Genomic DNA, 57671 nt, shown 5'->3' on the forward strand with positions numbered 1-57671 from the left:
ATTAGCAGCAGCTCAGGCACAAGCAGATGAAGAAGCTAGGTTGGCAGAAGCAGCAGCAGCTCAGGCACAAGCAGATGAAGAAGCTAGGTTGGCAGAAGAAGCAGCAGCTCAAGCACAAGCAGATGAAGAAGCTAGGTTGGCAGCAGAAGCAGCAGCTCAGGCACAAGCAGACGAAGAAGTTAATATTGAAATTACTCAAAAAGACGCATTAGCTAAATCGATGTATGCATTAACTGAAGAAACTAAAGAGTCTAAAGAAGAACAAGATGCTTTATTAATTAGATTAAATGAAGTTGTTATTACTAAAGAAAAAGACCTTAAAGACTTAAAAGAAGAAAACGATTTAAGCGAACAAGGTATTTATTTAGAGCCTAAACCTTTTAAGAGTATTTCGGCAGAGAATAGAGCTTTAGAAGCTTTAAAATCTGATTTAGAGAAAGCCATGTCTAGTCGAAATCAAACAATTGTTGAGTTAGAGAATCTTTATAACCAACGAATTAAAAAAGGATCAAATAAAAATGATGCAACAAGCCAATATTATTTAGAAACTATTCAAACTTTAAGAGCTGAGCAAGTTGAATCTGAAAGAACCAGGGCTAATTTAGTATCTACTTTAGAAACGATTAATATCGCAACAGAAATTGAGAGAAAACGTAGAATTAAACGTGCTCTTTATGATAATGAGAAAGACAGATATAATAAGGACATGGCTACTTTGGAAAGAATTAAGAATACGACACCTATAAGTTCTGAGCCATTAACAGCAGAAGACTTTAATTTTGGAGAAGAGCAAAGTAGTAATGTGCAAATTTTAAAAGATGTTCAGAATGTTGACAATGGTTATTATATGATTATTGCTGTGCATGAAAATATAAATGATAGAGATACCTTCTTAGAAAAAGTAGTATCTGCAGGAGAATCGAAAGTTAATTTCTTCTATGATGTAAATACTAGTAAATATTTTATTTACTACGAAAAATTCGATTATGTAGAAGAAGCTATGAGAGCATTACAAACTAAAGGAGATAAACCATATAACGGAAAAATGTCTGTTGTTAAAATTGAATAATAAGAAAAATTAATAAAGCCCCATTTGGTCATCATAATGCCCCTTATGTAGATTAAATGAATATAAATAAGAATATCATGAAAAAACCTACTTTTTTTAAGATTAGCATTCTAGTAATGTTACTAGTAATGAGCTTGCAATCATTTTCTCAAAATTTAGTTCCATTTGCACCCAGATATGATGATGCCATTAAAGGAGATATGCTTTTAATTGGTAATAGTAATGTTGGATTGCATGTTTCAGATCCTTACAATGGAACTGGTACAAATGACCAAATTAATGCGGCTGTTTATGTTGATATAGATGGTGACTCATCCACTTTCAATTCGAGTAGTGCAGATTTAGATGTACCAAGTGATGAAAGTTGTTACCAAATAGTTTATGCAGGTTTGTATTGGAGTGCAGTTGTTAATGGGGCAGAACCAATATCAGAAGTAAAATTTAAAGTTCCTGGTGGAACATACTTAGATATAACTGGTACTGAAATATATTATCAAAACGCAGCAAATAATGTTTATTCAAATTCATATGCATATTATCATGATGTAACAAGCATTTTAACAGCTTTGCCTAATCCAGAAGGAACCTATTCTGTAGCAAATATTTCTACATTAGTAGGTCCTAAACCTAATTCTGAAGGTCTATCGGCTGGCTGGTCCCTTTTTGTAATATATGAAGATCCTCTATTACCAAGTAAATATATAACATCCTTTGATGGTTTTACAAAAATAACTAGCTCTATAAATGAAACAATACCTATTTCAGGGTTTAATACCATACCTGTTGGTCCAGTTAGAGCTAAATATGCTTTTAGTACAATTGAAGGAGATAGACAATATACAGGAGATTATTTAAGGTTAAATGGAACAACTATTAATGCTACAAATAATGCTGGAACAATTATACGTCCTGGGAATAACTTTTTTAATAGTACAGTATCTATTATTGACCCTGCTACAAATACACCAGAGATTTTTATGGATAGGAATCCATCCAGTTCTAATACGCTAGGTTTTGATGCAGGGATTATAAATATACCAAACCCTGGAAATAGTTTAATTGCCAATGGAGCAACTTCAGCTAGTATTAGTTTAGGAAGTAATCTAGATATCTATTATTTCTATTTTAGTGCTTTTGCTATAGAAATAATTGCACCAAATATTGTTTTAACTAAAATTGTACAAGATGATTTAGGAAATGATATAGGAGGACAAACAGTTACACTTGGTCAGCCTTTGAACTATATCATTGGTTTTCAAAATACAGGAAATGATGATACTACTAATTTTCAAATTAGAGATATCTTACCTATAAATATTATTTTTAATTATCCAACAGATTTAATTTTGCCAACTGGAGTCACTGTTGCTAGTTATAATCCTGCTACTAGAGAAATAATTTTTGATATAGAAGATTATCTTGTTGAAGAAAACGATCCAGTTTATGAAATTATAATTCATGCACAAGTAGTAGATAGTTGTAATGCGTTAGATGATGCTTGCTCTAATATTATAAACAACCAAGCTTTTGCAACTTATGAAGGTGTTACAAACCCAGATTATATAATTACTGATGACCCTAGTGTAAATAGTAATACGGGATGTTTAATCACACCACAGACAACAAATTTTTTAGTAGGATTAGATTGTGATTTTACTGAAAATGTTATTCTTTGTGGAGATAGTGTTCAGTTAACTGCTGCAAATGGTTATGACTCTTACTCATGGTCAACTAGTCCTACTGGAACACCTGTTATTGGAACTACTCAAACAATAACTGTAACAGCAGTAGGTACATATTATGTACATAATACAGCCTTAGCACCTTGCCAATCTATTGATCAAGTATTTATAGTTACAAATTATGGAGGAACTACTTTAACAAATCCTGTTATCCCTTATGCAGATGAAGTTGTAACCTGTCCGAATGATGGAAAATTATTACCAAACATCTTTTTATGTGGTGCAAACGATTTTACATTAATTGAAACTGGTATTACAGATGCTACGTCAATTATTTGGGAACAATTAGATGAAGGAAGTTGTGCTCCTGTTACTGATACAGATTGTGCGAACGAAAATGCTGCATGTACTTGGAATCAAGTTGGAACTGGGCCAAATTTTAACGCCAATACGTCTGGACAATTTAGGTTAACACTAAATTATGAAGGAGGTTGTTTTAGTCAGTTTTATTTCAATGTTTACCAAAACGTATTAAACCCAACGGTTACAAGTAGTGATATTATTTGCAACACACCTGGACAAATAACAGTAGGAGGTGTTCCTAGTGGTTATGAATATAGTATTGATGGTGTAAATTTTCAAACAAGTAACACATTTGTTGTTACTGCTCCTGGCACTTATACAGTTTATATTAGACAACTTGGTGTACCAACTAATCCTTGTGTTTTTTCAGTTCCAGATGTACAAATTAGAGATAGAGATTTTACAGCTTCTATTAATGTAACACAACCCTTATGTTATGGAGACAAAGGAAGTATAAGTTTAGCTGCTAACGATGTTGAACCACAGTATTTCTTTTCGATTTATATTGGCTCAACACTTGTAAATAGTATAGGTCCCATTACTACTAATAATTATACGTTTACAAATTTAAATCCAGGAATCTACACAACTATTGTAGAAACTGAAGATGGATGTATACATACAGAAGATGTTGAAATTATTGAACCTACATTATTAACCGCAACGTCAGCATTAACAAGTCCGTTAACTTGTACAGATGGAGAAATTACGGTTTATGCTAATGGAGGAACACCACCATATTTTTACTTTGTAAATAGTACGACTGTTTTTCAAACGGTTCCTGAAATAGTAGTTACAGCTCCAGGAGTTTATAATATTATTGTTATGGACTCTAATAACTGTGAAGCAACTACTTCTATAACGGTTGATGCTTCCTTAGCACCTGAATTTAATGTAACTCAAACAAATATCTTATGTGCTGGTTCTGCATCTGGTTCAATTACAGTAAATGTTACGAATCCTAATGGAAACAGTTTACTTTATAGTATTGATGGAGGTGTTACTTTTGTAAGTTCTAATGTGTTTACAGGTCTTACTGCTGGAAATTACGATGTTGTAGTACAATATACTACAGGTCCAGATGTTTGCCTTACTACTCCTCAAACAATAATGATTGTAGAAAACACTCCCTTAGCTGGAACAGCAACTTTAACAACTCCTTATACTTGTACAACTAATGGAGTTATTACAGTATCTGGAGTTACAGGAGGATTACCACCATACTCATATAGTATTGATGGCGTCACTTTTCAATCGGGAACTACTTTCTCTGGTTTGACTAGTGGTACATATACTATAATAATTCAGGATGCGAGTGGTTGTACATTTATTGCCAATAGCATTACTATCGATCCATTAAACCCGCCAACAGACCTAACGTTTAGCAACACGCCTTTAAGCTGTCCACTGAACACATCAACAATAACAATTACAGGAACAACAGGAGGTTTTGGAATTTTAGAATATCAAATAATTGCTCCAGCTTCAGAAGTAACACCTTCCCAAACTTCAAATGTATTTCCAGATTTACCACCAGGAACTTATACATTTCAAGTGATTGATGAAAACGACTGTACTTATACAGAATCTTATACAATAGACCCATTACCTGTATTAACTGTAAGTACAATTGTAACTAAAGATTTAGATTGTACTGCATCTCCAGATGTCGTTATTACTGGAACTATTTCAGGAGGAACACCTCCTTTTACTTATGAAGTTTCAATTAATGGTGGAGCATATAGTAATTTAGGAGCTACAGGATCTCCATTTACTTACACAACAGCTACTTCTGGGACATTTCAATTTCAAATTACAGATTCTTTAGGTTGTACAGCAGAATCTGCTGTAAACACTATTGATGTATTAACGTTACCTGAAATAATTTCAGTAATACAAACACAACAAATTTTATGTCCTGGAGATTCAAATGCCGCTATTCAAGTAACTATTAATACAACAGTTGGAGAACCAGTTTATGTAATAAATGTATATAATAATACTACTGGAGTCGATTATGGAACACAAACTTCTGGTTTATCAGCAGGTTCTTATACCATAACATTAACAGATGGGAATTCTTGTACCGATACTGAAACTATAATCATTGCTGAACCAGATCCTATTATTGTAAATTATCATACAGTAGATATTACTTGTTCTGGAAGTGGTGTTTCTCAAGGATCGGTTATTGTAGATGGTGTAACTGGAGGTACAGCTCCATACAACTATTTTGTAACAGGAACAAACGGTTATTCAAATTCAGAATTAAATACTACAGGGTCAACTTCAGTTAGTTTTGATGTGGTTGATTTTGGATTATACCAAATAAATGTAGTCGATGCCAATGGATGTTCTTTATTAATTCAAGATGTACTTGTTGCATCTCCACCAGATGACTTAGATATTAATATTACTGCCATAACAGACTGTCTATCTGGAGGAGAAGCAGTTGTAACTATAGGAACTACTTTAATAAGTCCTGGACCATTTTACTTTAGTATTTATCCAGCTACAGGAACTCCACCAGGAGGATCTTGGATTCCAGAAAGTACTCCAGGAAGCGCTACTTTTAGCAATTTAACAACAGGAGTAACTTATACTTTTATTGTTTATGACGTTTCTACTGGTTGTAGTTATTATGAAACAGCTACAAGCCCTATTCCTACAAATTCTACTTTAACATTAGATGCAGTAACCTCAAATAATATTACATGTACTGGTAGTGCAGATGGTAATGTGTCTTTTACAGTTAATAGCGTTTATGCAACAGCTACTAATATTACTTACGAAATATTCGATTCATTCACATTAGTAACTACTGGTGTTACTGGTTCAGGTATAGTTCCTGCAGGTGGATCTCTTACTGTTACTGATTTAGGGCCTTTACCTTTTGGAAATTATTATGTATTAATAAGTGAAACTTCTGGTTCTAATAGTGGTTGTAGTATAGTCACTGTTCCATTTAACATTACAGAATCTGCAATTGCTTTAAATTTATCAGTTTCGGTTGATCAAAATGCAAATTGTAATGCAAATTCTGGTGTTATTAGCGCCATTGGTCACGATGGAACTGCTCCATATTTATATCAAATAACAACTACACCATCAGCACCTCTTGCTACAGATCCATCTTGGGCTTCGGCAAGTACATTTAATATGGATGCAGGAAATTATTATGTTCATGTTGTTGATGCTTATGGTTGTGTGGTTTCTAGCCCAGTTGTTGTATTACCAATGGACCCAAGTCCAGTAATTTCAGCAACAGTTAATAATCAATGTACTGCTGTTGAAGGTGCTTTTGAAATTGATGTTACTTTAGCAACTGTAGGAATGCCTCCTTATAGTTATAGTATAAATGGTGGTGCTTTTCAAATGCTAACAGCACCATTTACTATTACTAATTTAACATCAGGAACTCACACCATAGAAGTTCAAGATGTTAATGGTTGTGGGAATTTAGTAACTGTAGATATTGAGCCTATATTAGGTGTTGTGCCAAATGTAACAACTGTACCAACTTGTAATGATGACGATGGTGAAATTACAGTAACCGGTTCTGGAGGAACAGGTTCTTATACCTATAGCATAAGTCCTAATCCAGCATCTATAAGTTTAGCTGGAAATATATTTTCTGGTGTACCATCAGGATTATATACTATAACCATTACTGATACTGCTACTTTATGTACTGAAGATGCTACTATATTCTTACAAGCTGCACTTCCTCCAACATTTACTACAACTCCAACAGCAGTTACTTGTTTTGGTGATAATACTGGAACATTTGAAATAAATGTCAGTGGTTATTCTGGAACTTATAATTATGAAGTATTTGATAGCTTAGGGACTTTGGTTTTAGGACCAATTGCTGCTAATACTTCTACTAATCCAGAAATAGTTTATGGAATGCAAGCTGGAAGTTATTCTGTAGTTATTACAGAAACTGCAAGCCCGTTTTGTGATGCAACTTCAAGTGTTATAATATCTTCTCCTTCAACCGCATTAACAGTTGTTGCGTTAGAAACTTCTAATGTGACTTGTACAGATAATTTAGGAACAATTACTGCAACTGCTAGTGGTGGATGGGGAACATATCAATATGAATTAACTGGAACATCTTCAGTAGCTTATTCGCCAAATGGAACTTTTGAAAATTTATCTGCAGGTGTTTATACTGTAAATGTTATGGATTCTGGTGGTTGTATCGCATCAGATACCGTCACTCTTTTAGTGCCACCTCCAATTAATGCAACAGTTACACCTAGTGCTACTTTGCTTTCTTGTTTTGGTGATACCAATGCTACAATTACTGTAACAGCTACTTCTGGTGGTTTAGGAAGTGATTATTTATATACTTTGAATATGATTTCTCCTACTACGAGTTCTTCAGGACCTCAAAGTTCTCCAGTATTTGGAGGATTAGGAGTAGGGACTTATCAAGTAGTAGTAACAGATCCTTATAGTTGTAGTTTTACTTCAGCAGATATTGTAATAACACAACCTACACAAATACAAGCAAGTTTAGTAAAAGAAACTTCTCAAACATGTTTAACTGAAGCAACACTTACTTTAAGTGCAACAGGTGGAACAGGACCTTATACGTATAGCGATAATATAACGTTTACTCCTGTTTTAGGATCGTTTGCAACATCAACTACATTCCCAGTTCCTGTTGGAACTTATGAATATTATGTACAAGATGCAAATGGTTGTATTGCCATTGTTTCTAATCAAATTACTATTGATCCACTTCCAGCGTTAACACTTGATTTGTCGTTAACCAATGCCACTATTAATTGTGCAGGAGATACCACAGGAGTTGTTGTGGCTTCAGCACTAGGAGGTTTAGGAAATTATGTTTATACTTTACAAGATACGTTAGGAAATACCATTCCTGCAACACAAATTACTCCAGGTGTGTTTACTGAATTACCAGCAGGATCGTATCAAGTACAAGTTGTTAGTGGAGATTGTATAACTACTTCAGCTCCATTTACTATTACTGAGCCATCTGCACCACTAATTGCTCCTTTTACAATAACTGATGTTACTTGTTATGGTGCAAATGATGGATCTGTTGTAATAAACGCTTCAGGAGGTACAGGAATTATTAAATATGCTATATCTCCTCAATTGGATCAATTTTTTGATACAAATGTATTCGAGAATTTAGAACCAGGAAACTATGATGTGATTGTTCAAGATGAATTAGGATGCTATCTAATCCTAAATTTCACTATTAGTGAACCAACTCCAGTTATTATTACTATTGTTTCTTCTTCTATTATACCAGAAGTTTGCGAAGGTGATATGGATGGTGAATTTAGTATTGATATTTCAGGAGGAACACCTCCTTATTCAGTGAGTTTAGATAATTATAGTGGACCATATACAACTGGTGCTCCAGGACAAACTCAATTTGATTTTACTGGGTTAGGTGGTGGAGATCATATGGTTTATGTACGTGATAGTTTTGGTTGTGAATCTGAATGGAATATTACTTTTCCTGAATCTGTAAGAATTAATCCTATTGTTACAATTGAATATGCTTGTGTTAATAATTTACCAAGCAATATTGTTACAGTTACTGTTGATGATAGCATTACAAATTTAGATGATTTAGACTATTCTTTAGATGGAGGTCCATATCAATTAAGCAACGTGTTTACTAATGTAGCTCCAGGAACTGGTCATTATATAGATGTTAGACATACAAATGGCTGTATTCAAAGAACAGAATTATTTGATATTACTACTTTCGACCCTTTAACACTTGCTATAAATGATGGAGAAATAAACGAAATTATTGCCATAGCTAGTGGAGGATCTGGAGAATATGAATTCACATTCAATGGGGAATATTACGGAACTACAAATGTGTTTATTATTTCTGAATCTGGAGAGTATACTGTAACAGTTACAGATAGTAACGGTTGTACAGCTACAGCTACAAGATATTTTACTTATGTAGATGTTTGTATTCCAAATTACTTTACTCCAAATGGAGATGGTGTTCTGGACGGTTGGGCTCCAGGTTGTACCATTCATTATCCAAATCTTGATTTCGATATTTACGATCGTTATGGTCGAAAAGTTGCAACTTTAAGAATAGGGGAAACTTGGGATGGATTGTATCAAGGTAAAGAACTTCCAACAGGAGATTATTGGTATGTTGTAAGACTTAATGATCCTGATGATAATAGAAGTTTTGTTGGCCATTTCACACTTTACAGATAATTAAGTAATAGTTATTATCTAAAAACTAAAAACGAATCAAAATGAAAAAACTAATTATATATACTCTTTTCTTAGCCATAACACATAGTTATAGTCAAGAGTTAAACCTACCCGTTTTTACACAGTATTTAGCAGATAATCCATTTGTTATTTCCCCAACTTTTGCTGGAATTGGCGATAATTTAAAAATTAGAGCAAATGGACTAACGCAATGGGTTGGTATAAAAGGTGCTCCTGATAATCAATCTATTTATGCTGATTTTAGAATTTCAAATCGATCTGGCGTAGGAATATCATTGTATAATGATAGTAATGGAAATACCAAACAGAAAGGATTAAAAGTCTCTTTTGCCCATCACTTAATATTAGATTATTATTCTAAACAATATCTGTCTTTTGGTATCTCATATAACTTAAACAGTTTTAGAATTGACATAGATAAATTCGAACCAACCTACGAAACTCCTATTATCGACCCTCGAGTTACAGACGATAGAGCGATATCTAATAATAATTTTGATATTGGAGTTTTGTATAGAAATAAAGGATTTTATTTTAGTTTAAATGCCAATAATATTTTACCAAAAGATATTGATGACTTTACAGGAATTGAACCAGACCTACTTTTAAATTACCAAGTATATTCAGGAATAGTTATTCAAAGTAAAACCAATAAAAAAATTGAATTTGAGCCATCTGTATTTTTCCAGTATTTCGATAGTGATGATCGTTCCAGTACAGACTTGAATGTAAAAATTAGAAAGTACAGTAGAAATGAAGATTATATTTGGGCAGGAATATCTTATAGATTTCTTAATGACCAAATTTTCACGCCTTTAAATATTGGTCCAATGGCAGGTGTTAAAAAATCTAACTTCTATTTCGCTTATGCATATCAAATTACAACTAACGATTTGTCAGGATATAATTCTGGAACACATATGGTTACTATTGGTTTAGATTTCTTACAAGGAATTAGCGATTGCCCCTGTACTCAAACCCCATTACATTAGGGAGTTTTGAAAAATTAAGGATATAAAGTGGTTTTTATTGTTAACAATAGAAATTAAGATTCTAATATGTGATAAATAGTTAAGTAAGTAAATATGTTTTATTGAATTGATTTTTCTTAATTTTATATACTTATAAAAATAAGCGATATGGATAAGGAAAAATTTGGGCTAAATACTATTTGTACACATACAGGAGAAATTATAGACGAACAGTTTAAAGGAGCAGTTTCTCCAATATATATGTCTACTTCTTATCAGTTTGAGAATGTAGATGTTAAAAGGTATCCACGCTATTTTAACACACCAAATCAAGAATATCTTTCCAAAAAAATTGCAGCTTTAGAACATGCAGAAGCAGCTATGATATTTGGTTCAGGGATGGCAGCTGTAAGCACTACGTTTTTAGCTTTTTTAAAAGCTGGAGATCATATTGTAATTCAAAATCCATTGTATGGAGGAACTAGTAATTTTGTTAGAGAGGAATTACCAAAATATGGTATTGAATTTACATTTACTGAAGGATATCAGGTTTCCGATTTTGAGAAAGCCATTCAACCAAATACTAAATTGATTCATATTGAAACACCTTCCAATCCATTATTGACCATTACAGATATTAAAGCAATTGCTAACTTAGCAAAATCAAGAAATATTGTCACAACTATAGATAATACCTTTGCTAGTCCTGTTAATCAAAACCCAATAGATTTAGGAATTGATATTGTTATCCATTCGGCTACTAAATATTTAGGAGGTCATAGCGATATATTAGCTGGAGCAGTAGCAGCATCAGAAGCTCATATTAAAACCATTTGGCATGTTGGTAAAAACTTAGGAGGTAGTTTAAGCGATTTTATGGTTTGGATGTTAGAGCGAAGTATGAAAACTCTCGGGTTAAGAATAAAAGCTCAAAGTAAAAATGCTAAAAAATTAGCTAAATATTTAAACAAACATCCAGATGTAAAGCATGTTTATTATCCTGGATTAAAAGGACATCCAGAACATAAATTGGCAAAATCTCAAATGAAAAGTTTTGGAGCCATGATGTCTTTTGAATTAAATGAAAACATAAATGCGTCTAAATTTTTAGAATCATTACAACTAATAAAACCATCCATGAGTCTAGCAGGAGTAGAGAGTACCATGTTGTTGCCAGCATTAACATCTCATGCTTTGTTGAGCCAAGAAGAAAGAAATAAGTTAGGCATTAGTGATGGATTAATTCGTTTCTCTTTAGGAATAGAATCTAAAAAAGATTTAATAAAAGACATAGAACATGCTTTAATTAAAGTAAAATAATATTATGTTTAAAAATAGACTAGAAGCATTTACAGATGGTGTGTTGGCCATTATTATTACTATAATGGTACTTGAACTAAAAGTGCCACATGGTGGTGATTTTGAAAGCTTAAAGCCTTTATTGCCAGTTTTTAGCAGCTATGTTTTAAGTTTTATTTATCTAGCCATTTATTGGAATAATCATCATCATATGATGCAAACAGTAAATCATGTAACAGGTCGTATTTTATGGGCTAATATGCATCTCTTATTTTGGTTGTCCTTAATTCCTTTTGTTACAGGATGGATGGGAGAAAATCATTTTACAAGCGCAACAGTATTTTTATATGGTGTTGTATTATTAGGATCTGCTATTGCATATTTTATTCTTCAGAAACTTATTATAAATAATCATGGTAAAGATTCCATTTTAGCAAAAGCTTTAGGTAAAGATTATAAAGGAAAAGTATCACCTGTTCTATATGTTTTAGGAATTATTTTTGCATTTATAAATGTAGGGATAAGTGGAGCAATTTTTATTTTAGTAGCTATAATATGGTTAATTCCTGACATGAGAATTGAAAAAGCAATTAAACAAGAAAAATTAAAGAAATGAAACTAGACATACTAGCATTTGGAGCACATCCAGACGATGTAGAATTAGGTTGTGGAGCAACTTTAGCAAAAGAAATTGCATCAGGAAAGAAGGTTGGAATTATAGATTTAACACGTGGTGAACTTGGTACACGTGGTACTGCCGAAACTCGAGATGAGGAAGCTGAAGCAGCTTCAAAAATTCTTGGTGCAAGCATTAGAATAAATATGGAATTTGCTGATGGGTTTTTTGTAAATGATAAGAAGCATCAATTAGAGATTATTAAAATGATTAGAAAATACAAACCTGAAATTGTATTATGTAATGCTATTTTTGATAGACATATAGACCATGGAAAAGGTAGTAATTTAGTTAGCGATGCTTGCTTTTTAAGTGGTTTATTGAAAATCGATACTAAGTTTGATGAAGATGATGAGGTATGGCAAGATCCTTGGAGACCTAAACAAGTATATCATTACATTCAATGGCAACCAATAGAACCTGATTTTGTAGTAGATGTGTCTAATTTTATGACTAAAAAAACAGAAGCTGTTATGGCTTATAAAACACAGTTTTATAATCCTAAAAGCAATGCTCCCGAAACACCTATTTCAAGTAAAAACTTTACAGATAGTGTAGAATATAGAGCAAAAGATTTAGGTAGATTGGTAGGTGTAGCTTATGGTGAGGGTTTTACGGTAGAGCGTTATCCAGTGGTTAACAGTGTGTTTGATTTAAAGTAAAAAAATAATTAAATAATATTTATAAAAGGCTTTGTAAAAAAAAGGAAATAAATTACATTTGCAGTCCAATTTAAAATGGTGGTTGTAGCTCAGCTGGTTAGAGCATTGGTTTGTGGTACCAAGGGTCGCGGGTTCGAATCCCGTCTTCCACCCAGAAAACAAAAGCTTCGCAGAAATGTGAAGCTTTTTTTGTTTATAATTTTTCAATTAGCTCAAAAGGGTGTTCTTAAATACTTAAAAGTTCTTCAAGAGCATAATACAATCTATTTTGTGAATTTTCTTGGGAACCATAAAACGATCGGAATATTTGCGCTTTATTGTTTAATAAAATCCAATGTGGCGTCCCTTCGCATTTAAAAAAATCGAACCATTTATGGTGTTGGTCTAAGTAAATAGGAAAAGGTATTTCTTTTGTAGTAAACACATCTAAAATATCCTGTTTGCTAATCTTTTGATTTCCAAAGGTACTATGAATAGCAACTATTGAAAGTTCTGGATACTCTTTTAAAAATTGATATGCTAATGGGATAGCACGACCAGTACAACCCAAGCATTGGTTGTTATAAAACAGGATTAAAAGAGGTTTGTTTTTGTATTCTTTTATCAGGTCTGTTGCCTTTCCATCTAATGTGGTAACGGTTATGTGTTTTATTTCTTCCAAACGTAAGAAAAAGTATTTTTTAGTTAAGAATTCTATGAAACTCCTCTATATTTTCTTGTCTACCACTAACGTATAATTTATCGTTATAATGCAGTTTTTCATTTGGGTCAATATGGTCTATTACTTCATCTTTGCGCTCAATAGCTAAAATATTAATACCATAGTCTTTTCTAATATCTAAATCCTTAAGAGATTTTCCAATAATTCTTCCACTATCAATATTTACACGCAAGCAAGTGATATTGACATTTGGTATTTTAGTGGATTTGAAAGTGTTTGGAAGTTTCTTTTTAGAATTAAAAAGCTTGTAATTATCGGATCGAATTAAGTCGATAAATTCCGAAATATCGTTTTCTGGTACTAAGAAATCGTGAAGTACGCGTGAGAATATTTCAATGGAAGTTTCAAATTCTTCTGGTATAACATCATCTGCACCATGAGCAATAAGTTCAGTAATTTCTTTAACATAGCGAGTTCTTACCACCAAATAAACCGATTGACTGATGTTTCGAATATTACTAATTATAGTTCTTGTAGCTTCTGCATTTGAAATTGCTACTACTACAGAACGCGCTTTCGATAAATTTACAGTTTCCAATATATGTGGTTGTGTGGCATCGCCAAACAATATTGGAATTCCCTTAGCTTTTTCGCGTTTTACCACTTCAGCATTAAATTCAATAACTACATACGGAATGTTACTGAATTGAGAGGCTTTTGCTAAGTTAGAACCATTAATTCCAAAACCAATAATTACTAGGTGATTACTTAAATCGATTTCAACATTTTCATATAATTCTTCTGGGTTTTCTTTAGAACTTGAAGCTAATGCTTTAGCAATTTTAGTATTGTGGAATCTATCAGAAATATTTTCAGAGAAAATGATTACAAAAGGTGTGAGTAACATGGTTACAATAGAAACTGCTAAAAAGTATTGATTGGTTTCTGCCGATAACAAATTATATTCAATGCCCACTTTTGAAAGGATGAATGCAAATTCACCTACTTGAAATAAAGACAAACCAGTAATTAAAACTGTTCTAGAAGGATATTTCAAAATGGCAATAGCCAAAGCCACAATAGATGATTTGACAACCAAAACAGCTAAAACTAGTAATAGAATAACACCAATATGGTTGAAGAAGAAATTTAAATTAAGCAGCATTCCAACCGAAATAAAGAAAAAACTAATAAACAATTCCCTAAATGGTAAAATAATGCTTGTTGCTTGATGACTGAATTCTGATTCAGAAATAATAAGACCAGCTATAAAAGCACCAAATGCTAAAGATAAACCTGCTTCGGAAGTTAAAAATGCTACTGCAAAACAGATGGTTATGGTTGTTAATAAAAATAACTCCTTGTTATTGGTTTTTGCTATGGCATGCATAAATTTTGGTACCACATAACGAGCACTTAAAAAGGTAATAACAAAGACTACAACAGATTTAAATAGTAAATTTAAAATGCTAGCCGTTACGTTGGTACTTTCTCCTGCAATAATAGGAGTAAAAAGTATCATAGGAACCACAATAATATCCTGAAAGATTAGAATGGCCAAGGCGTTTCTACCATGAGGTGTTGACATTTCGTTTCTATCTTGAAACACTTTTAAAACAATGGCAGTACTAGAAAGGGAGAACAAAAAACCAATAAACACAGATTCGTTCCAACTATTACCTAAGAGATAGTAACAAATTCCAGCAACTAAAACAGTTAATCCTACCTGTAAAAAACCACCTATAAAAACAGTTTTTCTCATAGATATTAGCTTTTTAATAGAAAGCTCCATACCAATAACAAACAACAATAAGATTACACCTATTTCAGAAATAATTTCTACTTCTTCAACAGCGTTTACTAGACTTAATCCAAATGGACCAATAATAACACCAGTAATTAAAAAACCTAAGATAGAAGGGAGTTTGGCTTTTTGAAGCAAGAATACAATTAGTACAGAAAAACCTAATAATATTAGAATGTCTTGTAATAATGGTAAATGCATATTAAATAGTTTTCTGTTGGATTAAGTAATTACTAATATTATAAATGTAAATGTACTTTATTTTTATAATTTCAGCCAATTCTAAATTGTATTCATTTCTTTTTTTTTAAAAGAAAAAAGCTGTTTAAAAAGAATACTTCTTAAACAGCTTAAAGGATTGTAAGACTGAATATTGTTATTCAGAAATTTTATCTACCACAATTCGTTTATCTCTATTAGCAAGTTCCCAAGCAGTATAGAAAATTAAACGTGTACGGTTTTCTAATAAATCGTATCTAATTTTATCTGGAGTATCTGTAGGTTTATGGTAGTCTACATGCGTTCCACTAAAATAAAAGATTACAGGAATATTGTTTTTTGCAAAGTTGTAATGGTCACTTCTGTAGTAAAAACGATTTGGGTCGTCGTCCTCATTATACGTGTAATCGAATACTATATTTGTATACTTATTGTTTACTTCTTCAGATATTGTGTGTAATTCTGAACTTAATTTATCACTTCCAATAAGATATAAATAGTTGCCATCACCTTCTTCATGTTTTGGGTCTACACGACCAATCATATCGATATTTAAATTTGCTACAGTATTTGCTAATGGGAAGATAGGATCCATATCTGTGTAATAACGCGATCCTAAAAGTCCTTTTTCTTCTGCAGTTACATGAAGTAGTACAATAGAACGTTTAGATCCATGACCATCCTTAACAGCAACATTAAAAGCTTCAGCTATTTCTAATAAGGCTACTGAACCAGAACCATCATCGTCAGCTCCATTATATATTTCACCATTCTTAATACCTTCATGATCTAAATGTGCCGAAATAATAATATATTCATCTGGTTTTTCTGTTCCTTTAATAATTGCTGCAACATTTTCAGAGCTTATTTCTTCAGAAACGTTTTTATAGTCTAAACTTAAAGGCATATTAATAGTTTGACTTTTTTCTTCAGTTTCAATAGTAGGCAAAATGGTTTTTGCCATATCTGTATTAACTAGGAAGTAATACATGTTTTCAGTATTTTCTTTTAAAGAAATAGAACCATTAGCACTACCAAAACGTGCAACTGCCATATCATAAATTTCTGGGTAATAAACCAAAACGGCTTTAGCACCTAATTCTTTTGCAACATCGCGTTTAGCAGCAAATGCTTGTCTGAAATTTGACCATTTTGAAGTTTCTTCTGTACCAGTAATTACAAAGGTTCCATCAGTATTTTTTGGCTCACCAGATTTAATTAAAACGACCTTACCTTTTACATCTAGATCTTTATAGCTAGTATAATTATCATCTATAATTCCGTAACCAGCATAAACAATTTCTGATGTTTTTAAAGTGCCATCTTGAACAGAAACAATAGAAACAAAATCGTCTATATTGGTATATGCTTTATCATTTACAGTAAAGGCAACATTAGGAACACCTAATTTTTCTAAAGGAACATTTTGAAAATAATCTTTATTAGACTGAGCAGCAGGAACACCAAGTGTTATATATCTTTCTTTTAAAAAATTGACTGCTTTTTTTTGCCCTGGATCACCAGTTCCTCTTCCTTCAAAATCATCTGAAGCGTAAATATATAAGTCAGTTTTTAGTTCTTCTGAAGTAATTGTTTCTCCATAAGTAGTGACATCTACTGGTTTAGGAGTTACAGATACGTTTGATTGCGTTGTTGTATCACTTTTTTGCGTGCCACAAGCATAAAACAGTCCTGCACTGCAAATAATTAATAAAGCTTTTTTCATTGAAATTTTATTTAGTTAAGTATTCTAACAAAAATAGTTAAAGCTAGTTCGTTGATTAGCTGATTTTAACAAACTTTAACACCAGAGTCCTAAGTTATTTATAGACTTTCATTTAAAATCAAGCGATTCTCTCGATTTGCTAATTGCCAAGCAGTAGCAAATATTAATCGTGTTCTGAGCTCAAGGATATTGTAATTTATTTTATCTGGAGTATCTGTGGGTTTATGGTAATCTTCATGTTCTCCATTAAAATAAAAAATAACTGGGATGTTGTGTTGAGCAAAATTATAATGGTCGCTTCTTTCGTAATAATGATTTGTATCGTTTTCGGCATTATATTTATAATCCAATTCTAAGTTAAAGAATGCTTTGTTTACTTTTTCTGAAAGCAAGTGTAGTTCTTTACTTAGCCTATCTGCTCCAATTAGATAGATATATTTTTCTTGACCTAATTCTTCATGATTTTCATCAATCCTTCCAATCATGTCAATATTCAAATTTGCCATGGTTTCACTTAAAGGAAATATGGGGTTTTCTGTATAAAATTTTGAGCCTTCTAATCCAATTTCTTCGGCAGTTAGATGCAGAAATAAAATAGATCGCTTTGGTCCATAGCCATTATCTTTAGCTAGTTTAAAGGCTTGAGCTATTTCCATAAGAGCTACTGTACCAGAACCATCGTCGTCTGCACCATAATAAATTTGCGAATTTTCTATTCCAAGATGATCGTAGTGTGCAGATATAATTACAACTTCTTCTGGTTTTTCATTTCCCTTAATATAAGCTAGAACGTTTTCTGAGGCTTTGGTGTCATCAGTAAAATAGGACTTAGGAATAACTTGAAAATAGATAGAATCGTTTATAGGTGAAGAAATGTTCTGAGATAAGTAATAGTCCTTTAAAAATTCAGCTGCTTTTTTCTGACCAATTTCTCCAGTTCCTCGGCCTTGAAACTCATCGCTAGCATACTTGTATAAGTGCTTACTTAATTCAGGAACTGTAATGGTACTAGCATATTTAATAATAGTAGTACTATCGCTAATTTTAATATTATTATTTAACGTTTCGATTTTAGTACTATATTTTGTTGTAGCACAAGAACCGACAAGAGAGAATATGGAAGCGACAAGAAATGCCTTCATAGATTTAGCTTATTTACAGTCAAATAACTAAAAAAATATCGATATTGAAAAGTATTTTGTGCTTTTATTCAACATCAATTTCGTCAACATCAATTTCATCAAGATCTAAACCTTCAAGTTCTTCTATGGCATTTTCCTCAGATTGTTTTTCTCTTTCTATTAATTCTTCAGTATTACCAACTTCAACTGTATTAAATAAAGATTTATATGTTGAAATGGAAAGCGCTATAATAGTTAGTAAAAAGATAAGCTGGACCGTTTTTTTAGAGCTATTTTCTTTATTTGTAAAATAAAACGCAGCTAATGCAAAGATAAATGCAGCTATAGCAGGAAAAAAAGCTAAATTAGAAAGAGGTAAAATAGATAAAACAAGTGCAAGTACAGATGCTATAATCCCTAAAATGATAAAAAGTTTTTTCATGGTTTTTAATTTTTTAGACCAGTTGCAGATTTAATTTTTAACTCTCCATTTCCAACTGCTACCTTAAATTTTGCATAAACAGGTATTTTGTTTTCATCTGCAGTAAGCCAAAGAATGTTATTGTTATTGCCTTTCAATACATCGCTATTTTTTATAGAAATAGATAGTTTAAAGCACATTTTATTTCCAATATTTGTAGAAATAGATTCTTTACCTAAATAAGTAAAAACAACTTCTGTAGGCTTGTTATCAAATAATACAGTTAAGGTCTTGGAATTACCAGTAGCATAACTCTTTAAATCCAGAGTTCTTAAAAAGTATATAGTTGAAACAATATCTTTAGTATTACTAGATATGTTTAAAGTTTTATTTTGATCGTAAGTCCCACCTGTTTTCTTTTTCTTTCTGATTAGACTGGTAACTGTGCCTTTGGAATGGCTGTATTTATATTGAACAAATTTAGAATAACCTCCTTCATAAATATCTCTTTTGTACAAATAAGGTTTAACAGTTGAAGGACTTACATAACTTTCATACAAATCTCTAATTTTAAAAAAATTATCCCATTTACTATACGTGGTAGCTGTGCATTTTAATCTTAATAATGTGGCTTTAGATGTTTTAACTTCACTAGTTTCCATCTTAACTTGAGCCAGTTCTGTTAAAACACCAGACATGTTATAGGAGGCTGTAAATGTAAGATTCTCTCCAGCTTTAAAAGCATTGTTTTGCGAGTAAATTAAAGTAGAGGAAAGTAGAGCAATAATAAAAAAGAATTTATGCATATAGATGAATGTTTTTTTATAACGTAAGTAATAACATTTATTGTGCCGAAAATTACTATTATTATTTTAGAATGTTAAAAAAGTTTATTAACCTGTGTAGAAAAGAATAAAAATGAGTTTAAAACATAGCCGACCAACCTAAAATAAAACCATTTGTATTAGCACCTACATCTTTTAATGTAAGCGTAGTACCATAAGCCAGCTTTATAGAGTGTTTTTTAAATATTGGCATTCCTGCTGAAACACCACCTACAAAATTTCCACGTTCATCATTATTAGGTTGTCTGTTTACTATAGAATGTCCACCTAGGCCATATCCCAGGCCTAAAGAAGTCCAAATACGATGTTTAAAGGTTCTAACAAGGTGTGTTTGCATCGCAAAAAGAGGCTCTTGCTTTTTTGTTGTATTATTATAAAAATCATTATTATTTGTATAGAAAAATACAGAGCCAGTAAGTTCATAAGACCATTTTCCCCATTTATGTACCATACCTACTTGAGGACGAAAAACAAAACAGTTATAACCTAAGTTCAGAAGCTTATCACTATAATATTGTCCTAATGGGAAAGTAATTGCTAAAGAAGCACCTACAGTAGTATAAGTAGGGTTTTCTTTTAGATATTCTTGCATTTCTTTAGGATTCATGGCTTTTGGTCCAATAAAATTGATGGAGAACCTTAATCTAGGATCCGCAAACCCATTTCGTTTTACAGTTGTAGGCACACCATTTAATAAGCCTTCCCAACGAGCTGAGCTATATGGGATTAATGCATCAATTCTAGCTATTTTAGTTCCAATTTTAAATGGTCTAACATATTGTAAAGCTAAAGAATTTACTACTACAGTTGCATTCTCAGCTTGTAAAACAGGATCAAATTCTATATCGCCAAAAGTATGTGCATAACCAACACCAATAACATTGGTTCCTAAAGGCATAGAAGTCCATCGTCTTGGTTCGATGTCTTGAGAAAAACTTTTAAATTGGATTAAAAATATTATAAGCGTGGCTTTTACTATAGAAATATTAGACATATTAGTTTTAAACTTAAGGTTTGACATGCATCTTTTATTTATTAAAGTAGAAACCTATAGTTGATTGATAACAATAATGACTTTCTATCTCCAATAACACCAGCCTCTGTTCTAAACATCCAATTTTTATTATATTGAAATTGTGCTCCAATAATACCATTCCATTCTGATTTGGCTTTTTTATCAAGACCATAACGAATTATTGACTCTCCATCTGCGCTTGCAATTCGATCAACAATTGGAGTTAAAATTTCATTGGCTTTTTCAATTTTAATAGCATCAATTGGATTATTTGGGTTTAAAGAATTTAACCAATCATAATAATTAGATTCAATTTCAGCAGCTCTGTCAAAAACTTCTTGTGGAAAAATATCACCTATTTTAACTTCTCCAACAGTTTCTGATCCAAGTTTCATTTTCATAGCACCTACCCAAACTCCAAAATTTCTATATGGTTTGTGCTTGTAAACAAAATTATGTCCTACTCTTAATCCAAAAGTAGATACTTTTACAGCATCTTCTAAAAGTTCTGGTTTATTCCAACTTAGATTAGTGTCTAACGCTATCCAAACTGGGCCAATTCCACCAGCTGCAGTAATACCAAAGCCTGCAGTTCTAACACTTTGTTCTACAATAGATTGTAATTCGATAGGATATGTTAAGTTTACTTCGGTAGTAGATTGACCATATCCTAAGATACCATAAACATTAAGGAAAGGAAAAACCCAGATATCTGGTCTAACCATAATTGAATGAGCAGAACTATAATTATCTCCAAATTCTATAAAATCTACAGGAGTTAGTGGAATGTCCACATTTTTAGTTTGCAAACCAAGTTGAAGGTTTTCAACTAATAGCCCTTGTTTTAAATACATATAATTAACCATAATTCCAGTTGGATATGGAATGTCAAAACCTTTTTTATATGCTTGTTGTCCCCAAATAGGGAAAACGTTTGTATATTCTACTTGCTTTAAACTATCGGTATAAACTTCAAACTTTCCTTTTACTTTTGTTGTAGGATATTGTGCATATGAATTTTGAGAAAAAAATAAAAACACAATTATTGAAGGAATAATTATCTTAACGAAAAAGTTTCTTTCTGACTTAGTACTAAATAAAAGTTTATTATTCATTTTTAAGTATTCCAAAATTAGTATTAAACAAATATATAAATTGAATTTATATCAGTTGCATATAATAAAAAGAAGTTAATAAAAAGCTATTATAATTATCGCTATTAAATTTTAAATCAATACTGCAAAAAAAACAAACCCTTGCAAATCAAATGTTTACAAGGGTTTTAGCGGAGAAAGAGGAACCCGACAGCCCTTTTTCTATATATCACATACTTACCTAAAACCTCTGAAAACCCTTATAAATAAAGGGTTTTACTGTTTTTAGAATCAAAATTTAATTAAGCAAATAATGTATAAATATAGTAATTGTGGGGATAATGTGGGGATAATTTTGTATCTTTATATTGCTCACTTTTAAGATATTATCACATTATGGCTACTATTAATTACCTTGTAAAAGGTACAAAAGGATATTCTAATGTCCTGTTACGTTTTAAAAACGGAAGAAAATTTGACTACACAGCTTCAACAGATTTAAAGGTCCTGCCAAATCATTGGAGTCAAGCAAAGCAGAAAGTTAAAAATACTAATGATGCAGCTTACAAAGATGAAGTAAACCAACATTTATTTGAACTCGAAAACTTTATAATTACTGAATTTAATTCAGATAATTCTAAAGGCGTTTATATTGATAGAGATTGGCTTAAAAGTAAAATAGCTAATCATTTTAATAGACCTGTAAATGATGATGCAATCGACCAAGTATTTTTTCTTCCATTTGTAGAGCGGTTTATTGAGTTAGCTCCTTCAAGAATTATTAAGGGTAAAAATAAGCCTGTAAGTTCTGGCACAATTACAAAGTACACAACAACCAAGAATAAAATAATTGAGTATGAAAAGAAGTTTAAAACAAAGCTAAAATTCACAGATTTAAACTTAACCTTTTATGATAGGTTTGTAAACTACTTAACCCAAGAGCAAAAAATTAATTTAGGTACAGTAGGTAATTATATTGGCACTATCAAAACAATGGCCAGAGATGCAAAACTTCAAGGCTTACCAGTTCACGAACATATTAATCATCCTAAATTCTTTGCGCCTAAAGTAAAAGCCGATAGCATCTATTTAAAAGATTCTGAAATCAATAAAATATACAATCACGATTACAAAGGTGTTGAGCGTTTAGAAAATGCAAGAGACTTGTTTATAATTGGTTTAAGAACCGGATTAAGAATATCAGATTTTTTAAGACTAAAAGCAACCAATATAAAAGAAGGTTTTATTGAAATCGAAACTCAAAAGACAGGGCAAAACGTTGTTATACCTATGCATCCACAAGTAAAAGAAATACTTGAAAAACATAATGGCTTCCCAAGAAAAATATCAGACCAAAAATTCAATTTACATATAAAAGATGTTTGTGAAGAAGCTGGGTTTAAACAAGAAATTGAAGGTGCTATGATTAACCCAAAAACTAAAAGAAAAGAGAAAGGTATTTATCCTATGCATAAACTTGTTACGTCCCATATTTGTCGAAGAAGTTTTGCTTCTAACTTATACGGTAAATTGCCTAATATGGTTATTATGGCTATTACAGGGCATCAAACAGAAGCACAATTTTTAAAGTATATTAAAATAACACCTAAAGAGAATGCAAAAACGCTTCAAGAATTTTGGTTAAAGCAGAATAAAGAGAATAATATTGAAAAAGTTAATATGAAAGTAGCAAAGTAGGATAAGGTTTAATAAATTTAATATTTTTATTTAAATCCTATGAGTGAAAATTATTATGGTTTTGAAAAGTTTTTAAGTCTTTTAGACGATAACAACATCCTTAAAAATGCTACTGCAATGGGTGTAATGGTTCATTTGCAAAAATGTATAGAAGAAATAAAATCTAACGTTCTAACAGACCTCATATCTCTTGATGAAAATAAAAAGGACCATTATTTAGATTTAAAAATTAACGAAATTAAAAGACAAGATTATCTAAAGAATTATGGAAAAGATAAAATTGAACGATGGTTAAAAGAGTTTAATGTCAATTTAGAGGACATATTAAAAAACAATGTAGAATCGGAACATTTTTACAAAATGGTAGATAGTTACTTTGAACAAAATTTTGATCCTGGAACTACTGAATACAATACTTCAAGTGCAGCTCAAAATGATTTTTTACTTTATTTTTTAAATTTTTATGCTAACGAATTAATTGCATTTTTAGAATCTAAAAAAAGTACATTTAAAGAGTCAAATAAACAAAAGATAAAATTGAAATCAGAGGAATTAGCGATATTGATTACAAAGAATTTTGATGAATTAAAGGCATTAAAGCAAAATATGTATCAAGAAATTGATTCAACTTTTGGAAGTGATCCTTGGGCAGACCATACAGAAGTTGAAATAAAGTATGAGTTTGATATTGAATTGGCAACAAGCGAAATAAAACGTCTTATTTTTGAACTATATAATCAATCAAAAGTTGATAACTACTTTTATTTTGATTGTCCTTCTGAAGTTTATAAGAAACATTTTGAAGCAAGAAAAGACCTTTATATAATTGATGTCCCAGATGCATATGAAGTTGACTTTTTGATTTCTGAAATTGAATATTTTTCAAAGCCTTATGACAATAGAGTAATTATCGGTGATTCAGCTCATAATTACAATGAATACGTTGATTATAATGATAGATACAGAATTACACTTAAGAGAAAATTAGAGTTTTTAGCTGTTAAATTAAGACAATACGGTTATATAATTAAAACTAAAGAAGGCGCATCTTTAATAGATGAAAGTAATGGTGATTATAAAGGATGGGGTACAGAAATTATTTTAGAAAAAACAAAAACTTCCAACTTTACCAATCCTAAAGCACAAGACATAAAAGAAGCAGAACCGAAAACCGAGAAGCAATTAACAGCAAATCAAATAGTTTTACTCCTGCAAGAAATTGGGTTTTTTACACATCCTAAAATCGAAAAGACATCAAAAGTCAAACAATCAGAACTTATTAGTAAAATTTGTGGTTTAAATTCTAAAAACATCAAAATTAAAATTCAAAATCTTGATAAAACTTTAAAAGAATTAGGAGAAAACCACCAAAAAGACATCGATAAAATCGATGATATTTTGAACAACTTGGAGTAGCCTTGGAGTACCTTTTGGAGTTACTCCAATGATAAGAAACCGTTAAGTACAGGATACTTTTACATCGTCGAACATAAAAACGTATCACGATGGAACAAAGTAAAATCACCCAAGTTTTCGGTATCACACCTTCCGAATTAAAAGAAGACATCATCAATGATGTAAGAGCAGAATTAAATGTAATTGCTCAAAATTTCCAACCTATTAAACCTGCTGAATATCTCACACGTCAGGAGGTTGCAACAATCCTAAAAGTTTCTTTAGTTACCCTTACAGATTGGAATAAAAAAGGAGTTATAAAACCGTACCGATTAGGAAATTTAATCAGATATAAAAGAGAGGAAATAGACCAGGCATTAATTGCAATTTTTAATTCTAAAAATAAGCAATAATGGAACCATTTAAAGATACTACGATTAACGAATGGAAGAAGTTATTAGAACGTTTTGAAACGCTTTTAAATACGCTTGAAAAGCGCATTCCACAAGACCCAGACCTTATATTACTCGACAATGCTGATTTATTGCAACTATTTAAAATAAGTCATAAAACCGCGCAAAATTGGAGAGATAATAAAGTGATAGCCTATTCGCAAATTAACAATAAAATCTATTATCGATTAAGCGATGTCAACAAGCTTTTAGACAATAATTACAAGCCCACTACCACAAAATAATCCACTTACTTTTAAAACACAACAAGATGCCACAAGTTTCAATTTTCAAAGACTTTGCTAATAAGGTTGAAGATGCTCCTTTACAGCAAATAATCACAGATATAAAAGAAGGTAAATATAAAAACCACATAGTTTCAATTCGTAAACTAAAAAAGAACGGAAATAATAACGAAGCCAACGAACTAAAAAAACACCTTTTAGGGTTTACCACATCAGGAATTTTTAATAATGAAAGAACAGCAGATACTATTTCAGAATATAGCGGTTTTGTTATCCTTGACATTGATAAACTTTCAGAATCAGAATTAAACCGAATTACACCAATCATTCATTTAGCAGTTTACACGTATGCAGCTTTTATAAGCCCAAGCGGAAATGGAATAAAAATTATAGTTCCTGTAAGCACATCAAAAGAACAACATAAAGAGGCTTATAATCAGGTAGTAAGGTATTATGAACAAGCATTAAATATTGATATCGATACCTCTGGAAGTGATATATCAAGATTATGTTTTATGTCCTATGATCCTGAATGTTATTTCAATAGCGATGCAGAAACCTATAAAGTGATTATTGAAGAAAAACCTTTAAAAATAGTTTCCTCAAACCCTCATATCCCTATAAATTCTGATGGTTCTGAAATTGAAAAATACATTTTAGAAATTGAAGCTAAAGGAATTGACTTAACCTCAGGTTATGTAAATTGGAGAAATATAGGGTTTGCGATTGCTGATGAATATGGCGAAAACGGTAGAGAGTATTTTCACAGAATAAGTAAACAACATACAGAGTATGATGCTAAAGAATGTGACAAACAGTTTACGAACTGCCTAAAAGCTAATGGTTCAGGAGTAACAATGTCAACATTTTATTATTTCGCAAATCAAGCAGGTGTAAACCTAAAGAATAGTGAAATATTAAATAATGATAATAACACCAAACAGAATAAAAAAGAAACCGAAAAGCTCCCAACATTTCCAGCAGCTATATATGAGAATCTTCCTGAATTTCTAAAACAAGCAGTGTATTACGGTTCAACCAATCAAGAAAAAGATATGCTATTATTAGGTGCATTAACCTGTATTAGTAGTTGCTTGCATAAAGTTTATGGTATATATGATAATGACAAGGTGTATTCTAATTTATTCTTATTTGTAACAGCACCTGCATCTGCAGGTAAAGGAAAATTAAAATGGTGTAAAAGCATTATTTATCCTGTACATATGGCATTACGTGAAGAAGCTAAAATTTTAAAAAGTAATTATGAAAGCGATTTAGCAGTTTATAATAAGAATAAGAACAAAGACGAGAATTTAGAAAAACCTCAAAAGCCACCAGAAAAAATGCTTTTTATTCCTGCAAATAATAGCACAACAGGAGTGTTTCAATTATTAGCAGATAGCAAAGCAAGAGGTATCATTTTTGAAACCGAAGGAGATACTTTATCACAAGCATTTAAAACTGATTATGGTAATTATAGCGATGGATTCCGTAAAGCCTTTCATCACGAAACAATAAGCTATTATAGAAGAACAGATAGAGAATATGTAGATATGGAAAACCCCTGTTTATCTACAGTATTATCCGGCACGCCAAAACAAGTTTTGGCGTTAACTCCTAATGCAGAGAATGGTCTTTTTAGCAGATTTATATTCTATTACCTAAATATATCGCCTAAATGGAAAAATGTATTTGAAGATAAATCAGATAATGGAGTAGGCGAATATTACAAACAATTAGGACAGCAATTTTTCGACATTTATGCAGTATTAAAAAGTAATGATGAAATAAAAATAGAGTTAACAACAGAACAGCAGGAGCAGTTTCATACTTATTTCTCAAATGTTCAAAATCTGTATTTAAGCGTACAATCAGAAGAATATATTGCAACCGTTAGGCGTATGGGCTTAATAGCATTTCGCTTTATGATGATTTTTACAGCTTTAAGAATCACTGAAGATGGCGACCTATCAAACCCAAGAGTTTGTATTGATGAAGATTTTAATAATGCATTGGCAATGGTAACGGTTTTAATAAAGCACAGTAGTAAAGTGTTTTCAAGTTTACCGAAAGACGATTCCCCAATTACTTATAAGAACAGAAAAGAGCAATTTCTTAATAATTTGCCTTATAAGTTTACCACACGCGAATATGTTATTGTTGGTAAAGATTTAAATATACCTCCAAAAACTGCCGAAGCTTATATTACAGAATTTATAAAATCCAATCTCATTACAAGAGCATTTCAAGGGCAGTATGTAAATAACACGAATAAGGAAAGTGAGGGTTTTAAGGAAAGTAAGGCAAGTTAACCCTTATTTTTATTAAACCCTATTAGTCTTGATTTTCTAATTTTATTATTATTTTAAAAACATAACGTATTACTGTGTATTAATACAAAGTAAATACTATATTTAACCTTCAAAAATATTCCCTATGAACCGTATTAAAGAAGTCCTTGAAGCAAAAGGTATTAAGCAGATATGGTTAGCTGAAAAGTTAGGCAAAAGTTTTAATACTGTAAATGGTTATGTGCAAAATCGCACACAACCAAGCATAGAAGTGCTATATAAAATAGCAGAAATTTTAAATGTGAACCCAAAAGAATTATTAGACACTAAATAAACAAAATATTAGATGGCAAAAAAGAAGGAAACCAAGCAAGAACCAATAGAGAAACAGCTTTGGAAAGCAGCAGATAAACTGCGTAAAAATATTGATGCAGCAGAATATAAGCACATAGTATTAGGTTTAATATTTCTAAAATACATTTCAGATTCTTTTGAAGAACTTTATGCTAAGTTTAAAGAAGGAAAAGGCGAATATGCAGGGGCTGACCCAGAAGATAGAGATGAGTACAGAGCAGAAAATGTATTCTTTGTGCCACCTTCTGCAAGATGGTCTTACTTGCAAGGTAGAGCCAAACTTCCTGAAATTGGTAAAGACATTGATAACTCTATGGACGCTATTGAAAGAGATAATGCTTCTTTAAAAGGTGTATTACCTAAAGTTTATGCTAAAGAAAATTTAGACCCAACCAGTTTAGGGCAACTCATTGACTTGATTAGTAACATTGCTTTAGGTGATGAAGTAAGCAGAAGTCAAGATATATTAGGGAAAGTATATGAATATTTCTTAGGAGAATTTGCTTTAGCAGAAGGTAAAAAAGGAGGTCAGTTCTATACACCAAGGAATGTTGTAAGTTTATTAGTGGAATTATTAGCTCCATATAAAGGGAGAGTATTTGATCCTTGTTGTGGTTCGGGAGGAATGTTTGTGCAAAGTGCTAAATTTTTAGAAGCTCACTCTGGAAATATTAATAATATTACTATTTATGGACAAGAAAGCAACCAAACTACCTGGCGTTTAGCTAAAATGAATTTAGCAATTAGGGGTATTGACAGTTCTCAAGTAAAATGGAATAATGAAGGTTCTTTTTTAAATGATGCTCACAAGGATTTAAAGGCTGATTATATTATTGCAAATCCCCCTTTTAATTCCAGTGATTGGGGTGGTAATTTATTAAGAAATGATGCAAGGTGGGGATATGGCTTACCCCCAGAAGGGAATGCAAATTTTGCTTGGATACAACATTTTATTTTTCATCTTAATCCAACCGGTGTAGCAGGTATTGTTATGCACGGTGGTGCTGCATCAAACAAAGGTAAATCAGAAAGCCTAATTCGTAAATCTTTGATTGAAAAAAATCTTGTTGAATGTATAATTGCTCTACCAACTCAATTATTTTATAATACAACACTTCCAGTACACCTCTGGTTTATTAATAGAAGCAAGTCTGAATCAAAAAAGGGAAAAGTCTTAATGATAGATGCTTATGAGTTAGGGCATATGATAGAAAGTACACAGAGAGAACTTTCTCAATTCGACATAATTAAGATATCAGAAACATATCATAATTGGCAGAAAAACGAATCTTATTCGAATGAATTAGGTTTTTGTCGGGAGGTATCTGAATCAGATATATCTGAAAAAAATTATATTCTTGCTCCAAATAGATTTGTTATCAAACCTAAAAAAACAAGAAAAGTTCCTTATGAAGAATCTATAAAACCAAAATTAGAAGAGATAGATTTTAAACTGAATAATATTGGTAATGAGGATATTTTTAAATTATCAAATAATGACAAATTAATTAATTATCATTTTACAAATAGTTTATTTACAAATCCTGACAAATCAACTTGGGAGGATATAGAAGTGCAAGAAGCAATTTCTGATGTAGTTGGCGGAGCTTGGGGTAACGAAAAACCTAAAAAAGATAATGTCCCTGTCAAAGTTATTAGAGGTACAGACCTTCCAAATATTCCTTTATTTAATTTAAAAAAAACACCTACAAGATATTTAAATTCGAATAAGGTAGAGGAGATTCAACTTCAAGAATTAGATATTGTTATAGAAATGTCTGGTGGTAGCAAAAACCAGCCTACAGGAAGGGCAGCAATAATTACAAAAGAATTGTTGGAATATTTTAAGGTACCTTTAGTTTGTTCTAACTTTTGTAAAGTAATTAGAATAAATCAAGAAAAAGTAAATCCGTTTTGGTTCTATTTATACTGGCAAAATTCATATAATAATGGTTTAACAACTAAATATGAAAATCAACCAAGTGGAATTAAAAATTTTCAACTTGATGAATATATTGAAAGTGAATTAATTCAAATACCTCCTAAGAAAGATCAAGATATTATTTCGGCATATTTTAGATCACTATTTCAATTAAAGAATAAATTAAGTTATACTTCACAGAAAATTAATAAAATGCTTAATGAAACTTTTGATAATATATATTATGAATATGACTAATTGAGCCTTTGGTTTTTAGTATTGTACAACCAGATCTAATTTTGTGTATTTTTAAAAAACATAAAAATCATTAACCTTTTAAGTAAATAATTTTGTAACTTTGCAATGGAATTATCGTATAAAAACAACAAACTGGAGAAGTCGCTCACTACCGATAAGGGCTTAGCTAAGAGCTACGGTAAGTTAGCAAAGAAGATAAAGCAGCGTAGAATCCAGCTTGAAAGTGCTGATAATTTAGAGGTTATCTCAAAATTGCCTGTATTACGATTGCACCAACACATAGGCAAAGGCAAAGGTACTTGGTCAATAGACATTCAAGAAAATTGGAGAATACTATTTGAAATAAACCAAGACCCAATACCAACCTTAGAAGATGGTGGAATAGATTTAAAAGCGATAACAATTATAAGTATTGAGTCAATTGAAGACCCTCACTAACTTTAAAAGGAAACATTATGACTGATTTACAATTAAAAAAAACCTTGCTCTCTTGCCCGGGCGATACTATCCAAGAGCATATAGATCATATTGGTATGTCGCAAGCAGAATTAGCAGAGCGTTTAGGGAGGTCTGTTCCTAAACTAAATGAGTTAATAAAAGGAAAAGCACCAATAACCAAAGAAACAGCCACCAAATTAGAATATGTATTAGGTGTACCTGCAAGTTTTTGGATAAACTTAGAACGTACTTATCAAGATGAATTATTGGAGATAGAGAAAATGGAACATTTAGAGCAGTGTGAAGAATGGGTGTCAACTTTTCCGTTAGCCAAAATGAAATCTTTTGGTTTACTTCCAGATACTCGAAAAAAACGTGAATTAGCCGATGGCTTACTAAAGTTTTTTAGAGTTGCTTCACCTGCCCAATGGTCAGATATTTATAATGGTAGTTCATTAGCTTTTAAAATAGAATTAAGACATACCACAGAACCACAAGCTATTTCAGTATGGTTACGTTTAGGAGAGTTGCAAGCAGATAGAATAAAAGTTAATACTTTCGATAAAAAAGCTTTACGCAATTGCTTAGACAAAATACAAAACATTGCTTTTCAACATTCAGATACTTGGTTAGATGAATTACAAGCCTTATGTGCATCTTGTGGCGTTGCATTGGTTTATACGCCTTGTATTGCAAAAGCACCAATTTATGGAGCTACAAGATGGATTAAGAACAATACTGTTCCTCTTATTCAAATGACTGATAGACAAAAGGACTACAATGCTTTTTGGTTTACATTTTTTCACGAATTAGGTCATATTTTATACCACGGAAAAAAAGATATTTTCATTGATGGGATAGTTAATATTACACCGGATAAAGAAAAAGAAGAGGAAGCAGATGCCTTTGCAGCTCGAATGTTATTATCAGAAAAAGAAAGAAATGAGTTATTTCAATATCCAAACTTTGATAGAGAGTTAATTTTAATACTCAGTCAGAAATTTAAAAAACACCCAGGTATTATTGTAGCGCAAGTGCAAAGACAATACACTCATTTATATAAAAATGTACGTCTTAACAGCTTAAAAACGAAGGTGGAGTTTACCGAATTAGCATTATAAGCTATGGCAAAAATTACTGAAAACGACATAGAATTATATGCAATAGAAGAATTAGAGAATCTTGGATATTCCTATATTTACGGTCCTAATATTGCACCTGATACAGACACACAGGAAAGAATATCTTTTGACCAAGTAATTCTAACCGAAAGACTTCAAAAAGCAATAGACCGTATTAATCCTACTATTCCACATAATGCTAAAGAAGATGCATTAAAACAAGTTTTGCGTATTGGTACACCTGATCTATTAACAGATAACGAAACATTTCATAAAATGCTCACAGAGGGCATAAACGTTACCTATCAAAAAGACGGTAACCAACGAGGCGACATTGTGAAATTAGTTGATTTTGATACTGTAAATAACAATGAGTTTAATGTTATCAATCAGTTTACAGTAATTGAAAATAATAACAATAAAAGACCAGATGTAATTCTATTCATTAATGGGTTGCCATTAGTAGTTATTGAACTAAAAAATGCAGTAGATGAAAACGCAACTATTCGGTCAGCTTATAAGCAAATACAAACCTATAAAGCTACTATTCCTTCATTATTTACATACAACAGTATATTGATAATATCAGACGGTACTGAGGCTAAAGCAGGTTCATTATCGGCAGGTTTTACACGTTTTATGTCTTGGAAAACAGCAGACGGAGAAAGTGAAGCTTCACACCTTATTCCTGAAATGGAAACCCTTATCAATGGGATGCTGAATAAAGAAACGGTATTAGACCTTATTCGTCATTTTATTGTATTTGAAAAATCTAAAAAAGAAGATTTAAAAACAGGAATTACCACTATTGAAACGGTTAAGAAAATAGCTGCCTATCATCAATATTATGCAGTAAACAAAGCAGTTACAAGTACCCAATTAGCAAGTGTAGAAGATGGAGACAGAAAAGGTGGAGTTGTATGGCATACACAAGGCTCTGGAAAGTCTTTATCAATGGTTTTCTATTCAGGTAAAATCGTTTTAAATCTAAACAACCCTACCATATTAGTCATAACAGATAGAAATGATTTAGACGACCAATTATTTGACACGTTTGCATCTTCCACTCAATTATTAAGACAAACACCAGTACAAGCTGAAAACCGTCAGCATTTAAAGGATTTATTAAAAGTAGCTTCAGGCGGAGTTGTTTTTGCCACAATTCAAAAATTCCAACCAGAAGAAGGGAACGTGTTTGAAACCTTATCAGAACGTAAAAACATAGTTGTTGTAGCAGATGAAGCCCATAGAACACAATATGGCTTTAAAGCAAAAACGATAGATGAAAAAGATGCAGATGGTAATATTATAGGTAATAAAGTAGTATATGGCTTTGCAAAGTATATGCGTGATGCTTTACCCAATGCCACTTATTTAGGTTTTACAGGAACACCTATTGAAAATACTGATGTAAATACGTCAGCAGTTTTTGGTAATTATGTTGATATATATGATATAGCCCAAGCAGTAGAAGATGGGGCAACTGTTAGAATTTTTTATGAAAGTAGATTGGCTAAAATTGCTTTACCAGAAGAAGGCAAAAAATTGGTTAAAGATTTAGATGAGGAATTAGGAGAAATTGAATTGACCGAAACCCAAAAAGCTAAAGCTAAATGGACAAAATTAGAAGCCTTAGTAGGTAGTGAAAAAAGAGTAAAAAATATAGCTAAAGACGTTGTGTTACACTTTGAAGCTCGTCAAGAAGTTTTTGAAGGTAAAGCAATGGTGGTTTCTATGTCAAGAAGAATTGCGGCAGAACTTTATAAAGCTATTATTACTTTAAGACCTGATTGGCATAGTGATGATTTAGATAAAGGAGCTGTAAAAGTAATAATGACTGCATCTTCTTCTGATGGTCCAGAAATGGCAAAACACCATACTACAAAGCAACAGCGTAGAGCATTGGCAGACCGTATGAAAGACCCAAAAGACGAATTAAAATTAGTTATAGTTCGCGATATGTGGTTAACTGGTTTTGATGCTCCTTCTATGCATACCCTTTACATTGATAAGCCAATGAGAGGACATAATTTAATGCAAGCGATTGCAAGAGTAAACAGAGTGTATAAAGATAAACCAGGTGGTTTAGTAGTAGATTATTTAGGAATAGCATCAGACCTTAAAAAGGCATTAGCTTTTTATTCTGATAGTGGCGGAAAGGGAGACCCAACAATAGCACAAGAACAGGCTGTTCAACTAATGTTAGAAAAATTAGAGGTTGTATCTCAAATGTTTTTAGAAAAACCAATACAGGGTTACTCAGCAGATTTTACTTCTTTAGTAGAAGATCCAACCGTTCCTTATTTAGGTAAAGACAAAGGCTTATTATATGAGGAATATTTTACAGCAGACACTAAAACGAAGCTTAAAATAATATTGGCAGCAGAAGAACATATTTTGAGTATTGAAGATGGTAAGAAACGCTTTATTAATGAGGTAACAGCATTGTCAAAAACATTTGCAATAGCAATACCTCACGAAGAAGCATTAGATGCTAAAGATGAAATAGGTTTTTTCCAAGCGGTTAAATCAAGGTTACAAAAATTTGATACTACTGGTTCAGGTAAATCGGATGACGAAATAGAATCTGCTATCAGACAAGTAATAGACAAAGCATTAGTTTCAGATGGTGTGATAGATGTATTCGATGCAGCAGGTATAAAAAAACCTGATATTTCAATCCTATCAGAAGATTTCCTTATGGAAATCAAAGATATGGAGCACAAGAATTTAGCTTTAGAAACATTGAAAAAATTGCTAAATGATGAAATAAAGTCAAGAGCAAAAACAAATCTAATCCAAAGTAAATCCTTAATGGAAATGCTTGAAAACTCCATTAAAAAATATCAAAACAAAATTATTTCAGCAGCAGAAGTAATAGAAGAATTGATTGAGTTAGCCAATAGTATTAAAAATAAGGATAAAGAAGATAAAGATACAGGCTTAACCAAAGAGGAATTAGCCTTTTACTATGCAATTGCAGAAAATGAAAGTGCAAAAGAGGTATTGGGTAATGATATTTTAAGAGAATTAGCAGTCTATTTATCTGAGGTTGTAAAAAACAACGCAACAATAGATTGGACGATTAAAGAAAGTGTTCGAGCTAAATTGAAAGTAATGGTAAAACGAGCATTAAGAAAATTTGGATATCCTCCAGACCTTCAAAAATTAGCAACAGAAACAGTATTAAAACAAGCTGAATTGTTAGCAAATCATTGGTCGAAATCATAAGAAACAATAAATTCATAATCTCCAACATTTTATTTTACATCTTTGATAGTTTAAGGTTTTAAGGGGTTAAGGGGTATTTTCAATTACGTCTTCGTTAGAATAGTCCCAAATGATAGAATGTGTAGTGCAGGTAATAAGGTGTTCGTCAGTCGTTCCATTTAGTTTCATAAAACATATCTGCAAGCCAATATTCAATTTTAATTTCGTGTTGTACTATATTAAGGTTTTCTAATCCAAAATATTTATAAAGTCAAAAGGCTTGCATATACCATAAATAGCACCACTGCGGCGTCACGTCCTCGTTGGCACTATTTATTTGTTTTATTACACACATTCTCTCCTTCCTCACTCGTAGCTACTTTTGTACCCAAACCCAATAAGGTTTCGCTACGCGAGTTTTTTTTATTGGGTACAACCGCTACTTAATGTTATGCGAGCCTGCGGGTCGCTTCGGGCAAAACCCACTTAACTTTAGTCTTTTTATGATATTTATCGAATCTTTTAAACACAATAATTTTTATTATAATTTGATTAAAAAGTGTGGGTTTACGGGTGTCATATTTTTTGAACTTCCCAAGTTTGCAAATAAGATAACCGCAGTTAGTTTAAGAATGTTTAATGGTAATATTAATAAATTTAAAGTTCAATAAATTTGGAACTTCAATTAATACTGCGGATTATCCTATTTCGCAAGCAGTACACAAGAGCAACTCATTCTGTCGGTAATTCCATCCAACACTATATAGTTTTTACATTACGGTTTGGCTTTCTATAAATCGAAGTTTATTTTTCCCTCAAATCCTTAAATACCTCAACTTCTCAAATACAATGGTATTACGCCAAACCTTAAATGAAAACTATTTCCAAACCTTCCATTACCTCTTTCATTCCTTGCACTTGCCTAAACATTTAAATTTTGTACTACCAATAAAAATCCATCTGATACAATATAAAAATCAAAAAATTCGCCACCCTTGCGTTTTCAACGTAGGTGTGCTACGCCCTTTTGCAGAAAAATGCAACAGGCTATTACCACACCACCCTTGCTCATCTCGCAGCCGGCTCGCGCCTTTAAGATTACCTGCGGAATAATATATTTAGATAACATTTAAAACAATTAAAAATGATAACAAAAACAATTCAAATCCAAGAAGTAACAATAGATGAATTAGCAGAAAAAGTAGCTGATAAACTCTTGTTAAAAATTGAAAATTATTTACTAAAAATTGGTGCAACCAAAAATGAAGTACTACTAACACGTCAAGAAACAGCAGATTATTTTAAGGTTAGTTTAGTAACAATACACCAATGGGTAAAATATGGTATTTTAACCCCAGTTCGTTTTGGAAATCGTGTTTATTTTAAAAAACAAGTAATTTTAGATTTAATCGATAAGCAAACAACAAGAATAAAATAAAAAAGATAGCAAAAATAGGTAGCTTTCTAAAGCCCACGCTCAATCCTATCAAGGTCAAGCCTTACGGGTTTTGAAAAAAATCTCCACCTCACAACATTTTAGTTTTGATTAAAATATTTTCTTTAGGTAGTATTTTTTCCAAAAACCTTGACAGCATTACCCACGCTACCATAACATCCAGCTGTCTTTTTTCTTTTCTTAAAAAATTAATAGGAAGGGTTTACTGTTTGATTAATACTTATACCTATTGAAGAGAAAAAGGGAAAAACAAAGCATAAGAGGGTATTCAATGAATTTGAAAGCCTAAACCCTCAAAGATTAACGTAATTTACTATATAAATTGATAAGGTTTAACTCCTTATCAAGTCCGTACCAAGTCCGAATGAGTATTAATTAAAAAATGTTATATGTTATGGGAAAAATAGCCCAAGGAATTTTAGGAGGATTATCCGGAAAAGTAGGAAACGTTATTGGTGGTAGTTGGAAAGGTATTGATTATTTAAGAATTAAACCTTCAAGTGTTGCTAATCCAAGAACTGTAGGACAAGTGAATCAAAGAAACAAGTTTACAGTTACTTTAGAGTATTTACAACCAAATTTAGCCTTTGTTCAAAAAGGTTATAAGAATTATGCAGTTAAACAAACACAATTTAATGCTGCAATGTCTTATGTTTTGAATAATGCTATAACAGGAGTAGAGCCAAATTTCAATGTTGATTTTGCGACTGCTTTATTAAGTAGAGGAAATTTATCAGGAGTATTAAACCCTGGTACAGATTTAGCAACACCGGGAGAAGTAACATTCACTTGGGACGATAACTCTGCGGAAGGAAATGCTAATTCAACCGATAAAGCAATGTTGTTAGTTTACAATCCGAGCAAAAAGGAATCTATTTCGCAATTAGAAGGCGCAGATAGGACTGTAGGAACTGAAACGGTAATTATACCATCAACTTATGCAGGAGACACTGTAGAGCTGTTTATGGCTTTTATTGAAACTGATGGTTCAAGAGTATCAAATAGCGTTTATTTAGGTAGTGGTACGGCATCTTAAAAGTGATCCTAATTAAATGGTTAAAAGACCGTTACATTAATTTGTAGCGGTTTTTTTATGCGCTTTTAGTATAAAAATAAGTGGGGATTATGTGGGGATATATTAAAAATAAAAACCCTAACTAATTGATTATCAATTGTTAGGGTTTATTTTAAGCGGAGAAAGAGGGATTTTATTCCTCGTTCTATGCTATTATAAATCAGTTGCTTATAATTTTATTATCAATTAAGGTAACCGATTTGGACTCCTTTTTTAACGTACTAAATACCACTAAATTGTGTATTGTAAAAATAGTGAATTAAGTCAATAAATACAAGGGTTTTTAGATATAGAATACTAAAATTTGAACTAGTTTTAATAGGACATAAATTGTTTTTGTTGATGAATTATCTCCCCAATTATCAAATTGATTACTATCCTAAAATCAGGTGAGAGACTTGTTCATATTTTATGCCAGCATAAGCACAAAATTCATCAATGGTTAAGAACTCATTGGTGGTTTTATTGAGCTCTTCTTTAATTTTCCGTACGAGTCTAACACTTTGACGATAACTCTTTCCTGTGATTAGCTGAACGTCTTTTGGATAGATGCATACTCTTTGCATGTCATTTTTCATATACTATCTATACTTTTGATTAGGCTTTGATATACATTAACTTACTAAATGATTCTACTTTAAGCCTGAATAAAAATACTTTTTTTTTATTTAATTCTTCTTTTAGAAAGATACCTCAACTTTCACGCCTTTTTAGAGGTTATTTATGTTGTTTTCTGCCATCTGTAGCAGATAGTGACATATGGAATCGCACTTGCTTTTATTATTGTTTTAGTCGCTTGATATTTGATGTAAAATCTATCGGGTTTGTTGCAACATCTTAAAGATTTAAACGGAATGTTTAACTAAATATTTAAAATTATGGCAAGGCAAAAAGGCATAATTAAATTAAAAGGTACTATTGGAGATATTACCTTTTATAAAACCCAAGACGGACATTTAGCTCGCGAAAAAGGTGGTATTGATGCAAATAGAATTGCAAATGATCCTGCGTTTCAAAGAACGCGTGAAAATGGTTCAGAGTTTGGTAGAGCAGGGAAGGCAGGTAAACTTTTAAGAACAGCACTACGACCATTGCTCTTAAATTCTGCTGACAGCAGAATGGTAAGCAGATTAACCCAATCTATGGTAAAAGTGATTCAAGCGGACACGACTAGTGTACGTGGATTACGAAACGTGATTGATGGTGAAGCTGAATTGTTATTTGGATTTGAATTTAATATTCGAGGGAAATTAGGAACGAGTTTATTTGCTCCATTTACAGCAACGATTGATCGTGTAGCTGGTACTTTGGATGCAGATTTAGCGTCTTTTATTCCATCGAATATGATTGCAGCTCCAAGTGGTACGACTCATTTTAAAATGGTTTCTGGTGGTGCTGAAGTGGACTTTGAAGCAGAAACTTTTGTTGTTGCTACTTCAGAAACAACCATATACCCATGGGATACCACTGCAACTGCAGCTATCAATTTGAGTAATGCTGTTACTGCTAACAGTACAAAACCTTTGTTTTTAGCACTAGGTATTGAGTTTTATCAAGAGGTTAATGGCCAAATGTATCCGCTTAAAAATGGCGCTTACAATCCATTATCTATTGTAAAAGTGGATAGTGGTGTGTAATGCTTTTAGTATTACATAGAATCTATTTCCCTGAAGGTACACTAGGGCTATTGCAAAAAGATGGCGATAATATTTGTTACACTATTGAATTGCCCTGGTTAAATAACAGGCGCATGGTGTCTTGTATTCCTGAAGGGATGTACATTCTAAAAAAGCGATTTAGTAAAAAGTTTGGTTGGCATATACATCTCATTGATGTACCAGGAAGACAATTCATATTAATTCATCCTGCAAATGATGCCAAAAAAGAACTGTTAGGTTGCATTGCACCAGTATCTAATTGCACTGGAATAGGTAAGGGTAATTATTCAAGAAAAGCACTTAAAAAATTGACAGATTTGGTTTTTCCACTGTTAGACAAGAATACGGAAGTGGAATTGTTAATTACCTCTGCTTAACAGACGTTTAATCTTAAAATATATGTTATGAATTTAACAGAACGAGCTAAAGCTCCCACACCTAAATTTTTTAGAATTTTGAGAACCATCGGATTATCATTATTAGCTGTTAGCGGTAGTATTATTGCTGCTCCTATTGCCTTACCTGCAAGCATCGTAACCATTGCCGGTTATGTGGCTGTTGCAGGAGGTGTTTTATCTGCTGTTAGTCAAGTTACAGTTGATGATCAGGTAAAAAATGAGATCCAAAAAGATGGCGAAGTAAAATAGAACCATGAAAACAGATATTTCACTTAAAGTAGGCACTACTTCTGGAACACTTTTGAGCATTGTGCCAAATATTTTTTCGGAAGATATTTTAAAAACTGTTATTTTAGCAGTCGTTGGTGCTTCGGTTAGTTTCGCTGTATCTCTTTTCTTAAAATGGTTAACAAAATCTAAAAAATAGATTATTCAGTTTTGATTGGTAACCTTTACTGAATTATACAAAGTCCGGTCATTTCGATTGGACTTTTTCTTTTGCCATTAATTTTTTAAAAGAAAAGAAAAAAGAAAGCTGATGTTAAGGTAGCGTGGGTGATGCTGTCAAGGTTTTTGGATAAAAGTTTTTTATACTAAAACCTTGAATCTGACATTTAGAGTTAATTTGAAAAAAGTTTTATTCAAAACCCGTAGGGCTTGACCTTTATAGCATTGGGCGCTGGCAGAAGGAAGCTACCTATATTTGCTGCCTTTTTTTATTTTCATACTCTAATATAAACTTGATTATTATGGAAAATCCTTTTGAAATTATTAACGAAAGATTAGAGAGAATTGAAAACTTACTTGAAAACATCTATTCAAATATTGGTACAAAAGAAACCAATATTATTACTTCTAAAATTATGGATATTGAACAGCTTTCAAATTATTTAGGTTTATCAAAATCGCATATATATAAACTAACAAGTAGTCATACTATACCGCATTCTAAAAGAGGTAAAAGGCTTTATTTTGATAAGGAAACGATAAATAGTTGGGTGTTGGAAAATAAAATATGGACACAGGATGATATTGAAAAACAAGCATCTGATTATTTAATTAAAAAAGGGAAACACTTTTAGGGGAATTAACACTTAAGAAAATAGGTTTCAGTTCGTATTTGAGCGTTGGATGAAGCGTTTGTATGGGTAGCGTTTTAAATAGTTTTTTGATAAAACAGCATTTAAACAAGCTACTTATTCAGGACTTTTAGACAATAGCTTATTGCTTTTTAAGGAACGAAAAAAGTAATGTGCTATGGCGTATAAATACATTTTGTATGCCTATTTTTTTATAACCGCTGACTTGGGTGGTGGGGAAAAGTGGTTTTATAATTTCAAAGAAACGAAAAGTATATGTTTAAGTTCAAATTTGAGCGTAGGCAAGCCGATATTTAGCTCGTGCCTTTTCTATTTAAAATGAATGTACTCGTGAATATCGGCTAATTGTGTTTTTTGTACAAAATTGTGCGCAAAGGCTAGCCGATATTTTACATAATACCAGTTATAACTATCGCCCGAAATAATAAAACGCCCGATAGGGCAACCAAAAAAGGGAAGTATTATAACTTGTATTATGTAACATAGCTTGGGTGAGTTTATGGTTTTTATGATACCATAATAGAGGAATAGCTTATTGTATTTTGGTTTGATTTTATGAAAACCAAATTGCAATATGCTATTACCTTGAAGACTAAAAAAACGCTAAACTTGTAAGGTAAGCGGAACAACACAAAAGACAGAGGGTTATTGCGATAGCAATAAACTGGGTTTTGGGTTGTGGGGGATTAAAAGAAAATAGTTTAAATGTCACTGCGCCATCTGGCCTCTTCGCTAAATCTATCCACTGGATAGATTCTACACGCTCGATCCGGGTTTTGGGTTGTGGGGACAAAAGAATAACTATTCTTCAATTATATTATTGATTGGGTCCATTTCATTTGCTTTCTTATGTGCCCATTCAATATAGTCTTTATTTATAGAATTATTTAAGTTGTTTGTTCGATTTATCTTATTTTCAAACGCTTTAATGTATGAACGTATGTTTGAAGCTTTCATATAATTTTCAGCATCCATAAATAGTTTTTCTAATTTAGCATTCTCTATTGCAATTAATGCCGCTTTTTCAGCTTCTAATTGTTGTTTGATTTTATTTTATTTTCTTCTTCTTGAATGCGTTGTCGTTTTCTTAAATCTGCCCATTCTTTGCTGTCTCTTTCTACATAATTATATATTGCTTGCAGTCAATCTTCTAAACGTTTAGTTTTTCCATCAATCCATTCCTTACGTGCATGATATCCAATTTGAAACTCTAATTTATTACTTCCTTTCCGATACAATATTTGAAATTTATATATTTTACTCAGCATCACGTGATTCGGGTAACAACATGACAACAAAAAATGATGAAAATTAATAAATACAAGACAACAATGGTAACCAATTAGTTAGGTTTTTTGTTTTTATATTTAGTAAATTTGTAGGTCAAATAATGATAAAAAAATAATCAAATACAAAATGTACCTTTGTCTCGTTTAATGAGTAAACTGAAAAAAATGTCGAATCAATTATTAATTTTTAATAGAAAAATCATTACTAAAATCTTAATTAGTCTCAAACACCTATGATTAAATTAAATATTTTAACTTTTTAGTATTAAAAGTAAGCTCAATAACATAGAATATAGTTTTTAGACAGTCTAAATCCTTCATTATAAAAAATATGAAAATATTTCATGCGGCATTCTAAATTGAATATACCAGCACTTCCTTCAGATCTTATTAGAAGACCACATCTTCTCAAAAAATTAGAAAGAAAAAGTGCTGTAGCATTAATTTTGATCTCTGCACCTGCAGGTTATGGAAAGAGTATACTTATCAGTCAATGGATAAAGGAGACAGAAAGTGCTCATGCATGGCTTTCAATAGATGAGACAATGAATGATACATCTATTTTTTTAACCTATATAAGTGAGGCGATAAGCAAATTTAGTTCTATTGAAAAACAATCATTAAAAAATTTGGATAAGGATTACAATTTTATTAATTGGCCGTCCATTATTGAGATTTTTGTGAATTCGCTCAACGTATTGGACGAGCACACCGTACTGATTTTGGATAATTACCATTTGATAAGGAACCAAGAGATTCACCAGTTAGTGCAAACATTGATCGACGAAGAGATAAAAAATTTACAAGTGCTTATCATAACCCGTTGGGATCCCCCTTTTAAATTACAAAAACTAAGGATATATGATAGGATAGTTGAACTCAGAATGTCGAATCTTAAATTTGAGAAAGATGAATTAATTCAGTTTTTTACATTACATAGAAATATTAAACTCACAAGTGACGAAGTCGATAAGGTTATAGAGGATACAGAGGGCTGGATTTTGGCTATCAGAATGCTATTATTGGCTAGGTCATTTCGGATGGAGGATTATGAAATAAAAGGCATCGAAAACATTTCAAACTATCTAGATCAGTTACTTTCTTATATAAGCCTAAATCTAGAACCAGAATTTTTTAAGCAGATGCAACTTTGTGCACTTTGCGATCAATTCAATGTGGAACTTATTGACTCTATTTGTGACTTTGCTTATGAAGGTTCCTGTAAAGGAGAAGTGTTCCTTGCCAAACTAAAAGAGCTTAATTTTTTTATTATCGCTACCGACTTGGACGGGGGTTGGTATAGATTTCATCATTTGGTTGGAGAAACTCTAATACGGAATCTAAAAAAAACTGATCCTGATATCGCTATATCAATTTATACCCACATCAGTAAGTGGTTTTTTGATAAAAATTTTGTTGATGAAGCCATCAACTTCGCGATAAAGGCTAAAAATTACGACTTAGCCTGTAGTCAGATCACAAAGCATAGGGCAAGCATTTTAGACCAAGACCAATGGTGGGTTTTGCAACGCTGGCTAGATAAGATTCCTCGGCAAATTCGCAACGCCAATATGGATATTTTGGTGACGGAACTACTGGTTTGCGAGGAAACCTGGAATATCGAGGATTTTTCTTCTATCCTGAACAGGATAGAATCAATCGGCCTTGAAAATTCAAATGCTGAAAATATTTCCCGGTATCTGTTTCATCTAGGTTACTTTCTAACATTTGTAGAACCAAATCCCAAAAAAGCGGTAGAATCTCTTGAACAATCTATAGCGTTATTTCATGATGAAAGTGCCTTGTTTGGCGGACGTAGAGATACCATTCTAGCCTGTAGCAGACAGATGCTTGGCGAAACCTCTTTGGCATTGAAGTCTCTTGAAGATATTCATGAAAAATTTGAGCGTTCCTCAAAATTGTATGTCCGCTCCTTAGATGGTAAAGTCCTTGTTCATTTACTTTCCGGAAATTTTGAATCAGCAAATAAAGACTTAAAAAAATTCCTGTTTCTTGTTCAAGATTCTGATTTCCTATATTTAAAAGGGTGGAGTTCCTATTATCAAGGTAATATTGCCTTTCAATTCTTCCAGAAGGATAGGGCCATGAACACCTTTAAAAAGGCTTTAGAATTTGAGGGTGTTTTTAATTACAGGGTTTATTTTGATGCACTTGCAGGATTGGTATTAATGAGCTCACTACAAAAAGATAAAGAGGCAACTGCATTATTTCTAGAAAAAATGAGCCAAATGGCTAATAAACTCAAAGACACAAATTTCAAAAATTACTACCGCTCAGTTCAGGCTAGAGTCAACTGGCATAAAGGAATGGGTGAAAAAGAAATGAGCTGGGTTACAACCGACAGAGTGAAGCAGCATTCATCTTTGTATTTATTTTTGATAGATGTACCTGAACTAACAAAGACAAGAATCATGATAAGTCATGGTTCAAACATTCAGGTTCAAGAGGCGCTTTCTGTGCTCGAGGAAGTAGAAGTTATGCTAGAAAGTGTTTATAATCACTATCAACATATCGATATTATTCTGCTTAAAGCAATGGGGTTTTTCCGTCTTCGAAAAGAAAATCTTGCTGCCAAATGGTTAGCGGAAGCGCTTACATTGGCAGAAAAGAAAAATATGATTAGGCCTATTATGGAAGTTGCTATGGTCATGCCATCTTTATTTAGTGTCTTGAAAGATGCTGCTACTTATCGCATTTTAACGTTTATAATCTTTGATGTTGTACCTCAAAAAACACGAGAAAGGAATCTAAGCGATGTCAATGAGTTAACACTTCGTGAGCAAGAAATTATAAGACTTATCTTTAAAGGTCTTAGGAATAAAGAAGTTGCCCAACAGCTTAATATCTCCATATTAACAGTTAAGACGCACTTGCGCAACATTTATAGTAAACTAGACGTCTCTAGTCGTACCGCTATGATAAATAAAATACTAGAGAAGAATCTATTTACTCTATAATACTCCTTTTATACCTCTTTCGAGGTATTGATTTTTAATTTAACACACTTAATTTTAACAATTCATTAACAACGTATTGAATTGTTAAAAATAGTTTCTAAATTAAATGCACTCTATCACATTGAAAATGCAGGAAAACCAATCCGTGTTCATGTTCAAGAAAAAGGGAAAATGTATGAAAATAGTATAAAATTAATTTAAAAGTATGATAAGCGAAAAGAGAGGTTTACTATTATTTTTTGTTGCAGTGGTGCTTAATTTTTCTGTCTATGGGCAAGACAAAAAGAAAGACACTATTAAGGTAAGAGATCTTTCAAGTCCAAGCTCTGTGAGTCAGCAGATAAATGAAGACGCAACCTTTGACGCAACTTCAAAAGAAATGGTTAATATATGGCACGGGTTAGACAGCTTAGACCAATTGAAAAATAGGTTTTATAAAAAAACTGGTTTTATTATTAATGCTGATTATAACTCACAAATAATGGGAGCTACCAAAGCAATTGGAGATAATGTTAGTGCTAGTGGTGTGTTTCGTATTTATGGTAAGTATAATTTTGTTGGTAGAGGGACTCCACATGAGGGCGGTTTAGTATTTAAAGTTGAAAATAGACATAAATACACCGACCTGGCATTACGTGACTGGGGGCCGGCAGGTGTAGGTTATGCTGGTCTTGTGCAATCTGTTTATAATAATGACGGTTGGCGTGTTACTAATCTATATTGGAGACAAACATTTGGTACGGCCAATATTGTTGCTTATGCGGGATTTCTGGATATGACGGATTGGACTGACATATTTGTATTGGCAAGCCCTTGGAGTAGTTTTAACAATCTATCATTTGCAACAGGTTCTAGTACTGTCGGTGGTTTATACCCCGATGGTTCATTGGGTTTAATGGTTAGCGCATGGTTAACTGATAATTTCTATGTAATAGGAGGTTTAATTGATGTTAATGGTAGTGCCATAGAATTTTATAAAGGATTTGAAACTTTCTTTACTGAATTTGGAACCCTCAAAACTTTTGAAGTCGGTTTTACGCCGAATTCCGAAATGCCTATTTTAAAAAACGTACATGTAACCTTATGGCAAGCAGACGCGACAGTAAATGCTCCTAATGGTTGGGGACTTATAGGCTCTATTAGTTGGGAATTAGGTCATAACTTATTTACATTCCTTAGAGGGGGCTGGGCAAAAGAGGGTGGTAGTATTTTTACAGCCTCAGTCAGTACAGGTATTGCTTATAATATAACAGGATCAAACGTATTTGGTTTAGGAATAAACTGGAACCAACCAAATGAAAATATGTTTGGCACTGGCTTGAAAGATCAATACATTTCTGAAATATTCTACAAATTACAGGTTACAAATCATTTTGAATTCACACCAAATATACAATTCATAATAAATCCGGCATTAAATACTAACGCAAACTTTACAACGATTTTTGGAGCACGTGCACGAATTAATATATAAAGAAACTCGAATTACTATTGTAAAAAATTAAGAAATACATAAAACAATTCTTTTATAAAGATAATTAATAAACAAAAAACAGTAAAATATGAAAAAGACGAAGCGCAACAAATTAAATAACATTAATATAATTTTAACTTTAAAAAAACCAATTTAGAATGAAAAAAATGAACTCGACACTATGTCTTATAGTGGCATTAGTATTACTGAATACTAGTGTATTCGCACAAGAAAAAAAAGCACCCACTTACAAATTAATCACCAATGTAAGTGTTTGGGATGGAACAAGTGACAAGCTGGTAAAAGCAGATGTATTAATTGAAAACAACTTAATTAAAGAGGTTAAAAATGGAATTAAAGCACCTGCAGGTGCAACTGTAATTGACGGTAAGGGGGGCACAGTTATGCCTGGTTTAATTGAGGGGCACGGCCATTTATACGTGAATGGCAACGGTATAGCAGATATCGAAAATAATCTAACGTATGATCAAATAGCGATTAGAGGAGCGGCAAAAGCGAAAGCTGCTTTAATGTCTGGATTTACGACCTGGAGAGATGCAGGAGGAATGGCTTCCGGGCTAAGGAAATTTATAGATGCAGGTGAAGTAGATGGACCAAGACTTTATCCTTCTGGTGCATTTATTGGACCAACTGGTTCTCATGCAGATTTTAGAAATACCACTACTCCTAACGAAACTATGTTTGGTGCTCATTCTTCAGCCGCTCGCAATAGTATAAGTTTTACGGCTGATAGTCCTGATGCGATTAAAGCAGCGGCTCGCCAAAACTTTATGCAAGGTGCAACTCAAATTAAAATAATGTCTAGTGGTGGAATTCTTTCACAATTTGACCCTTGGCAATTAAATGCATTCTCTGCAGAAGACATACAAGCTGCTGTTGAAGTAGCAGAGGCTTATGGTTCTTATGTACAGTCTCATGCGTACGGCAAGACAGCAATTATGAGGTGCTTAGAAAATGGCGTAAAGACTATAGAGCATTGCTTAATGTTTGATGAAGAGATTTACAAAAAAATGGTAGAAAAGGGAGCGTATATGACGACAAACATAACGTCTTTCTCTCCTTACATCACAAAAATAGACGGTATGACTCCCGTTTCTGCCCGAAAGGCTAATTCTGCTGCGGTAGCAACTGCGAATTTTGTTGAAAACGTAAAGAAATTTAGACCAAAAATGGGATTCAATACGGATGCGATTGGCGGTGTTCAATTAGGCATAATTCAAACTGACTATTCCATTTATTTAAGTGGACAGTTATTGGGTAATTTATATACATTAAAATCGCTGACTTCTGTAAATGGTGAAATAGTAAAACTTACAGGAGAAGTTCTAGACCCCTATTTTGAAGGTAGTTTAGGCCTAGTAAAAGCTGGAGCCTATGCAGATCTTCTTATTGTAGACGGAAATCCATTAGAAGACTTATCAGTTATTGGCGCTAATGAAAAATGGCTTGATGCACCTGAACGTCCAATTGATGGAATCGAAAAAATGAAGCTTATCATGAAAGATGGAAAAGTATATAAGAATACTTTGTAAGTGAGTCGTCCTAAAATAGGTGGATAGATTTATATTGAAATTTAATCAAAAAACTGCGAAACAAGCTTCGCAGTTTTTTGATATATATAACTTGGTGTGGACATGCTATGAATAAATTAAATGCTTGCACAGCGGTAATATCACTCCCCAGTTTTTGAAAAAAGACTTTATAAAAAACAATACCATTGAATACTAAATTCATCATGAATAATTCAATCATACAAATACAAAACTTAAAGTTTAATTGGGACAAGTCAAAGGTTCCTTTTATTATTATACCAGAACTTGAAGTTTTGAAAAGTGAACATCTTTTAATTAAAGGCGACAGCGGAAGTGGAAAAACCACTTTTTTGAATTTAATATCCGGTGTTTTACCCCTTAGCAGTGGTGAAATTAAAATATTAGGCGAAAATTTGGTTGATGTGTCATCTTCAAAACGCGATGCCATCAGGGCAAATCACATGGGTGTTATTTTCCAGATGTTTAATCTCATCCCCTATCTTTCGGTTATCGAAAATGTACTTATTCCCATACATTTTTCTGAAGTCAAAAAGAATAAAATCCGGGCAAAAGGAATTGGTCCAAAAGAAGAAGCCATCCGTTTACTGACTGAATTAGGCCTTCAGCAAAAAGAGATTCACGAAAAAAAAGTTACCGAACTGAGTGTTGGGCAACAGCAACGGGTGGCGGCAGCCCGGGCTTTAATTGGTTCGCCCGAAATTATTCTGGCCGATGAACCAACTTCAGCACTCGATGAAAACAACTCCATGCGCTTCCTCGACCTGCTTTTAGAAGAGTGCAAAAAAAACAACAGCACTTTGTTGTATGTTAGTCACGACAGTCGTATCCATCAAAAATTCCAACAAAGCATTTCCATCCATGATTTTACGGAAGATATGCCGATTGCTGAGAAAACAAAAAAGGAGGCCGTGGTATGTTCATAATAAAGCTCGCGTTAAAAAGTCTGTTGAACCGTAAGTTTACGGTGGCGCTTACCATATTTTCTATCGCTATTAGTATCACTCTTTTATTGGGTGTTGAACGGATAAGGATTGGCCTTGAAAATAGTTTCTCCAATACAATTTCGGGCACCGATTTGGTTGTTGGCGCGCGTACCGGCGACGAGCAACTTCTTTTGTCAACTGTATTTCATATCGGAATGGTTTCCAACAATATCAGCTGGCATAGCTACGAAGATATAGCTGCCAATGAATTAATAGACTGGACGATTCCGATTTCAATGGGCGATTCGCATGAAGGATTTAGCGTAATTGGTACGAACGAAGATTATTTTACACATTATCAATTTGCCAATAAACAGCATTTGCAATTTCAGGAGGGAAAGGCGTTTCATGAAACTTTTGATGCCGTTTTGGGGGCAGATGTTGCCGCTTCTCATGAATATAAAATTGGCGATGAAATTGTAATCAACCACGGTTCGGGAGACATTGCATTTCACGACCATGGCGATAAACCGTTTCACGTAACTGGAATCCTGCAACGCACCGGTACACCTGTTGACCAAACCATTCATGTGAGTTTGGAAGGAATCGAAGCCATTCATATCGACTGGGTAGATGGAATGCCCGACAAACACATGCACTTTTCGGCCGAAGAAGTTGAGCACCTGCATCTTGAACCCGAATACATTACTGCTTTTTTGGTGGGTTTAAAAAACAGAACAGACGTATTAACCGTACAGCGCCAAATCAATACAAATAAGAGTGAGCCCCTAACTGCAGTTATGCCGGGAATTACCTTGCAACGACTTTGGAACATGATGGGAAAGATTGAAACAGCACTGCTGATTGTCTCCGGTTTTGTTGCCATTGCCGGATTAATTGGTATGCTTGTGGCATTGCTCACCGGCGTTAACGAAAGACGGCGCGAAATGGCAATTCTACGCTCGGTTGGTGCCAGCCCGTTAAAAATATTCGGTTTAATTTCCAGCGAATCTATCGTAATTACCATGTGGGGAATAGCGATGGGTATAGCTTTTGTTTTTCTCCTGTTGCAGCTAGCAAAACCCATACTCGAAACACAGTACGGCATTTATTTAAATCCGTCAGGGATATCATTACAGGAAATTTATATTATCGGAACGGTGATAATTTTGGGAATATTAATTGGGATAATTCCCGGTTATAAAATATATAAATACTCACTTTTGGATGGAATGACAGTTAAAATGTAACTATCTTTCACGCTAAAAAACAAAATAAAAAAAATATGCGAAATTTAATTTTTACTTTTCTGTTTTTAACCGTTTTTACCGGCATTTTTGCCCAGGAGGTTAAAGTAATTCAATGGGATGATCTAGTTCCGGATGAAGTTAAAATTGATGATCCTTTTGAAAAATTGACGGAGGATCAAATTGATGATTTAAGATATATAGTGAGAATGCGGATGCTTCAAGAAAGAAAACCGGGAACTGTGGGCGCTGAAAGTCTGAAAACAATTGAAGAAAAAGAAAAAAAACTCACCGCTGAAGGAGTTGATATTGAGGGGATGCTTGCCCAGCATACAGCTATTATAGAACTTCGGAAAAAAAGTGCGGAAGCAGTAGTCGACTCATTAAACGGATCAAATATTAGAATGTCAGGTTATTTATTGCCGCTGGACTTTGAAGGAAAAAATGGAGTTGAATTTCTTTTGGTACCCTGGGTAGGAGCATGCATCCACACACCGCCACCACCAGCAAATCAAATTGTTTTTATAAAATTTGACAAAGGCTTCGAAGTGAATTCCCTTTTTGCCCCAGTGTGGGTTGAAGGTACGCTGCTAACAAAAAATTTAACGAAAGAGCTTTATTTGGCAGATGGTGAATCCGAAATAAATGTGGGATATGCCATGTCGGCAAAAAAAATCTTGGACTACAAGAAAAAGTAAATAATACCAATTATATTTTAAAATTGGCTATAAAGAAAAGTAAACGAAAAAGAAACGATTTATATGACTTATTTTGATGTATAATTGGTATAAGACAAGCGATGGACCAATACAGGAAGAGAATCCGTTAATGTCAGTTGCGGTATAAATTATATTTTATATCAATAGTGTCCGATAAAACAATTTAAAAGGAAGCATTATCAACTAACGGCTTCCTTTTTTTTATGACTTTAATTTTTAACAAAATTAAACGCTTCATATGGTAACTGGTCGCTTTTTTCGGACAGGTTGAAAGTAGACACCTTGTAACTTTAAGACATGAAAAAGAGATTTTATGTGGGCTATAATTGTTACAGTTGACATAACGAAAGGAAACAAAAAATGGAAGGAAAAAGCTACTATGATGTTAAATAAAACGGTTAAAAATAGCCTTAAAAACACAAAAAGGGGATTCAAGCCATGTCAATGAGTGAACACGTCGTGAGCAAGAAATTATAAAAATTATCTATAAAAGCCTGAGGAATAAAGAATTGCGCAAGAGCTTAATATCTGTGTTAACGGTTAAGACGCAGTTGCGCAACATGTACAGTAAACTCGTCGCTTCCAATGGTATTGCTATGATAAATAAAATACCAGAGAAGAATCTATTTACGTTCTAATACTCCTTTTATACCTCTTTTGAGGTATTTGTATTTACAACAACACGCCCGAACTTTAACGATTCATTAACAACCCATTAAATTGTCAAAAAAAGTCTCTAAAACGCACTCGGTCTTTCAAATCAAAATCGGTGTATAAAAATAAATAAGTTATGAATTTAAATAAACAATTACTGACATGCATACTTTGCATCATGAGTTTAGGGCTATTCGCTCAAGAAAAACCAAAGTCAATTACCCTTTTTACCAACGTACAAGTTTTTGATGGAACATCAGATAAATTAATAAAAGCCGATGTTTTAGTTGAAGGAAACCTCATTAAACAAATATCCAAAGAACCTTTAATGGTGATGCAAACTGATAATGTAAGCATTATTGACGGAGGTGGAAGAACGCTGATGCCGGGTCTTATTGACGCACATGTACATCTGTCGTTAAACATGAATTTTATCTCTATGTTTTATCAACAACCAGACTATTTAGCGGCAATAGCTTTAGAGGAAGCAAAAAATACATTGATGCGAGGGTTTACTTCTGTAAGAGATACAGGAGGAGAAGTATTGGGAATAAAATTAGCCATTGATCAAGGTCATGCAATTGGGCCACGTATTTGGGCTGCTGGAGCAGGAATTTGTATGACCGGTGGGCATGCAGATCTAAGGCCACAAGCGCAAAGACCACGTCAATTAGGAGGTCCAGTTTATTACGATGGGGAATTTAACGGGATTACAGTGATTGCTGATGGTGTGCCAGAAGTATTAAGCGCTGCCCGACTCCAAATGCGTAAAGGTGCTGCATTTTTAAAAATGTTTACAAGTGGAGCAGTAAGTGGAATGTATGATCCTTTAGATATTGGTGAGTATTCTTTCGAAGAAATTAAAGCTGCTGCAGATGAAGCAAAAAGATGGAATACTTATTTAGCTGTGCATTCATATAATGACAAAGGGGTTAGTTTAGCTTTAGAAGCTGGTGCAATGTCTATTGAACATGCAAATTTAATGACAGAAGAAACCATGAAGCTACTTGTTGAAAAAGGTGCGTTCTTAAGTACACAAACTGGAGTTTATTTTTCAGATGCACCTGAAAACTGGAGCGAAGAAAGCAAAATGAAACATGATAAAGCTAGAGATGGTATAGACAACTTGTTTAAGTTGGCAAAAAAATACAATGCCAAAATTACTATTGGTAGTGATTATGTTGACAATGCAGAGCAGAAAAAAGGACAATCTTTTGAATTAAGTAATAGATTAAAATGGTGGACAGCTCCAGAAATATTAAGTCAAACAACTTCAGGAAACGCAGAAGTACTTTATTTTAGTGGTCCTCGTAATCCATATCCTGGGAAACTAGGTGTAATTGAAGAAGGTGCGTTTGCTGACATTCTCTTAATTGATGGAAATCCCTTAGAAGATTTAACACTATTTCACGATTCTGATAACAATCTTGATCTTATCATGAAGGATGGGGAAATTTATAAAAACACAATTGAAAATAATTAAACTACTCAAAATGAGAAAAATAATAACAACTATTGTATTAATGCTAGTTTTAAGTAGCTTGAATGCACAACAAAAACCTGCTGAGTATGACCTTGTCATTCTTAACGGAAGAGTAATGGACCCTGAAACCATGTTTGATGCTATTGCAAACGTTGGAATTAAAGACGGGAAAATTGTAATGATTACTAAAAGTAAAATTACAGGTAAAGAAATAATTAACGCAAAAGGTCATGTTGTTGCTCCAGGTTTCATTGATCCACATAGCCACAACGTTCCAACTCCATTTGGTCAAAAATTAGCCTTAAGAGATGGTGTAACAACACCACTAGAATTAGAACTTGGAGTGTTGCCTATCAATTTTTGGTATGATCAAATGAAGGGGAAATCACAAACGAATTACGGTGCTTCTGCTAGTGTTGAAGCAGCTCGAGAAAAAATACTTAATCCTAACTACCAAACAACTGATGGAGCACTTATCAATGATGCCTCGATAATGGATGAAACCCATCTTTCCATGGCTTGGTCAAAAGATGTTGCTTCCGATGAACAAGTAAACCAGATTCTTGATTTAGTTGAAGAAGGATTAAAGCAAGGTGGTCTTGGTATTGGTTACACACCTGGTTATATGGTCTACGGTGTAAGGACTGAAGAAGGTGTTGGCGCACAAAAGTTGGCCGGTAAATACAGACGTTTCGTTTATTTACATGGTCGGTTTTCAGGTCAACTCCCTCCTAATGACGGACTAACTGGCACATTGCAACAGCTAGGTGCTGCAGAAGCTTATGGAGGTGGTCTGGTTATCGCACATATGACGGCACAGACTTTAAGTCAAACAAAAGAAGCACAGGCGATTATAGATGCCGCTGCTAGAAAAGGTATTCCTGTTATATCTGAAATATATGCCTATACCTATGGTTCTACTATCGTTGCTGCCGACTATCTTGAACCAGATAATTATCAAAATAATATGGGACATGATTATAAAGATATTGTCAATTTAACAGACATGAAGCCCTTAACAAAAGAAACCTACGAACAACTAAAAAAAGATGCTCCTACTACTAATGTAACGTTTGAGAATGCTACTAAGGAAGATTTATATTGGGCACTTTCCCACCCTACTTCTATTATAGGTAGTGATGCTTTCCCTGGTGTTTCAAAGATAGACAAATCTCTCCCTAAAGATTGGGATACACCCTATGAATCTGTCAATGCTCACCCTAGAGGTGCTGGAACTCATGCTCGAATTTTAAGATTAGTACGGGAAGAAAATTTAATGTCTTTAATGTTGGCCGTTTCCAAAATGACTTTTATGCCAGCTAAATTTCTTCAGGAAAATGGAGTAGATCAAATGACGAACAAAGGACGATTACAAGTGGGTAAAGACGCAGACATAACAATTTTTGATCCTGCTACCATCAAAGATAATGCAACACCACAAATGGGTACTTTACCATCTACAGGTATTCCTTACGTGATAGTCAATGGTACAGTTGTGGTTAAAGATTCTAAAGTTTTAAAAGATGTTTATCCAGGACAACCGATTCGAGCAGAAATTCAAGAATAGAAACCCATAGGAAATAGTTAATCATTAAAATTGAAAAAAATACTAGCACTTTACCTTTTGTTGTAGGATTCTGGATCATCGTTTCTGGAGTAATGACTTTCTCCAATGCATTTCAAGCAAAAAAAGAAGGCATTCCTTATTGGTGGATGAGAATAGTATCTGGAATTTTTTCAGTCTTCATTGGATACATCATTATGAGTAATCTACTTCTTGGATTATTTGCAATAAGCACATGGATCGGTATTGCTTTAGCTTTAGCTGGTGTAATTAATATTGTTTTAGGATTAAACTTTAAAAAAATTACGGAATAAAAAATAACTAATGCTTATATACTAACTTTAAAATTAGTCAACTATGAATTTAAACAAACAATTATTGACATGCATACTTTGCATCATAAGTTTAGGGCTATTCGCCCAAGAAAAAACAAAGCCAATTACACTTTTTACCAACGTACAAGTTTTTGATGGAACATCAGATAAATTAATAAAAGCTGATGTTTTAGTAGAAGGAAACCTCATAAAACAAATATCCAAAGAGCCTTTAATGGTGATGCAAACCGACAATGTTAGTATTATTGATGGAGGTGGAAAAACGCTGATGCCGGGTTTGACTGACGCCCACACGCACATTATGTGGACTGATGATATCGAAAATCTGATTTATGGTGCCCCGGAGGGGTGGTCGGGCACACTTGCAGCAGTTAACGCAGGTGAAATGCTACAACGGGGTTTTACAACTATTCGAGATAACGGAGGCCCAGCTTTCGGATTAAAAAAAGCCATTGATGAAAATATCATTCCTGGTCCACGAATTCTTCCTGCTGGTGCGTTTATATCTCAAACGTCAGGCCATGGTGATTATGACCAACGTATGTTTTATTTATCACCGCACTTTACCGGTCAGATTGATAAGGCCTATATTCGTGGCTGGACAATAATTGCTGATGGTGTGCCTGAAGTACAGAAGGCATCACGAGATGTTCTTCGATCAGGAGCAACCCATCTGAAAATCTTTGGTAGCGGAAGCATTACCGGCGCTCATGACCCGATAGATGTCACAGAGTATACCTATGAAGAACTCAAAGCGATTGCCGATGAAACAAAAAAATGGGGAACATACGCAGCGATACACGCTTACAGCGATGAGGGCATACAAAACGCCATCAAAGCCGGTATAAAAAGTATTGAACATGGTCTATTCGCTTCAGAAGAAACCATGAAAATGATGAAAGAAAATGATGTGTGGCTTTCAACTCAGTTTTTTGCTTTTAGCTTGACGCCAGAAGAGGCGGGAATGAAAGGAGAGGCGGTTCAGAAATACCTAACCGCACAAGAAGGCGCTAAAAAAGGTTATGAAAATGCTAAAAAATATGGTGTAAAAATGTCCTTTGGTACCGACATTTTAGGTTCGCTAGAACTTCACCGCATGCAAAATTCAGAATTTACAGCCCGAAGCAAGTACTTCACTCCCTATGAAATATTGAAGCAAGCTACATCGCAAAATGCAGAACTCTTTGAGTTATCTGGAGAGCGCCATCCCTATAAGGAAGGTAAGTTAGGTGTTATCGAAGAAGGTGCCTATGCTGACATACTGCTAGTAAACGGAAACCCTCTTGAGGATATATCGCTTTTAGCTGCTCCAGATAAGAATTTGTCTTTAATTATGAAAGATGGCGTAATTTATAAGAATAGCCTGTAACGCCCTGTAGATTAAACCGATATAGATTGACTTTTTAGATATTTAATGTAGAGAACAATTAAACAAAAACAGATAATTATGAAAAAAATGTTAAAAATTCAGAAGTATTTATTGCTTTTTATGATGCTATTTTCAGCATTGATAAATGCACAAGAAGCACAAGAAACCCAAGAAAAACCAAGTGCAGATGAGCTAGCAAAAGAATTAGCCAATCCCAATACCGTAAGGGGTACCTTGAACTTTAACTTTGATTATGTGCATTATCAGGGAGATTTACCCGGAGCTGAAAGTCAAAATAGCTTTGTGATGGGTTTTCAACCCGTCCTTCCATTACCGTTAAATAAGACGACGAATCTTTTTGTGAGACCCAATATCCCCCTTTATTTTACGCAACCCACATATGGGGCGAACGGGTTTGAAAATCAGGGAGTCGGTCTGGGGAATATCAGCGCCGATATTGCGATAGGAAAAACATTTCCATCAAAAACTATTGGTATCCTTGGTGTATTTGGTAGTTTTAGAACGGCTAGCAGTGAGGCCTTAAGATCTCCTTATACCTTATTAGGTCCTGAAATCATGGTTGCTCAACTTTTTAATTGGGGTGTTGTCGGGATTATGGTAAATCACTCATGGAATGTGAATAAGATTGACCCAACTACGAATGATAGTTTTTCTATTTTGGGGGATGATGTATGGATTGCATCAGAAGGAGGAGACTCTGCTAGTATTACAGCTGGACAATATTTTTATGCAGTTAGCTTGAGTAATGGTTGGCAAATCATGTCGGGACCAACCTGGTCTTATAATCACAACGCCTCAAAAGGTAATAAATTAACCCTTCCCTTGGCTACTGGTGTAACTAAAGTAACAAATTTTGGTAAATTACCTATAAAGTTTAATATGCAATATTGGTATTTTGTGGCATCTCCAGAGGCATTTGGTCCACAACATCAAATACGTTTAACAATATCACCTGTTGTGCCTTTGCCTTGGTAACCAATCCATATTGAAAATTGAATACTAAACGAAAATTTATAGAGGATTTTGCAGATAAGAAAATAAAACGTACCAATCGCATTATCCGGATCTCGCTTCTTATAATA

General features: G+C 33.0%; 42 protein-coding genes and 1 tRNA gene. 35 read left to right on the top strand and 8 right to left on the bottom strand.

Annotated features, from left to right (window positions below):
• The 7 genes from LX78_RS04750 to LX78_RS04780 all read left to right on the top strand — a co-directional run.
• A partial coding sequence (locus LX78_RS04750) for a sprD domain protein (RefSeq protein ID WP_109681904.1) occupies positions 1-1069 on the top strand: 1069 nt, incomplete at its 5' end.
• Between the two features lie 77 nt (positions 1070-1146).
• Complete coding sequence (locus tag LX78_RS04755) at positions 1147-9354, top strand: T9SS type B sorting domain-containing protein (RefSeq protein ID WP_109681905.1); 8208 nt, start codon at positions 1147-1149, stop codon at positions 9352-9354.
• Positions 9355-9395: 41 nt separating this feature from the next.
• A complete protein-coding gene (locus tag LX78_RS04760; RefSeq protein ID WP_109681504.1) occupies positions 9396-10367 on the top strand; it encodes a PorP/SprF family type IX secretion system membrane protein in 972 nt (323 codons plus the stop codon).
• 147 nt (positions 10368-10514) lie between these two features.
• Complete coding sequence (locus tag LX78_RS04765) at positions 10515-11666, top strand: trans-sulfuration enzyme family protein (protein ID WP_109681505.1); 1152 nt, start codon at positions 10515-10517, stop codon at positions 11664-11666.
• 4 nt (positions 11667-11670) lie between these two features.
• On the top strand, positions 11671-12261 hold the full coding sequence (locus LX78_RS04770) for a TMEM175 family protein (protein ID WP_109681506.1): 591 nt from the start codon (positions 11671-11673) through the stop codon (positions 12259-12261).
• Positions 12258-12983, top strand: coding sequence for a bacillithiol biosynthesis deacetylase BshB1 (gene bshB1, locus LX78_RS04775; RefSeq protein WP_109681507.1), 726 nt, complete (start codon positions 12258-12260; stop codon positions 12981-12983). The genes LX78_RS04770 and bshB1 overlap by 4 nt, the downstream gene beginning before the upstream one ends.
• A 77-nt stretch (positions 12984-13060) precedes the next feature.
• Positions 13061-13136 (top strand) — tRNA-His (locus LX78_RS04780).
• Positions 13137-13209: 73 nt separating this feature from the next.
• Here the strand turns inward: LX78_RS04780 and LX78_RS04785 are convergent.
• The 8 genes from LX78_RS04785 to LX78_RS04820 all read right to left on the bottom strand — a co-directional run bounded on the left by LX78_RS04785 (position 13210) and on the right by LX78_RS04820 (position 21910).
• Positions 13210-13644 carry a TlpA family protein disulfide reductase gene (locus tag LX78_RS04785; RefSeq protein WP_245881474.1) on the bottom strand — a complete coding sequence of 145 codons (435 nt, stop codon included), beginning with the start codon at positions 13642-13644 and terminating at the stop codon, positions 13210-13212.
• Between the two features lie 19 nt (positions 13645-13663).
• The gene (locus tag LX78_RS04790) at positions 13664-15649 is read right to left on the bottom strand and encodes a monovalent cation:proton antiporter family protein (protein WP_109681508.1); all 1986 of its coding nucleotides are present in this window, start codon (positions 15647-15649) and stop codon (positions 13664-13666) included.
• A 175-nt stretch (positions 15650-15824) separates the two neighbouring features.
• On the bottom strand, positions 15825-17393 hold the full coding sequence (locus LX78_RS04795) for a M28 family peptidase (protein WP_109681509.1): 1569 nt from the start codon (positions 17391-17393) through the stop codon (positions 15825-15827).
• 98 nt (positions 17394-17491) lie between these two features.
• Positions 17492-18535: a M28 family peptidase gene (locus tag LX78_RS04800; protein WP_109681510.1), complete on the bottom strand. Its 1044-nt coding sequence runs from the start codon at positions 18533-18535 to the stop codon at positions 17492-17494.
• 64 nt (positions 18536-18599) lie between these two features.
• Complete coding sequence (locus LX78_RS04805; protein ID WP_109681511.1) at positions 18600-18956, bottom strand: FUSC family protein; 357 nt, start codon at positions 18954-18956, stop codon at positions 18600-18602.
• A gap of 5 nt (positions 18957-18961) precedes the next feature.
• A complete protein-coding gene (locus LX78_RS04810; RefSeq protein ID WP_109681512.1) occupies positions 18962-19741 on the bottom strand; it encodes a DUF3108 domain-containing protein in 780 nt (259 codons plus the stop codon).
• 118 nt (positions 19742-19859) lie between these two features.
• Complete coding sequence (locus tag LX78_RS04815; protein ID WP_245881475.1) at positions 19860-20801, bottom strand: transporter; 942 nt, start codon at positions 20799-20801, stop codon at positions 19860-19862.
• Positions 20802-20815: 14 nt separating this feature from the next.
• On the bottom strand, positions 20816-21910 hold the full coding sequence (locus LX78_RS04820; RefSeq protein WP_109681513.1) for a hypothetical protein: 1095 nt from the start codon (positions 21908-21910) through the stop codon (positions 20816-20818).
• 375 nt (positions 21911-22285) lie between these two features.
• Between LX78_RS04820 and LX78_RS04825 the strand changes: the two genes are divergently transcribed.
• From LX78_RS04825 to LX78_RS04970, 28 genes are all read left to right on the top strand, one after another.
• On the top strand, positions 22286-23587 hold the full coding sequence (locus LX78_RS04825; protein ID WP_109681514.1) for a site-specific integrase: 1302 nt from the start codon (positions 22286-22288) through the stop codon (positions 23585-23587).
• A 39-nt stretch (positions 23588-23626) separates the two neighbouring features.
• The gene (locus LX78_RS04830) at positions 23627-25003 is read left to right on the top strand and encodes a hypothetical protein (RefSeq protein WP_109681515.1); all 1377 of its coding nucleotides are present in this window, start codon (positions 23627-23629) and stop codon (positions 25001-25003) included.
• A gap of 89 nt (positions 25004-25092) precedes the next feature.
• Entirely contained in the window at positions 25093-25395 is a 303-nt protein-coding gene (locus tag LX78_RS04835; RefSeq protein ID WP_109681516.1) for a helix-turn-helix domain-containing protein, read from the top strand.
• A complete protein-coding gene (locus tag LX78_RS04840) occupies positions 25395-25679 on the top strand; it encodes a helix-turn-helix domain-containing protein (protein WP_109681517.1) in 285 nt (94 codons plus the stop codon). Before LX78_RS04835 ends, LX78_RS04840 begins: the two co-directional genes overlap by 1 nt.
• A 26-nt stretch (positions 25680-25705) precedes the next feature.
• Positions 25706-27991 (top strand): DUF3987 domain-containing protein, encoded by a 2286-nt coding sequence (locus LX78_RS04845; protein WP_109681518.1) that lies wholly within the window; start codon positions 25706-25708, stop codon positions 27989-27991.
• 124 nt (positions 27992-28115) lie between these two features.
• Positions 28116-28304 carry a helix-turn-helix domain-containing protein gene (locus LX78_RS04850; RefSeq protein ID WP_109681519.1) on the top strand — a complete coding sequence of 63 codons (189 nt, stop codon included), beginning with the start codon at positions 28116-28118 and terminating at the stop codon, positions 28302-28304.
• 12 nt (positions 28305-28316) lie between these two features.
• The gene (locus LX78_RS04855) at positions 28317-30503 is read left to right on the top strand and encodes an N-6 DNA methylase (protein WP_109681520.1); all 2187 of its coding nucleotides are present in this window, start codon (positions 28317-28319) and stop codon (positions 30501-30503) included.
• A gap of 105 nt (positions 30504-30608) precedes the next feature.
• Positions 30609-30941 carry a type II toxin-antitoxin system RelE/ParE family toxin gene (locus tag LX78_RS04860; protein WP_109681521.1) on the top strand — a complete coding sequence of 111 codons (333 nt, stop codon included), beginning with the start codon at positions 30609-30611 and terminating at the stop codon, positions 30939-30941.
• A 17-nt stretch (positions 30942-30958) separates the two neighbouring features.
• Positions 30959-32062 (top strand): ImmA/IrrE family metallo-endopeptidase, encoded by a 1104-nt coding sequence (locus LX78_RS04865; protein ID WP_109681522.1) that lies wholly within the window; start codon positions 30959-30961, stop codon positions 32060-32062.
• 3 nt (positions 32063-32065) lie between these two features.
• Positions 32066-35293 (top strand): type I restriction endonuclease subunit R, encoded by a 3228-nt coding sequence (locus tag LX78_RS04870; protein ID WP_109681523.1) that lies wholly within the window; start codon positions 32066-32068, stop codon positions 35291-35293.
• Positions 35294-36416: 1123 nt separating this feature from the next.
• Entirely contained in the window at positions 36417-36710 is a 294-nt protein-coding gene (locus LX78_RS04880; protein ID WP_109681525.1) for a helix-turn-helix domain-containing protein, read from the top strand.
• Positions 36711-37122: 412 nt separating this feature from the next.
• The gene (locus LX78_RS04885) at positions 37123-37764 is read left to right on the top strand and encodes a DUF6266 family protein (RefSeq protein ID WP_109681526.1); all 642 of its coding nucleotides are present in this window, start codon (positions 37123-37125) and stop codon (positions 37762-37764) included.
• Positions 37765-38681: 917 nt separating this feature from the next.
• Positions 38682-39440, top strand: coding sequence for a hypothetical protein (locus LX78_RS04895; protein WP_109681528.1), 759 nt, complete (start codon positions 38682-38684; stop codon positions 39438-39440).
• Positions 39440-39838, top strand: coding sequence for a DUF5675 family protein (locus LX78_RS04900; RefSeq protein WP_109681529.1), 399 nt, complete (start codon positions 39440-39442; stop codon positions 39836-39838). The genes LX78_RS04895 and LX78_RS04900 overlap by 1 nt, the downstream gene beginning before the upstream one ends.
• Positions 39839-39916: 78 nt before the next feature.
• Positions 39917-40108 (top strand): hypothetical protein, encoded by a 192-nt coding sequence (locus LX78_RS04905; protein ID WP_245881476.1) that lies wholly within the window; start codon positions 39917-39919, stop codon positions 40106-40108.
• Between the two features lie 4 nt (positions 40109-40112).
• On the top strand, positions 40113-40286 hold the full coding sequence (locus LX78_RS14770; RefSeq protein WP_165839152.1) for a hypothetical protein: 174 nt from the start codon (positions 40113-40115) through the stop codon (positions 40284-40286).
• Positions 40287-40608: 322 nt separating this feature from the next.
• Entirely contained in the window at positions 40609-40941 is a 333-nt protein-coding gene (locus LX78_RS04910; protein WP_109681531.1) for a helix-turn-helix domain-containing protein, read from the top strand.
• 1666 nt (positions 40942-42607) lie between these two features.
• Positions 42608-45226 (top strand): LuxR C-terminal-related transcriptional regulator, encoded by a 2619-nt coding sequence (locus LX78_RS14980; protein WP_281267903.1) that lies wholly within the window; start codon positions 42608-42610, stop codon positions 45224-45226.
• Positions 45227-45431: 205 nt separating this feature from the next.
• The gene (locus LX78_RS04920) at positions 45432-46700 is read left to right on the top strand and encodes a carbohydrate porin (protein ID WP_109681533.1); all 1269 of its coding nucleotides are present in this window, start codon (positions 45432-45434) and stop codon (positions 46698-46700) included.
• Between the two features lie 158 nt (positions 46701-46858).
• Complete coding sequence (locus tag LX78_RS04925) at positions 46859-48253, top strand: metal-dependent hydrolase family protein (RefSeq protein WP_109681534.1); 1395 nt, start codon at positions 46859-46861, stop codon at positions 48251-48253.
• Between the two features lie 203 nt (positions 48254-48456).
• Positions 48457-49197 carry an ABC transporter ATP-binding protein gene (locus LX78_RS04935; protein ID WP_109681536.1) on the top strand — a complete coding sequence of 247 codons (741 nt, stop codon included), beginning with the start codon at positions 48457-48459 and terminating at the stop codon, positions 49195-49197.
• Positions 49188-50447, top strand: a complete 1260-nt coding sequence (locus LX78_RS04940; RefSeq protein ID WP_109681537.1) for an ABC transporter permease — start codon at positions 49188-49190, stop codon at positions 50445-50447. Before LX78_RS04935 ends, LX78_RS04940 begins: the two co-directional genes overlap by 10 nt.
• Positions 50448-50482: 35 nt before the next feature.
• On the top strand, positions 50483-51142 hold the full coding sequence (locus tag LX78_RS04945) for a DUF3299 domain-containing protein (protein WP_109681538.1): 660 nt from the start codon (positions 50483-50485) through the stop codon (positions 51140-51142).
• A gap of 811 nt (positions 51143-51953) precedes the next feature.
• The gene (locus LX78_RS04950; protein WP_109681539.1) at positions 51954-53300 is read left to right on the top strand and encodes a metal-dependent hydrolase family protein; all 1347 of its coding nucleotides are present in this window, start codon (positions 51954-51956) and stop codon (positions 53298-53300) included.
• 10 nt (positions 53301-53310) lie between these two features.
• The gene (locus LX78_RS04955; RefSeq protein WP_170109798.1) at positions 53311-54867 is read left to right on the top strand and encodes an amidohydrolase family protein; all 1557 of its coding nucleotides are present in this window, start codon (positions 53311-53313) and stop codon (positions 54865-54867) included.
• Between the two features lie 29 nt (positions 54868-54896).
• On the top strand, positions 54897-55178 hold the full coding sequence (locus LX78_RS04960) for a DUF308 domain-containing protein (protein WP_281267908.1): 282 nt from the start codon (positions 54897-54899) through the stop codon (positions 55176-55178).
• A 43-nt stretch (positions 55179-55221) separates the two neighbouring features.
• Positions 55222-56568 carry a metal-dependent hydrolase family protein gene (locus tag LX78_RS04965; RefSeq protein WP_109681542.1) on the top strand — a complete coding sequence of 449 codons (1347 nt, stop codon included), beginning with the start codon at positions 55222-55224 and terminating at the stop codon, positions 56566-56568.
• Positions 56569-56646: 78 nt separating this feature from the next.
• Positions 56647-57564 (top strand): hypothetical protein, encoded by a 918-nt coding sequence (locus LX78_RS04970; protein ID WP_109681543.1) that lies wholly within the window; start codon positions 56647-56649, stop codon positions 57562-57564.
• Positions 57565-57671 lie beyond the last annotated feature (107 nt).

Origin of the sequence: Xanthomarina spongicola (assembly GCF_003148645.1) — a bacterium.
GTDB lineage: Bacteria > Bacteroidota > Bacteroidia > Flavobacteriales > Flavobacteriaceae > Xanthomarina > Xanthomarina spongicola.

Bases quoted from the DNA above. Each gene is read 5' to 3' on its own strand.
- LX78_RS04945 (WP_109681538.1), top strand. From the start codon at position 50,483: ATGCGAAATTTAATTTTTACTTTTCTGTTTTTAACCGTTTTTACCGGC.
- LX78_RS04870 (WP_109681523.1), top strand. From the start codon at position 32,066: ATGGCAAAAATTACTGAAAACGACATAGAATTATATGCAATAGAAGAA.
- LX78_RS04910 (WP_109681531.1), top strand. From the start codon at position 40,609: ATGGAAAATCCTTTTGAAATTATTAACGAAAGATTAGAGAGAATTGAA.
- LX78_RS04935 (WP_109681536.1), top strand. From the start codon at position 48,457: ATGAATAATTCAATCATACAAATACAAAACTTAAAGTTTAATTGGGAC.
- LX78_RS04835 (WP_109681516.1), top strand. From the start codon at position 25,093: ATGGAACAAAGTAAAATCACCCAAGTTTTCGGTATCACACCTTCCGAA.
- LX78_RS04840 (WP_109681517.1), top strand. From the start codon at position 25,395: ATGGAACCATTTAAAGATACTACGATTAACGAATGGAAGAAGTTATTA.
- LX78_RS04880 (WP_109681525.1), top strand. From the start codon at position 36,417: ATGATAACAAAAACAATTCAAATCCAAGAAGTAACAATAGATGAATTA.
- LX78_RS04955 (WP_170109798.1), top strand. From the start codon at position 53,311: ATGAGAAAAATAATAACAACTATTGTATTAATGCTAGTTTTAAGTAGC.
- LX78_RS04885 (WP_109681526.1), top strand. From the start codon at position 37,123: ATGGGAAAAATAGCCCAAGGAATTTTAGGAGGATTATCCGGAAAAGTA.
- LX78_RS04925 (WP_109681534.1), top strand. From the start codon at position 46,859: ATGAAAAAAATGAACTCGACACTATGTCTTATAGTGGCATTAGTATTA.
- LX78_RS04795 (WP_109681509.1), bottom strand. From the start codon at position 17,393: ATGAAAAAAGCTTTATTAATTATTTGCAGTGCAGGACTGTTTTATGCT.
- LX78_RS04815 (WP_245881475.1), bottom strand. From the start codon at position 20,801: ATGTCAAACCTTAAGTTTAAAACTAATATGTCTAATATTTCTATAGTA.
- LX78_RS04810 (WP_109681512.1), bottom strand. From the start codon at position 19,741: ATGCATAAATTCTTTTTTATTATTGCTCTACTTTCCTCTACTTTAATT.
- LX78_RS04860 (WP_109681521.1), top strand. From the start codon at position 30,609: ATGGAATTATCGTATAAAAACAACAAACTGGAGAAGTCGCTCACTACC.
- LX78_RS04790 (WP_109681508.1), bottom strand. From the start codon at position 15,649: ATGCATTTACCATTATTACAAGACATTCTAATATTATTAGGTTTTTCT.
- LX78_RS04800 (WP_109681510.1), bottom strand. From the start codon at position 18,535: ATGAAGGCATTTCTTGTCGCTTCCATATTCTCTCTTGTCGGTTCTTGT.
- LX78_RS04850 (WP_109681519.1), top strand. From the start codon at position 28,116: ATGAACCGTATTAAAGAAGTCCTTGAAGCAAAAGGTATTAAGCAGATA.
- LX78_RS04965 (WP_109681542.1), top strand. From the start codon at position 55,222: ATGAATTTAAACAAACAATTATTGACATGCATACTTTGCATCATAAGT.
- LX78_RS04805 (WP_109681511.1), bottom strand. From the start codon at position 18,956: ATGAAAAAACTTTTTATCATTTTAGGGATTATAGCATCTGTACTTGCA.
- LX78_RS04970 (WP_109681543.1), top strand. From the start codon at position 56,647: ATGAAAAAAATGTTAAAAATTCAGAAGTATTTATTGCTTTTTATGATG.
- LX78_RS04900 (WP_109681529.1), top strand. From the start codon at position 39,440: ATGCTTTTAGTATTACATAGAATCTATTTCCCTGAAGGTACACTAGGG.
- LX78_RS04845 (WP_109681518.1), top strand. From the start codon at position 25,706: ATGCCACAAGTTTCAATTTTCAAAGACTTTGCTAATAAGGTTGAAGAT.
- LX78_RS04830 (WP_109681515.1), top strand. From the start codon at position 23,627: ATGAGTGAAAATTATTATGGTTTTGAAAAGTTTTTAAGTCTTTTAGAC.
- LX78_RS04865 (WP_109681522.1), top strand. From the start codon at position 30,959: ATGACTGATTTACAATTAAAAAAAACCTTGCTCTCTTGCCCGGGCGAT.
- LX78_RS04760 (WP_109681504.1), top strand. From the start codon at position 9,396: ATGAAAAAACTAATTATATATACTCTTTTCTTAGCCATAACACATAGT.
- LX78_RS04920 (WP_109681533.1), top strand. From the start codon at position 45,432: ATGATAAGCGAAAAGAGAGGTTTACTATTATTTTTTGTTGCAGTGGTG.
- LX78_RS04855 (WP_109681520.1), top strand. From the start codon at position 28,317: ATGGCAAAAAAGAAGGAAACCAAGCAAGAACCAATAGAGAAACAGCTT.
- LX78_RS14770 (WP_165839152.1), top strand. From the start codon at position 40,113: ATGAAAACAGATATTTCACTTAAAGTAGGCACTACTTCTGGAACACTT.
- LX78_RS04755 (WP_109681905.1), top strand. From the start codon at position 1,147: ATGAAAAAACCTACTTTTTTTAAGATTAGCATTCTAGTAATGTTACTA.
- LX78_RS04770 (WP_109681506.1), top strand. From the start codon at position 11,671: ATGTTTAAAAATAGACTAGAAGCATTTACAGATGGTGTGTTGGCCATT.
- bshB1 (WP_109681507.1), top strand. From the start codon at position 12,258: ATGAAACTAGACATACTAGCATTTGGAGCACATCCAGACGATGTAGAA.
- LX78_RS04820 (WP_109681513.1), bottom strand. From the start codon at position 21,910: ATGAATAATAAACTTTTATTTAGTACTAAGTCAGAAAGAAACTTTTTC.
- LX78_RS04825 (WP_109681514.1), top strand. From the start codon at position 22,286: ATGGCTACTATTAATTACCTTGTAAAAGGTACAAAAGGATATTCTAAT.
- LX78_RS04940 (WP_109681537.1), top strand. From the start codon at position 49,188: ATGTTCATAATAAAGCTCGCGTTAAAAAGTCTGTTGAACCGTAAGTTT.
- LX78_RS04895 (WP_109681528.1), top strand. From the start codon at position 38,682: ATGGCAAGGCAAAAAGGCATAATTAAATTAAAAGGTACTATTGGAGAT.
- LX78_RS04765 (WP_109681505.1), top strand. From the start codon at position 10,515: ATGGATAAGGAAAAATTTGGGCTAAATACTATTTGTACACATACAGGA.
- LX78_RS04950 (WP_109681539.1), top strand. From the start codon at position 51,954: ATGAATTTAAATAAACAATTACTGACATGCATACTTTGCATCATGAGT.